This window comes from Leucobacter sp. wl10 (assembly GCF_003569785.1).
Taxonomy (GTDB): Bacteria; Actinomycetota; Actinomycetes; order Actinomycetales; family Microbacteriaceae; genus Leucobacter.
On record NZ_KZ984011.1, the window covers coordinates 1 to 50,700 of the forward strand.

General features: G+C 64.2%; 42 protein-coding genes and 4 tRNA genes. 35 read left to right on the forward strand and 11 right to left on the reverse strand.

The window, feature by feature from the left end; all coding sequences use genetic code 11:
• The 7 genes from D1J51_RS18235 to D1J51_RS18070 form a co-directional block, all read left to right on the forward strand.
• The coding region (locus tag D1J51_RS18235; RefSeq protein WP_205547982.1) for a hypothetical protein at positions 1-353 on the forward strand (353 nt) is incomplete at its 5' end.
• On the forward strand, positions 350-1,660 hold a 1,311-nt coding region (locus tag D1J51_RS16000; RefSeq protein ID WP_240423378.1), incomplete at its 3' end, for a recombinase family protein. The genes D1J51_RS18235 and D1J51_RS16000, both read left to right, overlap by 4 nt.
• Positions 1,661-2,110: 450 nt before the next feature.
• A complete protein-coding gene (locus D1J51_RS18700) occupies positions 2,111-2,377 on the forward strand; it encodes a helix-turn-helix domain-containing protein (RefSeq protein ID WP_232711533.1) in 267 nt (88 codons plus the stop codon).
• A 60-nt stretch (positions 2,378-2,437) separates the two neighbouring features.
• On the forward strand, positions 2,438-3,892 hold the full coding sequence (locus D1J51_RS18065) for an SIR2 family protein (RefSeq protein WP_162903893.1): 1,455 nt from the start codon (positions 2,438-2,440) through the stop codon (positions 3,890-3,892).
• Entirely contained in the window at positions 3,889-4,527 is a 639-nt protein-coding gene (locus D1J51_RS16005) for a hypothetical protein (protein ID WP_100812881.1), read from the forward strand. The genes D1J51_RS18065 and D1J51_RS16005 overlap by 4 nt, the downstream gene beginning before the upstream one ends.
• Positions 4,524-6,710, forward strand: coding sequence for an ATP-binding protein (locus D1J51_RS16010; protein ID WP_119076921.1), 2,187 nt, complete (start codon positions 4,524-4,526; stop codon positions 6,708-6,710). Before D1J51_RS16005 ends, D1J51_RS16010 begins: the two co-directional genes overlap by 4 nt.
• 64 nt (positions 6,711-6,774) lie before the next feature.
• Complete coding sequence (locus tag D1J51_RS18070) at positions 6,775-8,535, forward strand: hypothetical protein (protein ID WP_162903894.1); 1,761 nt, start codon at positions 6,775-6,777, stop codon at positions 8,533-8,535.
• 79 nt (positions 8,536-8,614) lie between these two features.
• Here D1J51_RS18070 and D1J51_RS16015 read toward each other — a convergent pair whose 3' ends face one another.
• Together D1J51_RS16015 and mobF are read right to left on the reverse strand one after the other, a co-directional pair.
• Entirely contained in the window at positions 8,615-8,971 is a 357-nt protein-coding gene (locus D1J51_RS16015; protein WP_100814252.1) for a sulfate permease, read from the reverse strand.
• A gap of 151 nt (positions 8,972-9,122) precedes the next feature.
• Positions 9,123-12,650, reverse strand: coding sequence for a MobF family relaxase (gene mobF / locus D1J51_RS16020; protein WP_119076959.1), 3,528 nt, complete (start codon positions 12,648-12,650; stop codon positions 9,123-9,125).
• A gap of 300 nt (positions 12,651-12,950) precedes the next feature.
• Here mobF and D1J51_RS16025 point away from each other — a divergent pair, with 300 nt between their 5' ends.
• Positions 12,951-13,868, forward strand: a complete 918-nt coding sequence (locus D1J51_RS16025) for a DNA cytosine methyltransferase (RefSeq protein ID WP_205547984.1) — start codon at positions 12,951-12,953, stop codon at positions 13,866-13,868.
• 226 nt (positions 13,869-14,094) lie between these two features.
• On the opposite strand, the gene D1J51_RS16030 is transcribed toward D1J51_RS16025, so the two are convergent.
• From D1J51_RS16030 to D1J51_RS16055, 6 genes are read right to left on the reverse strand one after another with little or no spacing between them, the layout of a single operon-like run.
• Positions 14,095-14,907, reverse strand: coding sequence for an ABC transporter ATP-binding protein (locus tag D1J51_RS16030; RefSeq protein WP_119076923.1), 813 nt, complete (start codon positions 14,905-14,907; stop codon positions 14,095-14,097).
• A complete protein-coding gene (locus D1J51_RS16035) occupies positions 14,904-15,953 on the reverse strand; it encodes an ABC transporter ATP-binding protein (RefSeq protein ID WP_162903895.1) in 1,050 nt (349 codons plus the stop codon). The genes D1J51_RS16030 and D1J51_RS16035 overlap by 4 nt, the downstream gene beginning before the upstream one ends.
• Positions 15,953-16,822 carry an ABC transporter permease gene (locus D1J51_RS16040; protein WP_130455626.1) on the reverse strand — a complete coding sequence of 290 codons (870 nt, stop codon included), beginning with the start codon at positions 16,820-16,822 and terminating at the stop codon, positions 15,953-15,955. The genes D1J51_RS16035 and D1J51_RS16040 overlap by 1 nt, the downstream gene beginning before the upstream one ends.
• Positions 16,803-17,774 carry an ABC transporter permease gene (locus D1J51_RS16045; RefSeq protein WP_119076929.1) on the reverse strand — a complete coding sequence of 324 codons (972 nt, stop codon included), beginning with the start codon at positions 17,772-17,774 and terminating at the stop codon, positions 16,803-16,805. Before D1J51_RS16045 ends, D1J51_RS16040 begins: the two co-directional genes overlap by 20 nt.
• The gene (locus D1J51_RS16050) at positions 17,759-19,273 is read right to left on the reverse strand and encodes an ABC transporter substrate-binding protein (RefSeq protein ID WP_119076931.1); all 1,515 of its coding nucleotides are present in this window, start codon (positions 19,271-19,273) and stop codon (positions 17,759-17,761) included. Before D1J51_RS16050 ends, D1J51_RS16045 begins: the two co-directional genes overlap by 16 nt.
• Positions 19,270-20,046, reverse strand: a complete 777-nt coding sequence (locus tag D1J51_RS16055; RefSeq protein WP_162903897.1) for a tyrosine-protein phosphatase — start codon at positions 20,044-20,046, stop codon at positions 19,270-19,272. The genes D1J51_RS16050 and D1J51_RS16055 overlap by 4 nt, the downstream gene beginning before the upstream one ends.
• 90 nt (positions 20,047-20,136) lie before the next feature.
• On the opposite strand from D1J51_RS16055, the gene D1J51_RS16060 reads away from it, so the two are divergent.
• The 12 genes from D1J51_RS16060 to D1J51_RS16120 all read left to right on the forward strand — a co-directional run bounded on the left by D1J51_RS16060 (position 20,137) and on the right by D1J51_RS16120 (position 32,343).
• A complete protein-coding gene (locus tag D1J51_RS16060; RefSeq protein WP_084705335.1) occupies positions 20,137-20,712 on the forward strand; it encodes a TetR family transcriptional regulator in 576 nt (191 codons plus the stop codon).
• A gap of 246 nt (positions 20,713-20,958) precedes the next feature.
• On the forward strand, positions 20,959-22,614 hold the full coding sequence (locus D1J51_RS16065; protein WP_024355927.1) for an ABC-F family ATP-binding cassette domain-containing protein: 1,656 nt from the start codon (positions 20,959-20,961) through the stop codon (positions 22,612-22,614).
• Positions 22,611-23,873 carry an MFS transporter gene (locus D1J51_RS16070; RefSeq protein ID WP_029746528.1) on the forward strand — a complete coding sequence of 421 codons (1,263 nt, stop codon included), beginning with the start codon at positions 22,611-22,613 and terminating at the stop codon, positions 23,871-23,873. Before D1J51_RS16065 ends, D1J51_RS16070 begins: the two co-directional genes overlap by 4 nt.
• A 5-nt stretch (positions 23,874-23,878) precedes the next feature.
• Positions 23,879-24,769, forward strand: coding sequence for a helix-turn-helix transcriptional regulator (locus D1J51_RS16075; protein ID WP_119076935.1), 891 nt, complete (start codon positions 23,879-23,881; stop codon positions 24,767-24,769).
• Between the two features lie 226 nt (positions 24,770-24,995).
• Entirely contained in the window at positions 24,996-26,078 is a 1,083-nt protein-coding gene (locus tag D1J51_RS16080; RefSeq protein ID WP_119076936.1) for an ArdC-like ssDNA-binding domain-containing protein, read from the forward strand.
• Entirely contained in the window at positions 26,078-26,986 is a 909-nt protein-coding gene (locus D1J51_RS16085) for a bifunctional DNA primase/polymerase (protein WP_119076938.1), read from the forward strand. Before D1J51_RS16080 ends, D1J51_RS16085 begins: the two co-directional genes overlap by 1 nt.
• Positions 26,983-27,666 (forward strand): DUF2637 domain-containing protein, encoded by a 684-nt coding sequence (locus D1J51_RS16090; protein ID WP_205547987.1) that lies wholly within the window; start codon positions 26,983-26,985, stop codon positions 27,664-27,666. The genes D1J51_RS16085 and D1J51_RS16090 overlap by 4 nt, the downstream gene beginning before the upstream one ends.
• 509 nt (positions 27,667-28,175) lie before the next feature.
• A complete protein-coding gene (locus tag D1J51_RS16100) occupies positions 28,176-29,045 on the forward strand; it encodes a hypothetical protein (protein ID WP_119076940.1) in 870 nt (289 codons plus the stop codon).
• Entirely contained in the window at positions 29,042-30,118 is a 1,077-nt protein-coding gene (locus tag D1J51_RS16105; RefSeq protein ID WP_119076942.1) for a ParB N-terminal domain-containing protein, read from the forward strand. The genes D1J51_RS16100 and D1J51_RS16105 overlap by 4 nt, the downstream gene beginning before the upstream one ends.
• Before the next feature lie 78 nt (positions 30,119-30,196).
• Positions 30,197-30,892, forward strand: coding sequence for a hypothetical protein (locus D1J51_RS16110; protein WP_119076943.1), 696 nt, complete (start codon positions 30,197-30,199; stop codon positions 30,890-30,892).
• A gap of 6 nt (positions 30,893-30,898) precedes the next feature.
• A complete protein-coding gene (locus D1J51_RS16115) occupies positions 30,899-32,077 on the forward strand; it encodes a M23 family metallopeptidase (protein WP_119076945.1) in 1,179 nt (392 codons plus the stop codon).
• Positions 32,077-32,343 carry a DUF6112 family protein gene (locus tag D1J51_RS16120; RefSeq protein WP_024355938.1) on the forward strand — a complete coding sequence of 89 codons (267 nt, stop codon included), beginning with the start codon at positions 32,077-32,079 and terminating at the stop codon, positions 32,341-32,343. Before D1J51_RS16115 ends, D1J51_RS16120 begins: the two co-directional genes overlap by 1 nt.
• Positions 32,344-32,377: 34 nt before the next feature.
• Here the strand turns inward: D1J51_RS16120 and D1J51_RS18075 are convergent, their stop codons facing one another.
• Complete coding sequence (locus D1J51_RS18075; protein WP_152485631.1) at positions 32,378-33,487, reverse strand: hypothetical protein; 1,110 nt, start codon at positions 33,485-33,487, stop codon at positions 32,378-32,380.
• A gap of 65 nt (positions 33,488-33,552) precedes the next feature.
• On the opposite strand from D1J51_RS18075, the gene D1J51_RS16130 reads away from it, so the two are divergent.
• The 12 genes from D1J51_RS16130 to D1J51_RS16185 all read left to right on the forward strand — a co-directional run bounded on the left by D1J51_RS16130 (position 33,553) and on the right by D1J51_RS16185 (position 49,042).
• On the forward strand, positions 33,553-33,843 hold the full coding sequence (locus D1J51_RS16130) for a DUF6112 family protein (protein ID WP_029746532.1): 291 nt from the start codon (positions 33,553-33,555) through the stop codon (positions 33,841-33,843).
• Positions 33,844-33,873: 30 nt separating this feature from the next.
• Positions 33,874-35,274, forward strand: a complete 1,401-nt coding sequence (locus D1J51_RS16135) for a conjugal transfer protein TrbL (RefSeq protein WP_162903898.1) — start codon at positions 33,874-33,876, stop codon at positions 35,272-35,274.
• A 6-nt stretch (positions 35,275-35,280) separates the two neighbouring features.
• Positions 35,281-36,750, forward strand: coding sequence for an SCO6880 family protein (locus D1J51_RS16140; RefSeq protein ID WP_119076948.1), 1,470 nt, complete (start codon positions 35,281-35,283; stop codon positions 36,748-36,750).
• Positions 36,751-36,766: 16 nt separating this feature from the next.
• Positions 36,767-37,555: a hypothetical protein gene (locus D1J51_RS16145; protein ID WP_024355943.1), complete on the forward strand. Its 789-nt coding sequence runs from the start codon at positions 36,767-36,769 to the stop codon at positions 37,553-37,555.
• Positions 37,552-39,030, forward strand: coding sequence for an ATP-binding protein (locus tag D1J51_RS16150; RefSeq protein WP_119076950.1), 1,479 nt, complete (start codon positions 37,552-37,554; stop codon positions 39,028-39,030). Before D1J51_RS16145 ends, D1J51_RS16150 begins: the two co-directional genes overlap by 4 nt.
• 181 nt (positions 39,031-39,211) lie before the next feature.
• A complete protein-coding gene (dprA, locus tag D1J51_RS16155) occupies positions 39,212-40,225 on the forward strand; it encodes a DNA-processing protein DprA (protein WP_024355945.1) in 1,014 nt (337 codons plus the stop codon).
• Between the two features lie 70 nt (positions 40,226-40,295).
• Positions 40,296-43,310, forward strand: a complete 3,015-nt coding sequence (locus D1J51_RS16160; protein WP_162903899.1) for a hypothetical protein — start codon at positions 40,296-40,298, stop codon at positions 43,308-43,310.
• Between the two features lie 155 nt (positions 43,311-43,465).
• Positions 43,466-44,053, forward strand: a complete 588-nt coding sequence (locus tag D1J51_RS16165; RefSeq protein WP_240423380.1) for a hypothetical protein — start codon at positions 43,466-43,468, stop codon at positions 44,051-44,053.
• Positions 44,050-45,834, forward strand: coding sequence for a type IV secretory system conjugative DNA transfer family protein (locus D1J51_RS16170; protein WP_119076953.1), 1,785 nt, complete (start codon positions 44,050-44,052; stop codon positions 45,832-45,834). Before D1J51_RS16165 ends, D1J51_RS16170 begins: the two co-directional genes overlap by 4 nt.
• Before the next feature lie 78 nt (positions 45,835-45,912).
• Positions 45,913-46,377, forward strand: a complete 465-nt coding sequence (locus D1J51_RS16175; protein ID WP_024355949.1) for a single-stranded DNA-binding protein — start codon at positions 45,913-45,915, stop codon at positions 46,375-46,377.
• Between the two features lie 9 nt (positions 46,378-46,386).
• Complete coding sequence (locus tag D1J51_RS16180; RefSeq protein ID WP_024355950.1) at positions 46,387-46,992, forward strand: hypothetical protein; 606 nt, start codon at positions 46,387-46,389, stop codon at positions 46,990-46,992.
• Between the two features lie 349 nt (positions 46,993-47,341).
• Positions 47,342-49,042 carry a recombinase family protein gene (locus D1J51_RS16185; RefSeq protein WP_076623904.1) on the forward strand — a complete coding sequence of 567 codons (1,701 nt, stop codon included), beginning with the start codon at positions 47,342-47,344 and terminating at the stop codon, positions 49,040-49,042.
• Here D1J51_RS16185 and D1J51_RS16190 read toward each other — a convergent pair.
• Positions 49,002-49,074, reverse strand: a tRNA-Val gene (locus D1J51_RS16190). The genes D1J51_RS16185 and D1J51_RS16190 overlap by 41 nt on opposite strands.
• A gap of 108 nt (positions 49,075-49,182) precedes the next feature.
• On the reverse strand, positions 49,183-50,202 hold the full coding sequence (locus D1J51_RS16195; protein ID WP_119076957.1) for a coiled-coil domain-containing protein: 1,020 nt from the start codon (positions 50,200-50,202) through the stop codon (positions 49,183-49,185).
• Between the two features lie 163 nt (positions 50,203-50,365).
• Between D1J51_RS16195 and D1J51_RS16200 the strand changes: the two genes are divergently transcribed.
• The 3 genes from D1J51_RS16200 to D1J51_RS16210 all read left to right on the forward strand — a co-directional run bounded on the left by D1J51_RS16200 (position 50,366) and on the right by D1J51_RS16210 (position 50,656).
• Positions 50,366-50,441: transfer RNA gene (locus D1J51_RS16200), tRNA-Gly, on the forward strand.
• Between the two features lie 45 nt (positions 50,442-50,486).
• A tRNA-Cys gene (locus D1J51_RS16205) sits at positions 50,487-50,557 on the forward strand.
• 27 nt (positions 50,558-50,584) lie between these two features.
• Positions 50,585-50,656 (forward strand) — tRNA-Val (locus tag D1J51_RS16210).
• The last annotated feature ends 44 nt before the right edge of the window (positions 50,657-50,700 follow it).

Genomic DNA, 50,700 nt, shown 5'->3' on the forward strand with positions numbered 1-50,700 from the left:
TGGCGTATCTGCCACAGCGTGAGATAGAGATGAGTGACCCGCCCCGACCCACCGACATTGAGCGACCGCGACGTGCGGCGCAGGGCAGGGGTGCGCTCGGGGCAGGCGCTCGGGATGATCCGGGGCGGCTACGCCTCCGGGTCACCCGGCGGGTGGAGCCGGACATGCGGCGGCTGGTGGAGTGGGTGCTTAACATCACCCAGGCCCGCTACGACGCCCACCGCGCCGGGGAGCCCGACCCCTACGACCTCCCGCTGCCGGACGAGCTGGCCGCCGATTTGCACGGCGGCAGCGCAGACACGCGAGACACAATGGAACCCGAGCCACTGCACCAACGAAGGAGCACAGCATGAGCACGATCACTGCTCCCACCCTCATTCCGGCAGGCGTGACCAGCGACCACGCCGAAGACATGCCCGTGCTGCTGGCCGTGTCGTATCTGCGTGTCTCGACGCGGGAGCAGGCCGAGCGCGGCGGCACCGACGAAGGATTCTCGATCCCCGCGCAGCGCGAGGCGAACCAGCGCAAGGCCGACGAACTCGGCGCGCGGATCGTGCGCGAGTTCATCGACGCCGGAGAGTCCGCACGGTCGGCCGACCGTGACGGCCTGCAAGACATGCTCGCGTTCATCGCCGCGTCGCGTGTGCAGTTCTGCATCGTGCATAAGCTCGACCGGCTCGCCCGCAACCGCGCTGACGACGTGAAGATTCACGAAGCCCTCATCAGCGCCGGGGTCACCCTCGTCTCCGCCACCGAGTCCATCGACCAGACCCCTTCCGGGATGCTCGTCCACGGCATCATGTCGAGCATCGCGGAGTTCTACTCCCGGAACCTCGCTACTGAGGTCACCAAGGGGCTGACGCAGAAGGTCGCCCAGGGCGGCACTCCGATGCGCGCGCCCATCGGCTATCTCAACGTGCGCCGCACCGACGACGCGGGCCGCGAGACACGCACCGTCGAGGTCGATCCCGAACGCGCCCCGCTCATCACCTGGGCGTTCGAGCGGTACGCCGAAGGCGAGACCTCCGTGGCCGGGCTGCTCCGCGACCTCACCGCGCGGGGTCTTGTGACGGTGCCGACGCCGAAGCGCCCGTCCAAACCGCTGGGGAAGAACACGCTCTACAAACTGCTCACGAACCCGTACTACGCCGGGGTGATCCGCTACAAAGGAGCCCTGTATCCCGGCGCGCACGAGCCCATCGTGGAACCGGCGTTATTCGACACGGTGCAGTCGCTGCTGCGGGCGCGGACGGCGAAGATGACCCGGCATGTTCAGCACGCCCACCACCTCAAAGGGCTGCTGCATTGCGGCACCTGCGGGTCGAGGATGCTGCTGGACTTCGCCACCAACCCGCGCGGGGTCACCTATGCCTACTTCGTCTGCTCCGGCCGGGCCTCCAAGAAGACCGGCTGCACCCGGCGGGCGGTGCCGGTCGCGGTCGCGGAACGGCTTGTCGCGGACTCCTACGCCTCGATCACGATCAACGACCAGACCTACCGCGACCTCGCCGCGAAGGTCGATGCGGCGTTCGACAAGCGCATGGCGGGCCGCGACCAAGAGATAGCCGACCTCATGGCCAACCGCGCCAAGCTCGAAGCGGAGAGTGACAAGCTGCTGGCCGCGCACTTCGCCGACGCCATCGACCTCCCCACCCTGAAANTGCACCACGCCTATGCCCGATCCGGCGATACCGACCGGCGGCTGGCGAACCAAGCCTTCTACACCCGCCTCGACATCACCGACGACGAACAACTACGCCCGAGACTGGCCGAGCCGTTCGCCACCATCATCCGCGAAGCCCACGAACATAGCGACGACGAAAGCAAGGAGGCGGAACACAAACGCGACGAACATACGCATGTCGCGTGTTCCCGTAAGACACTTTGGGTGGACCTTCCCAAGCGGTTCTCAAACACGAGGCCGGCACTCAAAACGTTGATTCGACGTGTTCTCAGGGGGTCTGAGCGACGTGGACCGCGGAGTCGAACCCCGGAGAGGCACGATTCGCGAGGCGTAGTCGTGAAGAATCCGGCGAAGTCTCAAACACGGTTGACCCCGGAACAGCGGGCCGAGTTGGTCGCGGACTATGAAGCGGGGATGCCAGTTCGAATGATAGCCGCGAAGTATGCAGTACATCGCGGGACAGTCCCCACGCTCGTCACCAAGGAGGGAGCGCGGCTCAGGGCGTCTGGGCTCAGTCTTACCGGCCGCGCTCGTGCTGCTTCCCTATACGCAGAAGGTCTCACGTTACGGGAGGTCGCTGAACGGCTTGGCGTCGATGAGAAGACGGTCCGGAACGCAGTGGTCGAGGAGAGAGGTCTGATTCGGGCGCGAGGCAGACGCCCTCACGAGGCTCGCCGAGCTTCTTCGGCTTGAGGAGGTGGAGTTAGTAGAGTGGGGGTTATGTGATCACCACGGCTGACCTCATCGGTAGACGTGAAAGCTCTCACCGATGAGGAGGACGTGTTGCCAGAAGCCGACCAGAGCCAGTCGTCAACGGAACCGGCAGCTTTCCCCGCGGAGATCCTTCAACGCATCACAGACGCAGCAGGCAGCCGCGTGGTACTCGTTGTTGGTGCCGGGGTCTCGATGGAGAAGCCGACCGGCTTTGCGAGTGGTGCGCATTACTCCCGCGAAGCCCACCGGCGACTTGTTGCAGATGGCGTTCTGAACGACGGAGAGTGTACAGATCCCGACGACCTCTCGGTTCTAGCTGATCTGCTGTACGACAAGTACGGATCGCAGGCTGAACTGACGAGTCGCCTACCGAAGGACGCTTGGCGGACGGCCGCCCCAAACTCGGGGCACCTCATAGCTGCCGCCTTGCTCATCGAAGGCGCGATTCGGCATGTGATCACTCTGAACTACGACCTGGCCTTCCAACACGCCGTAACCGCCCTGGGCAACAGCACGAACATCACATTCGTGGAAGGTCCTGACGAACACGCGAACCTTGCTTCACATTCCGTGGTGCACCTACACCGAAGCGTCAATCAGCCTGAGGAGACCTGGGTACTCAGAAAGAGCGCGCTCGATACAGACTGGGCTGCGGAATGGGAGAGCGTGATCGCAGCGGCAAACCTGTCAGCTCCGGTCGTAGTATTCGTCGGCCTGGGCAGTCCCGCCAATGTTCTCACTGAGAGCGTCAGCAACCTCGCCGCCAAAGCACAATCCTCCTACTATCTGGTCGACCGCAATCAAGACTCGAAGTTCCACGAAGCATTGAGCGCGAACCTCACCGGCACTGTTGACCTCTACTGGGGCGACTTCATGTCGAGACTCGCCCAAAGAGTAGCTCTCGAACAGTTGCAAAGAGTCCGCGACGCACATAGTCAAATGGCGGACGATGACCCCGAAATGGCGTTGCGCCGGTCGGAAGATGTCGCAAAACCTATCCAAGAGATCACGCTGCTCGACCTCGGCCGCGCTAGAGCCACCTGGCTACTGGGCCCGCACCCCTATGCCGGAGAAGGGGACGCCGCGAACCAAAGGCAGATCGCGCACCTCCTGGTAGCAACGGACCACCTATCGGCAGCGCTCGCAACGAGTTCCCTGGACCTGGATGAGCATGGCCGCCTCACGGTCAAGACCGATGGCGGTTCAACGCTCGTCTTTGGGCTTGCGCATGGCGGAGGCGCCATCGCGTGGAGCGCCATCAGCACCAAGATTCGTGAGCGAAACAATAGTCTGGCGCCTCAGCAACGAACAAATCTTGTCATCGTGGCTGGAGCCAGAAACACGCGAACACCAAGTGTTGATGACCTTGTTCGGGAGGACACGTCAGGCGACCTCATTAGGGGCGCCGACACCATCCACCCGATCTTCGCAGACGATTACCTAGGACGGCCCGCGACTGACCTGCAGTCAGCGGTTGAGGAGCTACGACGATGACCGACGCGGTTGTAACGAACGAACTACTCCTCACGGAGATCACAAGGCTGCTTGCAGAGTCTGAGATCGCCCGCGTAGACAGCGCTCGCCACCGATCCTGGCCTTCCGGCTCGATGGCATTTGAAGACGAGTACTCGGTGATCGCGGTGTGGGCATTTGAGTCGGTTGAAGAGCTCGTCGCCGGATGGGGTACGGCACAAGATCATGTGGTCGATTTCCTAGGTGCGAACGTAATCGCGACCGACCCGAAGTCTTGGGATGGGTACCTCGTCCTCGTCGCGATGGACGGCGTTCCGGAGGAACTGGCTGCGGAGCTGAGCGCCATACGATCTGACACGCGACGTGTACGCAAGTTGGTGCTGACAGCGGACGATCTACCAAGTCGTGTCTTCGATCCGCTTGAGTTGACACCACAGGTTAGGCGAACCCTGGCGCCGATTCTCGATCTTGATCTCGACACCACGCCGGGGAGGGCCGACCCCTTGGCCACGCTCCCATCGCGCGTTGCGGGAGTACTTAACAGCAATGAGCACCTCGACGTGGTCATCGCTGCCTACGAGGCAGGCGAGCCTCCGCTTGAAGCGCTCCACGAACGATTGATCACCACCCAGCGGACAGGGACGGATGCACTATGAGAGTCACCGGGGTTTCCATCGCAGGGTTCGGCGGAGTCTCGGGCGAGGTTGACATCGACCTCGACGCAGACGTGGTGATCGTCGTTGGCGCGAATGGTTACGGCAAGACGACGATCTGCAACGCGATTTCATGGGCAATCTCGGGCAAGACCACCGGCTCCCAGGGACCCCGAAACCTCTACAGCAAGTCGGGAACCACGACGGTTGAGCTGCGAACCGACTTCAACGGTGACGATGTTGTCATCACGAGATCGTTGGAAAACCCGGGCGAGACCGACGCCAAGAAACTGCGCGCTCCACTTCGAGTGCGCGTTAACGATGCGTCACTTCGTGGCGCGGACGCGGAGGTCTGGCTCCGCCAAAATCTCGCGGGCACCGATACCAACGAAGACTTCGCCACACTGGCACAGTCGTTCGTGGACTCGATCTACCTGAAGCAAGAGTCGCTGCGCGAGTTCCTGACCGGACGTCAGGACACAGAGCGGTTCGATGCGGTCGCAAGCATGGTGGGTGCCGGGCGTCTACGAGAATTTGCGGATGAACTCCAATCGCACAAGCGAGCATGGGTTCGCGCGGTCAACCAGGCTGACTCGGCGCTCGAAGGTGATCGCGCAAAGGTCGAAGACCTCGCAGCATCTTTGTCCGTGCTTGAAACTGAGATCACCAAAGCAAATACGGCCGAGGTGAGCGCTCGATGGCAGACATGGAGCAGCGACGTTGAGGCACTCGGGCTCGTCGCGATCCAGGACGCCCAAGATCGGGAACTGAGCGAGAGCTCACTGACGAAGTTGCGTGCTGCCCTCAACCAGGAGCGAAGCACAATCGAGCAGGATGAAGCCGCCTTGCTCGCGACACAGGCAGAGCTGAGCGTGCCGCTTCCCGAAGGTCCGGACGAAGCCGAGGTCATCGAACTCGAACGTCAGGTCGCTGCTCTGACGGCTCAGAAGGAACAGGTCGAGCGCGACATCCAGCTACTTCGCGTCGAAGTTGGAGAAGCAGACGCGGCGCGTAGACAGGCAACCTCTATTCGTGAAGAACTCGCAAGTATGGCGTCGATCCTGCTCCGTCACGTGGCAGATAGCTGCGCAGCCTGCGGCCAAGAAGTCGATCCGGAAGCGTATCGTCGTCGCCTCGAAACCATCGCCAACGAAACAGAGAATGCAGCTCTCCGAGAAGGCGCTGAACTGCAACGAACAAATCTCCAAGCTACAGAGAAGCGACTGGGTGAACTGTCCCTGCGACTCAAGACGGTCTCAGATCAGCACCGCGCCATGCTCGAACAACGCGCTTCAGCACAAGCGGCGAGGGAGCATCGAGAGAGGCGAACAAGGGAGGTTCTGGCCAGCTTCTCTGATGAGCTGCCTGACGCGTCAGCAGAGGCAGGCAACGAAATCCAACGACTCGCATCTGAACTAGATCGTGTAGCGAGGCGGAAGTCTCAGATCGCGCGGACATTGGAGGCAGGGCGCGAATTCGATGCAGCAGCTTCACTGGACTCGTCGAAGACACGACGTGATCGAATCGAAATTGAGTCCAAGGCACTCCGCAACTCTTTGGCTTCCAAGGAGCAAGACATTGCCGATCGGCGGCGCACAAATGACGTCGCTACCGCACTTCTTGATGCAGTGAAGTCAGACGCGGAGACGTTTGTTTCCGACCGTCTGAAGCAGTTGAAGCCTCTCCTGCATCAGTTCTACGCAGCAATCGACCCCCATCCAACGTTCCGATCGGTTGAGATTGCCACACGTCAGTTTGGTGGAAAGCACCGTCTCACTCCTATGTTGCGTGACGATGAGGTTCAGGTTGATGTCACGGAGCCCGGAGAGACGCTATCTACATCGCAAGCAAACGCGCTTGCTGTTTCCTTGTTCCTCTCGTTCAACCTCGGCTTCGCGCCTACTCACGTGAAGTCATTGATACTCGATGACCCGCTCCAGAACCTGGACGACGTGCATCTTCTCGGCCTCGTTGATCTACTTCGCAAGATCCTCCCTCATCGCCAACTGATCGTTACAACCCACGATCATGCGTTCGCCTCGTTGCTAGCGAGAAAGCTTCGTCCGGTGAGTGAGAACTTCCGAACGACCTATGTCCGCTTCACGAAGTGGGACCGCAACGGTCCTGGTGTTGAGCAATGGGACGTCCCTGCGGAAACCAGCCCCCTGAAGCTTGTCACTCCGTAGCGACCTCGGATGACCCCGCGGGTAGTGCTTATGAGGATTTCGGTGACAGATTGGCGAGCAACGCATGGAGTATGAGTTCGTAGAGACGGATTCAGTGCGGATCAGTGCGCTCCTTGATAAGCATGCTCACGGCGCGAGCGACACTACCGAGATTTGGGCGAGGTCCTGGTCGGATGCGGACTATGGATCACTGGCTGACCCGGCCCGACTGGAGTTCGACTTCCTCTTCGGCGTCGAGCTCCAAGAGGATTTCACGGCTGCAGGGACCGTTGCGTTCGAGGAATCCAATGTCAGAGCGACCGCCACCCGCCCTTTCGCTGCGACCCCGGAGGCGGCCTGGGTGCTTCGCGAGGCTCTGCTGCGTTCGGTATCGGACCACATGGTTCGTGCTCACGTCGCTGATCTGATCCTTAGCGGGAGACGGGATGCTTCGCCTGCGCACGCGGAAGCAACAGCTGAGCACTATCGGACGTGCGCGAGAGATGTAGCCCTCGAACCAGGCCGCCGGGCGATATCACTTGCGAGAGCTAACACGATCGTGCGGAGCCGTCGGATGGTGACCGAGGCATCCGTGCGAGAGCAAGCCCTGGAACTTGCGCGAGAGATGCTGACTCTCGGCCACAGTCACGCCGTACTGACTTTGCTTGCTCTCTTGAGCGTTCCGGCTAGAGACGGCTCCACAACATCCTCGGAGCGACTCGAAATTCGAGACTGTCTTCGCGGAATCGCCGCGACAGCACCCGAGTTTATCGACGAGATCGTCAGGTTACTCCTTTTGGCGGCAGACAGCGATGAGGACCAGACAGCGGCCGCGCGACTCCACGTTTCCTGGTATCTCGATAGCGCACGCGGCGAGAGCAACGGGATACGAAAGGTCTACTTCGGGTACGAGGCGATGCAACTAGCGGAGAGGTACGGGCAGTTCGATTTGCGGGACGATGCAGCCGTCTTTCTTCAGGCTGCAGGCGAGGATGTCGAGTTGCAGACGTTCGAGCACGACTTGCCTGTTTCGAGGAACCATCTTCGACGTCACCTTCGGAAGTATCGGCATGCGCGAGACTGGCGTCATGCTTACCGAGTGTTTCTCGCTGGGCCGGCACCAACCGGTGATCACGCCAAGAACGTAGTACAAGCTGAGAACGGGAGGCAGGGTTTGCTGTCCTTGGTGAGCAACATTTCGCTTGGACCACTGAACCTGCCGACTCGAACAGGTACCAGCGTTGAGGAAGAACAGCTTCATCGACTCGAAGGTAGCAATATAGGTTCCATGGCGAGCATTTTGGCGCTCGAACTCGAGTTCATTGATTCGAGATTCGACAGCCCCAGCCATGTGGAGTTCGCCAACTGGTTTTCCGGCGTCTTTGGGTGCGATCCGGTTCTGTCAGAGCATCTTGCTGACGCTCAGAAGCGACATTGGGAAAGTGACTTTACTGGGGCTTCCTTTGTGTGCCTGCCGCTCATTGAGGCCGCGGCGCGGGGCCTACTACTGAAGCTCGATGAACCGCTCTATAGAGCCGAACGAGGCGCAAGCCCTGGTCGATTCCCAGCGTTGGACTTCTACGTCCAGGCGCTCGAAGACAACGGCCTGGACGTCGACTGGGTCCGTACGCTTCGCGGCACCTTGCTATCGGACGGCCTAAATATCCGAAACCTGAGCGCGCACGGGTTCAAGTTTCGCTACAACGAAGGCGAGTCAGCCTTGCTCCTAAGGCTGGCAGGGTTTGCTTGTGCGCTCGCTGGCGCGATTGATCATGCCGAGCTATCGAAGCCACTCGCCGCGGTTCGCACGGGTTTACGGCGGCGTATCGGATGGGTCTGGTATTAGTCTTCTCGTTGCTCTCGGCGCAACTGGGCGATCCCTCTTGACGGTTGGTGCTGTGCGTGGGTGCAGTCGTAGCCGCTGGTCAAACCGCTTGCTCGACCGACTTGGCCATGGCTCGTCGCTCTGCACGAGCGGCGACCGCTTCCCGCACGCGGATACGGGCGAGCAGGATCAGGCTGACGGGTCCCATGATGATGAACTTCATCGTGTTCCACAGGCAGAGGAGGACGAGGAAGTTGAGCCATCCGGGTCCGCCGTCTGCGATGAGGGTGGTGAAGGTGCTCGCGGCTAGGAGGTAGGGCACGGCGAGGAGCATCGCGGGGACTCCCCATTTGAGTCCTCGGCGGGTGCGGATGGCGTTGAGGAGGATGTTGGTGGGCATGTAGCGGCGCAGGAATGCGCGGGTGTGGACGCTGAGGGTCCAGAGCTGGCGGATCATGACGGGGTTTCCTCTCACATGCACGACGGATCGTCGGAGGCGGTGCGTGTGTGAGTGGCCTTGCGGCCTGCCCCGAGGAGCGTCATATCAAGGAGAAATCCGCCTCACCATCAGGGTATGACGCACCAGCGACATTCGGAAGGGCAACCGATCACAGGCCCCGGCTCGCACCCTCGCGCCGCATCACCCGCGACGGAGCATCCTGACCGTCACTGCTAGCCAGGTCGCGGAGCCTCGCAAGTGCTGCTTTCGCTCGTGCCGCGTCGATCTTCTGCGCGTCGCTATCGGGGGCTGGGCCGAGCGGAGTGCGTGTGGTGGTGCCGTAGCGGTCGCGATACGCGGCGACGGTCCGCGCCTGCTGTTTCCACGCTGCCGCGGCTCTGGGCTCTGTCGGTGTGTCTCCGAGCGCGAGCGCCCATTCCTGCCGTTCGGTGAGGGCTTGGTCAAGGACGGCTTCGGCACGATGCTGGATCAACTCGCGCCGCTCCGCCAGAGCCTTCCGCATCTCGGCGGACATGGGTCCCGCTGCTTCGGGGATCAAGCCCGCGATCAGACGGGGCGCCTTGCGAGTACGACCAGATCCAGCCGGCCTCTCGGTCGCGCGAACGAGGCGGTGGTGAACGACAGAGGCGATGTCATCGGCATCGCCAAAGCCGCGAGCCGCGACCAGCCGCGGCATGAGCACGTCGATGTTGTGGTGGTTCGCTTCCGCCCGCCGCAGTTCTGCGGTGAGAGCTCCGAATGCGTCGGAGTGGATCGTGTCTTCTGCTTCGTCCGGGGTGAGGCCGGATTCGCGGATGAGGGTGGTGAAGCGGTCGTGTTGTGCGGCTTGCGCGATCGTCTCGTACTCGGCCGCGAGCTGTCCCACCGACCCCCACGCTTCTTGTTCAGCGGTGATCGTCTCGTGTGCGGAGAACTCGGCGCCGACGTGCTGCATGACCCCGTAGAGGATGCTCCTCGCGGTCGCCTCAGGATCGTCTGCCGGGTGTGGGGTGGTGTGGTTGTCGTCGGGGCGGTCGGTGGCGACGTAGACGCGGTTCGTCTGCCTGCCGCGGGTCATCGCGACATACAGGTTCTCCCTCGTCGTAGAAGGATCAACGAGCACATGGGAGGTATCGGTGGTGATGCCTTGCGCCCTATGCGCGGTCACTGCGTATCCCAGATCAACGTGATCGGAGAGGTACTCGACCGGGAGGATCACGGTGCCGCGGCTGTCCGCGCGGCGGGCGGTGAGCGATCCATCGTCACGAATGTCAGTGACGGTCCAGCGGTCCCCGTTTCGCACCCACCCGCGCGGGGTGTGGAGGCGTCGGTCGTTCTTCCGGGTGATGATCGTGTCACCGACTCCGGCGCGGGCGTCGCCTTGGAGGGCGACTTCGCGGCGGACGTTCACGGTGCCGTCGAGAATGAGGTCGGCACGGGCGCGCTGGTTCAGGGCATGGACGGATTCGTTCGAGTCCGCGATCAACACCGTTGAAACTCCGGCGAGGGTGTCGGTGCGCCAGGCGGTGTAGGCGACGTCGATCATCGCCTCAGTATCGCCGCCGGTGATGCGGCCGTGGGAGGCATAGGCGTCGATGGCTTCTGGTCGACCGTGGCGAAGATCGAGGGAAGTGGTCTTCTCCCAGACGTTGACAAATCGGTGCACGTCGACCAGCTCTGGGGCGTCGTTTCGGTCGTGGACGAGGAGGGAGAACGCGCCGCCGGCGGTGACGGATTGCAGTTGCGCCCAGTCACCCACCAACAGCACTTTCGCACCAACTTGCACCGCGTGCGCCGTGATGCGATCGAGCGAGAGAGTGCCGGCGAGGGAGGCTTCGTCCACGATCACGAGCTGCCCCTTACGGAACGACGCACCGGCGTTCTGGTGGTCGTGCCACCACTTCGCGGTGTTCTCCGTCCGGATGCCGAGATCGTCGGCGAGGACCTGCGCGGCAACCGCGGACGGCGCCAACCCGACGACACTGCCGCGCCCGTGCTCCCGCTCCCACGCCGTGCGCAACGCGCGCATCGCCGTCGTCTTCCCAGCCCCCGCCGGGCCGACCAGCACGTCAACTGCCCGGCCAGAGATCGCAATGCCGGTGAGGGCGGCGGCTTGGTCGTCGGCGAGGAGCCGGCCGTCGCGGTCCGGGCGACGGGTGACCTTCTCGATCACCTCAACCGGAACTGTGGGTGCGGTCATGGTGCGGGCGCGCTCGAGGAGCCGGTCTTCCGCCGCCAGGATCTCAGGCGACGAGTACACCGTCGACGCGATCGGTCGGAACCTGCTGCTGCCGTCATCCCGTCGGAACACGGTTGGGCTGGAGGCGAGTTCGGGCGGGGTGAGCTGGATCGAGGCGTGCTCGGCGGCGTCGACGACCATGCCGACGATCGCTTCACGATCCAGGGTGGTGGCAAACCGGTAGGGCATGGTCTGTCGTGCGGCTTCGGCGGTGAGGTTCCAGCGCCGCCAGGTCGACCGCTTCTCACCGACTGCTTCGACCACGCTGTGCCCGAGCGAGTCGATCACGTCCAACGGCATGTCGTCCGCGCGCAGCAGTAGCGGTGCGTCGTTCGCGGTGACGGTGCGGGCCCATCGGGTGGCGTCTTCACCGAGCAGGTGCGACGCGCGCTCCCGCCACTCGCTGGTGAGGTCTGCGAGGGAACGGACCTGCTTCTCCGGCCGGGTCGCCAACGTTGCCTGAGCTCGGATCTTGATCACCGTGGCAAGCGATGGTTGTCTGCAGTGGCGGGCGACGTACTCGGCGATGAGTCGGTTCTTCTCCTGATCGATCTGCCGGGACCTCGATGAGAACTCCGCCACCAGTTTCTCGGGAGCCTTGCTGATCGCCCACGCAGGGTTACGGTCACGCCCCATGTCGCGCGCCTCCCATCCGACGCCGAACGCACGGGTGAGGTGGTCAGCGATCACCGCCTCGTGCAGTTCCGAGAGCGCAACGGTCGCGGCGTGCAGGGGACGCCCGTCGAGGGATCGCCATTTGCCGTCGTGGACAGTCTGCACCTTGTTCGAGATCACCACATGCGTGTGCAGATGCGGGTCACCCGCTCGCGAGTCGTAGTGATCGAACGCCGTCGCGATCACCCCGGACACATCCGCCTGCGCAACCGCCCCATTGCGCCCTGCCGCGCCGACACGGGTTGCGGCAACCTCACGCTCGATGAACGCAACCATCTCCGCAACCGCCGCGTGATGCGCGTCCGCAATCAGCGATTGCGTGCCCGCGTCGGACACCGCCCACAGTACCGATGCGGACTTCGGAATCGAGAACGTGAAATCGAACCCCGCAACCGCCTTCCGCACCCCACGAGCACGCTCCTCAGCCGCGATTGCGGCGACCGCCTCGGCACGCTCGGTCACGGGAAGGTCGGCGTCGAGCCTCGACGTGCGGTGTTCGATGCTCTCGGTCACGGTTGGGTAATTCCGATACTGGCTACCGAGCGCCTGATCGGTCACCGGGTCGCGGCCCTGTCCAATCAGACGTTGAAGCTGCAGCTCAGAGACCTCGTCGCCAGTCGTGATGGTTCCGCCGCCGAGTGCGATGACGGCTGATCCGAGCCATCGGCCCGGTGGTGTTCCTTCCTCCGTGTAGTACCTCGTCAACGGTGTGGAGAGCACCCGATCACCGTCACCAGTAGCGACGGTGCGCAGGAGGTACTTGTAGCCGTCGCCGGCGGACATCACCCGCATCGAAACTGTCAACAGGCACCGCCCTCTCCTCACCACGAAGGTGAGCTCCGCGGCCCGCGGGTGTGGTGACTTCTGCGGTCACTTTTGGGAGGTGGCGGACCTCGCTTGCAAGACGCGTGACAACCCGTTCGAGCGAACCGCGAGGGATCGGCAGCGCTGGGCGCCGACGGTGCTGGAGCGAGGTGGGAGGCGTCGGCTGAGCGGCGGCGCGTGGGCGGTTCGTGCACCTGGTTGGTGACCAGCTCGGAGTAGCAGCACGGCTCCGGGATCACCGCTCTAGGAGGTTTACCCGTGGCCGACCAGACACTCACCGACCGGGTCGCTCTGCTGCGTGTCGGGTCGCTGTTCTCCGGCTACGGCGGACTCGATCTCGCTGTCGAAGAAGTCTTCAATGCCAGAACGATCTGGTTCTCCGAGATCAACGAGCCCGTCGCCCGCATCTTCTCCCACCACTGGCCCGAGGCCCCGAACCTTGGTGATATCACCGCCATCGACTGGAAAACCGTGCCGCCAGTGGACATCCTCTGTGGCGGGTTTCCCTGCCAGGACGTATCGACCGTCGGGAAGATGGCCGGTCTGAAGCCCGGCACCCGTTCCGGCCTCTGGGCACATATGGCGGCAGCGATCGACGCGCTGCAACCCGACTGGGTCGTGATCGAGAATGTCCGCGGGCTGCTTTCTGCACCAGCTATACGCGCAAACTTCGAAGGAGTCCACGATGAGCAACGCAACATCGCAAATGCAGCCCCCGACGGTGCAACCCCTCGCGATATGGAACGCGACCCGTGGCATCTGGGAGAAACCACAGCTCGACCTCTTCGAGCAGCAGGAGCAGTTTTGGGAGACCTGGCCGACCTCCGGTATGACGCGCAATGGATCGGTCTACCCGCTTCCGCGGTCGGCGCACCCCACCCCCGATACCGGGTCTTCATCCTTGCCCACCGCACTGTTTCGCACTCCACTGGCATCCGACGCAGCTCGCGGGGGCGAGAGCTTGCAACAGGTGAAAGCACGCCGCGGCACGATTGCGCTCAGCCACCAGATCATCGACCTTGCCTTGCACGGCCCGAATGGGTACCCACGTTCCGAGGAGTCAGAGAGCCTGTGGAGGTTGATCGAGGAATTCTTCGACGATGGGGACGTTACGCCGTGCCAGTGACTTACCGGACGCAGATCATCGGTCGCCCGCACCGGCGCCTGCAATCCTGACCGACGCGACTGGCCCGCGGCCCGCACCGGCATTCGTGGAATGGTTGATGGGTTTACCGTCTGGTTGGGTGACTGATGCGCGTCACGAACTCACCACGAATAGTCAGATCACGGCGCTCGGGAACGGAGTCGTCCCCAGGCAAGCGGTTTCGGCCATCTCCAGTTTGTTAAACACCTGGCTGGAGGAGCATCGACCGAGGTCATCCGATCGAGCGGTAAACCCATATCAAGCTGTAGTAGATAGAACCGGGGTGGAGACGGGGGTAGCCGGGAGTTGAGTTAGGGTTCGGCCCGGTTCTGGGACCGACGCAATCAGCGAGCGAGTGTACGGGTGTTGGGGATTTCCCAAGACTTGTGAGCTGGGTCCTTGCTCGCACGCCTCACCGCGGTACAGCACCAATACACTCTCGCAGAGCGAACGCACCACGCTGAGATCGTGCGAGACGAACATCAGTGCCGTTCCGTGCTCCAAGGTGCTGCGATGCAGCAGGTTGATGATCCCAGCCTGTACCGAGACATCCAGCCCCGAAACTGGTTCGTCGGCGATGAGTAGCGCAGGTCGGGCGAGCAACGCCCGAGCGATCGCGACGCGCTGAGCCTGACCTCCACTAAGCTGGCGTGCGCGCCGCCCACCGAAGATGTCAGGTTCTAAACCCACATCCGCCAGAGCTTGTGCGGCAAGTTTTCGGGCATGTTGCCGCGAAGTTCGTGTGATTGCTAGAGGTTCAGCAACGATGTCCCGCACCAGTCGATGCGGGTTCAGCGACGCGATCGGGTCCTGGAAGATCATCTGCACGCCCCCAGGCCCTGGGCGGTGGTGAACTGATCCGCCCTGGTATCGGACAGACCCTTGAGCTATCGGTACGAGTCCCGCGATGGCTTTGGCGGTCGTGGACTTACCTGAACCGGATTCACCGACGATGCCAATGGTGGTGCCGGCCTCCAGCGTGAAGGTGACTCCGCGTACTGCATGGACGGGGTCCCGTGGCGAGCCGAATCGTACGTGGAGGTCATCGACTTCGAGCACTGTGGCATTCATGCGACACCCGCCGCGAGAAGCGCACTGTCCCGGCGAGTCGGGTCATCTGGTGTGGAAGCGGTAAACGGTTGCCAACAGGCCACCGTGTGATCAGGATCGGAGCTGACGGGTGCCACGGGTGGGCGAGTTGTGTGGCACACCTCGCTTACCCGTGAGCAGCGCGACGCGAACGGGCAGCCTTGGCGGGGTACAGACATGTCCGGTAGGACGCCAGGGATCGTGGGTAGTGGTAGAGGCGCCGGCGTGCTCAGTTTCGGAGTGATGTCCAAGAGCGCGCGGGCGTATGGGTGTGCCGGCGCAGAGAGCATCCGTGCAGAAGGACCCGATTCAACGATCCGCCCAGCGTACATAACAGCGATACGGTCGGTGCGGTCCGTGAGTACGCCAAGATCATGGGTGATGTGAATGAGGCTCATCCTTCTTTCGGTGCGCAGTCTGTCGATGAGGTCAAGGACGGTGCGTTGCATCGTCACGTCCAATGCCGTGGTGGGCTCATCCGCCAGCAGAAGTCGTGGGTTGGATGCCAGCGCCGCAGCGATTCCGATGCGCTGACGCTGCCCCCCGGAAAGGGCAGCAGGAAAACTACGAGCGATGCGCGCTGCGTCGCTGAGTCCTACAGCTTCCAACAGTTCGTGCAGGTAGGCGCGGCGAGAGGCTCGGGTGCGACTGCTGTGCTGTGTCGCTCCTTCGAGTACCTGCTTACCTACGCGTACTAACGGATTGAGTGTGGACGAGGGGTCCTGGAAGATCATCGCCATTTGCGCGGCGGTGGTTCCGCGCCGCTCTCGGGGGGAGCGTCCCAGGATGTCGCGGCCTTCAAAACGGATACTGCCGTTCGACTGGGTTGTGACACCCTGCGGCTGCACCCCGACGATGGCGCGAGCCAGCACTGACTTGCCCGATCCAGATTCGCCAATGATGCCGAGGCTCTCGCCTGGCGCGACCGACAGCGATAGATCCTCAAGCACATGGGAGTGACCAGAGGCCGACGTGAGGCTCATCTGGAGGTCTCGGACCTCTAGCAGTGCTTCCTTCTGGGTGGACATTATGTGTCCTTTCTGGTGAATCGCTCGCCGAGAATGTTGACGGCGAGTACGGTGAGGCACATCACGATTGCGGGGGCGAGCATGATCCATGGGGCACCGGCCAGATGTGTTCGACCTTCCGCGATGAGGCTTCCCCATGACGGGGTGGGTGGCTGTAGCCCGTAGCCGAGGAAGCTCAGGGAGCCTTCCGCGACGATCGCGACGGTGATGGCAGTGAAGGAGTATGCGAGCACCGAGGGGAGCACGGTACGCGCGATTTCCTGGGTCATGAGGCGCACCCGGCTCGCGCCCAGCAGCCGGGCGGCCTGGACGAACTCACGCTCGCGCACACTCAATGTCGCAGAGCGCGCGATTCGCGCGAAGATCGGAATCGTGAGCGTCCCAATCAGAAGCCCAATCGTCCAGTAGTCCGAGCCGACAAGAGACACGACAACCATGATCAGTATCAGTCCTGGAAGTGCGAGCATCAGATCGATAACTGTTCCAATGATCTCGTCGACAATCCGGCCGAAGAATCCCGCGACAATGCCGATGAACGAGCCCACCACGAGCCCTACTGCCAGCGTTAGGGCCGCCACGACGAGCGAGGACAAACCTCCGGCCATTGTCCGAGCGAATATATCGCGACCCGTCGCATCCGTCCCGAACCAGTGGGCAGGACTTGGTGGCTGCATGGCCGCACTGAAATCAGCCCGGAGTGGATCAAACTGCGGGATGAGCATCGACGCGACTGCGCCACCGATCACAATAGTGAGAACTACGGCAGCGAAGATGATCGAGCCGCGCGAGTCCAAACGCATGCCTGGCGTTCTTACCCGGGAGCGGCTATTGCTGAGTGCCGGGCGGGTGTCAGCTTCTTGCGTGAGCACGGCGTGTCCTTGGATCGACGAAGGTGTACAAGATGTCTACGGCTAGCGCGGCGAGGAAAACCGCGATTCCAGAGAAAATGACGATCATTTCAATCACTGGGAAATCGCGTGCGCCTATCGCTGTCACCGCCAGGCGACCCATTCCAGGGATAGCGAAGACTGTCTCGATGAGCGCCGAGCCACCGAAAAGTGCCCCGAACCCCAAACCGACCAGCGTCATGGTGGTGAGCGATGAAGGGCGTAGCACACGCGTGATCATCAATCGCGCGGTTCCCATGCCGCGGGAGCGCGATGCGAGCACATAGGGTTCGCGCATGGTCGTGATGAGATCCGCCCTTAGCACTCGGACCAGGACAGCCGCCTCCGCGAGGCCGATTGTGAGCACCGGGAGTACGAGGTGACGGAGATGTCCTATGGGGTCGATTCCGAACGGCACCCATCCAGTTGCAGGCAGTAGCCCTAGCATCACCGAGAACAACATGATGCCCAGCAGTCCGAACACGAATGTCGGGACGGAGAGGAGGACGAACGCTGTGACAGTCGCGATGCGGTCTAAGAGTCCACCGGGCCGCCAGGCTGAGGCCATTGCCACGGGCAAGGTGAGCGCGAGCGCGACGACCTGCCCGAGGAGCAGCAGTTCGATGGTGATCGGCAGTCGAGCGGCCAGTTCATCGGTTAAAGACCGTCCTGTTACTAGTGACGCTCCGAGGTCGCCACCAGCAGCATTTGATAGCCACTCCCACAGACGCTCCGGCGCGGGTCGGTCGAGGTTGAGAGAAGCCATGAAGGCCGCGATCTGATCCGGGGAGGCGTTCACTCCCAGAACGGCAAGGGCCGGCGTTCCCGTCATCAATGCGGGCAGACTCATCGTGAGCAGACCGAGGAGCGTGAGGACGATGAGTCCTCGCACTCCCCGGTGCACCCACGCACGGATTTCTATTTGATCCACCATTCTCCAGGTGAGACAGAGATGACATTGCGGTCGCTGACATCGGGGAGTCCGCCGATCTTCGGGCTTGCGATGAAGCCGCTGGGGCTCTCAGTGAAGAAGAGCACTGCTGCCTCAGCTACGATCAGCTCGCTGGCCGCGTTGTACAAGTCGCTACGTTCCTGGGGTGTGGTCGCGGAACGGGCCTGATCGATCAGAGCGCTGACTTCGGCATTGGCGTATCCGCCGAAGTTGGAGAAGGAGTCGGCTTCGAACATCGTCATTGCGGAACCCGTATCGCCGTAGCCGCTGGTTACGAACTCGATCACGTGGAAATCTTTCGCAAAGAGCTTGCTCGCCCAGGTCGCGGCATCCGCCACATCGATCTCCATCTCGATACCCACGTCACCGAGCATCTGCTGGATCGCGGTCGCTCGCGCCATCGCCTCGGGCTGCGCGTCTGTGGTGTATGCGAAGGCGAGCGGCTGCCCGTACTGCTCCAGCAGTGCGCGCGCGGCATCCGGGTCGAACTCTGGATAGGTGGAACCAGTCTGATATTCGCTTTGCGACGAGATTGGTCCGTGAGAGAGCGCGCCCTGTCCTTGGTTGGTCACCTGTAGCAATGCGTCCCGGTCGATAGCTGTCTGAACGGCTCGTCGCGCGAGGGGATCATTGAAGGGTGCCTGCTCGGTATTGAAAATTGCCGTGGCCGTTGTTGCATTCGCCAAGGCCAGCTGCAAACCGTCTGTCTCAGCCTGAGTCATCAAACTTGGCGTCTCGATCCATACGACATCGACGGTCCCCGCTGCGAGGGTCTGGTAACGGGAGTCGGTATCGGGCAGGAACTGGAAGACGATCTCATCGGCGTAGGCGGGTGTGTTCCCGGCATATTCCGGATTGCGCTCGACGGTCAACGAGGATCCTGCCGACAGCGAAACCAGTCGGTAAGGTCCAGCGCCCAAGGGGCTGCCCTCGGGGTCGGTCGCTGTGGTGCTGCCAATCATGCCGAGGTTGCGTGCGAAGTACCGCGGGAAGGTCGCGTTCGCTTCGGCTAGCGTCATCTCGACCGTTGTTTCGTCGACCTCGGCTATTTCAATGATCTCCTGCGCACCTTGCGCTACCGCGGACTCGGAGTTCTGTGCCCGCTCGATATGAGCGATCACCGCGGCAGCATCTAATGCCGTGCCGTCAGAGAACGTCAGATCTGGGCGAAGAATCAGCGTCCAATCAATCAGGTCGTCGCTTTCGAGCGACTCGGCCAGCACCGGAACCAATTCGCCGCGCGGGCCATCCATGAGCAGCGGCTCATAGATTGCATTCGCCAGCACCAGGCTTGACTGCTGGCCGATGTCGTTGCCGATCGGGTCGACCGAAGAGACCTCAATGTCAAGTCCGACACGGATAGTACCGCCGGAAACGGCAGACTCATCACCCTGCGAGGTGCCGGGGTCCGCGGAACATGCCACGAGTGCTGTGGCCATTGTCACGGCGAGAACTACCGTGCCAAGGGTCTTGCGTTTCATGCTGTTACTTCCTTCTGTGAGGGGGTGGTGAGCGGAAGCGAAGAGTCTGAAGGATCGGGGTCCACGCCCAGGCGGATGCGGATGCTCGCGACCAGCCGGTCATATTCCTCATCGGGGAGGTGGCTGCTCAGGTACTCCCGAACACCGCCGAGAGAAGCGAGGTAATCGATCGCTTGGGCGATGTCTTCCCTGCGACAGACGAGATCGAGTGCGGCGAACAACTCCTGCGTTTGCTCACCTCCGGGCTGACGTTGAAGATTCTCGTGCAGATCGTCATTGGTGCGGATGTAGTCGTCAACTGCAACGTGGGGGTCTGCCCCCGCTGCTAGTAGGAGGATCGCTGAGATGAGCCCAGTGCGGTCCCGTCCCCCTTGGCAGCCGATCACGATCGGCCCCGAAGTTTCCCCGATCGTCCGCAGTACCTGGGCGATGTTCGCAACGGCAACGTCCAGCATGCGACAGTAGTGATCGCCGAAGGTGGCACTCCCGTCAATCAAGCCGTCGAGAGCTTGGGCTTCTTGGCCGGCCTGAACATCCAGTTCCATGAAGGGGGCATGCACATGCTGCCACGTCGTTGGCAAGTGTTCCCGACTTTCCTGCTCAAGCTCGCCGCGGGTGCGCAGATCGAGCCATGTCAGCTCATCTGGACACTGTGCGAGTTCAGCGCGGGTGGCATGGCTGAGCGCCGCAGCGCGATACAACCCGTTGTTGGGAGAGACATGCGGGCCGAGAAGAGGAAGTGGTCGCCAGTTCGGCGGGGCAAGAGCGGTCATGTGATCCATCATGCATAAGTGGCACATATGCCAGTTTGCGTGAGGGTGAACAAGGGATGAACATGCCCCATGGCGGCCATAATGGAGGCGATGACGAACCAAACCGGAGCGCGTGCGCGACACAAGACCACTACGCGCCGCGCGATCCAGACAGCGGCGATTGAGCTGTATGAAGAACGCGGGTACGACGAAACGAAGGTCGAAGACATCGTTGAACGCGCAGGAGTATCTCAGCGAAGCTTTTTCCGCTATTTCCCTTACAAAGAACTCACACTCTTCAGCGACGATCACACAGAGCATCTCGCTGAGCTTGTACTTACAGCGCCTTCACACTTCAACGCGATCGAGACGCTTGACTGGGCGACTGCGCAACTCTTCTTGATCCCGACGACCGAACTGGACAGGCGACGACAGGCGATTCGCAATCAGCTTGGCGACGATGCGCGCGTTCAGCGCCAACTCGCCTACCTCCATGAGTCACTTAGCATCCGGCTGCGCGATGCCTACGTTCGCCGCCTCGGCATAGACCCCGCCGACACATCTGACTTGCGTCCACAGATTCTCGTGGGGCTTTACCTCTCTCTCGCTACTGAGGTGTCGGGCCGGTCACAATCACCGGAAGAGACGCGCCAGCGGTGGCTTGCGTCGCTTCGCAGTCTGCTTTGAGAGGTCGGCACTGCTATCGACACTTACATGCTTGGTTGCGGAGGTGGGGACTGAGCGTTGCCGACCTTATGGGGTACACTGGAAGCATGCATTTGTATTTCCTGTGACGGTTGAGTAGGCCTACCGCGCTCGTTGAGCAACTCCGAGCTAGCGACGGCCGCTCGTTCTGACCCTGGAAGGGTCCCCGTCATTTGCGTGCCCGCTGGCTGTTTGGCTCGTCGCGGTGCGCCTTGCTGAAGGATTTGAATGCTTACCCCTACTAACCGTCATCCGGCGCGCCATCGCGCGCAACTCACCGCTTCCGACGTCTCCGTAATGCGAGGCGTAACCCCGGTGCTCAACCATGTCGATCTCGTCGTCACTCCCGCGTCCCGTGTGGCGATCGTCGGAGAGAACGGGCGCGGAAAGACCACACTTCTGCACGCGCTCGCGGGCACGCTGGTACCTGATAGTGGAACGATCCAGCGCATCGGCACGCTCGGGCTCGCTGAACAAGAGATGGACTCCACCGACAACCGAACCGTTGGGCAGGCCGTCGCGGAGGCCATCGCCGAACCGCTCGCAGCGCTGGCCACACTCGACGACGCCGCTGCCGCTCTCGCGGAAGGGAGTAGCGAGGCCGCAGAGCAGTACGCTGCGGCCTTGGAAGATGCGGAAGCGCTCGACGCTTGGGATGCCGAGCGCCGGGTACAAATCGCGCTCGAAGCACTCGACGCCGAAACCGACATGACGCGGTTGCTCGCTGATCTGTCTGTGGGGCAGCGATATCGAGTGCGGTTGGCCTGCCTGTTGGGGGCTGAAGATGATTTCTTACTGCTGGACGAGCCCACCAATCACCTCGACCGCAGCGGACTTGATTTCTTGACCATGCAACTCCGCACGCGCAACGGTGGTGTCGTCATCGTCAGCCACGATCGCGCGCTGCTCTCTGACATTGCGGAGACGGTGGTCGACCTCGATCCGACACCTGATGATCGCCCCCGCATCTACGGCAACGGGTACGCGGGATACCGAGAAGGGCGCGTGGCCGAGCGGGAACGCTGGGAGCAGGAGTACGACCGCCAGCAGCAGGAGCAAGCCCGGCTGCAGGACAGTCTCAGCGCTGCACAGAACCGACTCGTATCGGGTTGGCGACCGGAGAAGGGGTCACCGAAGCACGGCCGCGCGACGCGCGCGGGCGGGCTGGTGCAGAGCGTGCACCGACGCCAGGAAGCACTCGAAGCACACGCGGTGACGGTACCTGAACCACCGCAGCTATTCCAGTTCCCCGACCTGCCCACACGAAAAGGGGCGGTGCTACTAAACGTCGACAACGTGAGCCTTGCCGGGCGGTTAGCGCAGCCAGTGTCGTTCGAACTCTCGCACCGCGGCAGGCTCGTGGTCACCGGCTCGAACGGGGCCGGAAAGTCGACGCTCCTGAGTATCGCGGCGGGCGAACTACTGCCAGATACGGGAACAGTGCGGACATCCCGTGGCACGCGTTTGGGTTTTCTTCGTCAGGAGACGATGCTGCCGCCTGATCGCCGGGCGAACGAGGTATACGCCCGACACCTCGACGAACTCGTCGGTCAAGGAACGCTTCAATCATCTGAGGCGGTCGGTCTCGGTCAACTTGGACTGCTGCGATCGCGCGAGGCAGGCAAACGAGTGGGTGAACTGTCGATGGGTCAACAACGACGCCTCGATCTGGCGCTCGTACTCGCGGCACGCCCGCACGTGCTACTACTAGACGAGCCCACCAACCACCTCTCCATCGCGCTCGTTGACGAACTCACCGAGGCACTCGGGGCTACCCAAGCGGCCGTCGTACTGTCGACCCACGATCGGCAACTCCTGCGCGATGTCGCCCAATGGCCTCATGTACATCTGATGGCGATGGCTGAAGGCGAGGCACTGGTATGAGCAACACCATCAAGCTACGCGCACTCCGCCCATTGGCATCACGTGATTACCGTCTCCTGTTTGCCGCCGTCGGCATCGAGGTATTCGGGACCGGTATGTGGACGATCGTCATGGTCTTCCAAGTACTCGCACTCGATGACAGCCCACTTGCCTTGTCGGCGGTTGCAACCGGAATGAGTCTTGGCCTGTTTGCGTTCTCCGTTCTCGGTGGGGTTGTCGCAGACCGGTTCTCCAAACGGCGGATTCTCATTACAGTGCAGGGCTCAACGGCCGCGATCATGACCGCCGTGGCGGTCCTGTCGCTCACCGGGAATATCGAACTTTGGCACGTCGCCGCAGCCTCGTTCGCGATGGGTGCCGGGAGCGCCTTTTTCTACCCTGCGTACAGCGCTTACCTACCTGTGGTCCTTCCGCCGGAGCAACTCCTGGCCGCGAATGGGCTCGAAGGGGCGCTCCGTCCATCGATGGGGCAAGGGCTGGGCCCGGCCCTCGGTGGAGTCATCGTCGGTATGTTCTTCCCCGCTATCGGAGCGGTCATCGTCGCGGCTTCGTACGCGATTGCTTTCGTCATCACGTTGTTTCTTAGCCGTCGTGACGAACACACTGAGCCCACTCCTCCCGAGGATCGCCCGAGCGTCTGGGGTGACCTTCGTGCGGGGGTTGCCTACGTGGCTCGTACACGCTGGTTGCTTTGGACGCTGATCTTCGGGTCTTCGCTTGCGCTCATTGTCCAAGGCCCGATCGAAGTTCTCCTCCCGTTCCTCACCCGCGACCGATTCGAGGATGCTGAAGCTACTTTCGGGTTCCTTCTGGCCGCCTATGGGATAGGTGGGGCTGTCGGTTCGCTGATCGTGTCGTCGTTGAAGCTTCCTCGTCGGTACTTGACGTTTATGATCCTGTGCTGGGGTGGAGGAACACTACCTCTTGTGGTCATTGGCGTTGCCGACAATTTGATCCTCATGCTCTCCGCGCTCTTTGTCGTCGGTGCACTCACCGGGGCTGGCGTTGTCGTGTGGGGAACATTGCTGCAACGGTTGGTGCCGCTCGACATGATCGGCCGAGTCGCCAGCCTCGACTTCTTCGTTTCGATCGCGTTCATGCCGGTCTCAATCGCCATCGCAGGGCCGCTCTCACTGTTGGTTCCCATCCCCATCATCTTTGTGATTGCGGGAGTCATTCCGCCAGCTCTCGCGTTGATCGCATTGCTGGCCGGGCGCATGCGCCAGACCGAGGACAGTCAACCACTAGACGCAGACTGACCTCGATGGCTCTGGGAATATCCCGGACGTTCGGCTTCGAGCCTTTAGTGGCTCGAAGCCGAACTTTTCGTACCGCTGGCCCGATCTCCGCAGAAGACTGCGCGAGGCTGATCTTCGTGCGTGCCGGATCGGTTCTGTTGCACAACGAGCTGGGTGTGCAACAGGCGAACGTTGGAGACGTCATCACATTGGGGTCAAATGCCATGTTCGGCTATGAACCGGAAGGCTTCGTGACCGTGACAACGATCTGCCTTGATCTCGACTACGTTATCGACCAAGTGTTCTGGCAACATGCCGCCAAGTTCACCGACCGGCTGGAGGCAAGAACCTTTTACGAACTGGAGTATGTCAAGCCTGCTCAACTTCTTCGGATTGGCGAACATCGAACGGAAATGCTCGCGCCTTGGCTGGACAACCTTGTTGCGTTGAGTCTCGACGGGTTGTCGTCAGACCGCTTTCACCGGGCGCAATCGTTGCTTTCCGCAATCCTCGACGTCGTCTTTACTTACCACAACATGGAGACTGAACCTGTCGGCGCCGTCCGGCCTGCGCGTCGCGAAGCCCTACATGTTTCGGGCCTACTCGCCTCTGATCTCTCGCGCCGCTGGTTAGCCTCTGAACTTGCTGAGGCGGTGTACCTCTCAGAATCACAGCTGCGACGGGTGTTTTCAGAAGCCTTTGGGAAACCACCGCTTGCATACTTGACGACACTCCGAACGCTCAGAATGGCGCAGCTGCTGAGAGACACGGCTATGCCGATCGCAGAGATTTCTTTCACGGTGGGGTGGAGTGATCCTGACTTCGCTGCCCGTCAGTTTCGTCGGTATGTTGGGCGTTCACCAAGTGAGTACCGACGATTCGAGCAGAGCCGAAACTCGCAACCGTACCCGGAGTGAACACGCAATCCCGCACGGCGAAACGATCGTACTTACAGAGTGGCTCAGTGGGATCACCGCTTATGCGATAGACCAAGTCTGACCACGTCGGGTTCAGTGATGCACCTGGCGGTCGCACACTTTAATGTCCGTCGTCCGTCTCGATTTCGTTTCCTGAGCTCCTTCGCGCACCTTCTGGTCGCAGAGGTCACCCGTCGTGTGTGGGTGTCTGCGGGAGGAGGATGCAATGACAACGGTCGAGGAGGCGCGGGCGGCGCGGGATGCGAAACTCGACGCCCTGCACGAACAGCTCACTGGCGCGGTGGAGTCGTTGGTATCGGGCGAGGATTGGAAACGAGCGTTGGAGTTCGCGGCTCGGTTCCGTGCCCGGTCGTTCAACAACACGCTGCTGATCTTCGTGCAGCATCAGGCGGCGTTCGAGTCGGGCCGGGTGCCGGAACCGGTGCCGTCATATGTGGCGGGCTTCAAGCAGTGGCAGGCACTTGGCCGGCAAGTCTCAAGGGGCCAGTCGGGGTACATGATCCTCGCCCCTGTGACGGGCCGGTTCGCGTCGTTCACGCCGAAGGTGGCGGAGTCGTGGCGCAGGCTCGGCCGGTTCGAGAAACCGAAACCGGGTGAGGCAGTGCGCTCCCGCATGGTCGGCGTCCGCCCCGCCTACGTCTGGGATGTCTCCCAAACTGCCGGCGACCCGATTCCCGCGCCGCCATCACCGCGGCTGCTGGAAGGCGAAGCGCCCGACGGGCTGTGGGAGGGCATCGCACGTCTCGTGGAGGCGGAGGGTTTCAGCGTGTTGCGGGTGCCGCATGAGGGCATGATCCACGGTGCAAACGGTCTCACTGACTTCGGTGCGCGGTCGGTGGCGGTTCGGGAGAACATGCCCGAGGCGGCACAGGTGAAGACTCTCGTGCACGAGCTCGCCCATGTGCTGCTGCACGGGCCGGACAACGTGGATGCGACGGGGCATCGCGGGATTGGTGAGGTGGAGGCGGATTCGGTGGCACTGATGGTCGCCGCAGCGCACGGCATGGACACCAGCGACTACACGGTCCCGTATGTGTCGGGGTGGGCGGCGACAGTGCCGGAGAAGTCTCCGGTCGAAGTCGTCCAGGCCACCGGCGAACGAGTCCGAAAAACCGCAGCTAGCATTCTTGATCAGCTCCCCACCGTGCAGATCGGCAACGGTGACCCTCCTGGCCTCACCCGGGACGCCCCAGCGAACAAACGCTCCGATCCGGTGGTCGAGGCGACTGCTGATCCGTTGGCGGAGGGACCGCGCCGCGCGGTGGCGTCGTCGGTGAGGAGCCTGTGATGGGTGCCGTCGATCTGTTCACCGAAGTCGGCGGGATGCCGCTCTCGGAGGCAGCGGCGCGGTTCGCTGCGGCGGGGGTGCCGGTGTTCCCATGTGTGCCTGGTGAGAAACGCCCTTTGGTGCTCCGCGGGTTTCATGATGCCACCGCTGATCCGGCGCAAGTCGCGGAATGGTGGTCAAGGTGGCCGTCCGCGAACATCGGCATCCCCACCGGTGCCGTGTCCGGGGTGGAGGTTGTCGATGTCGACGTGCATCCGACTGGCACCGGATTTCCTGCTTTCCGCGAAGCGCACCGTCAAGGCCATGCCGCGGGGTGGGCTGCGCTCGTGCGCACCCCCTCCGGTGGCCTCCACGCTTACTACCCGGTGAACCCTGACCGTGCGCAGTCGTCCTGGCAGGCCGCGCGGGCGCATGTTGATTTCCGTGGTGACGGCGGCTACATCATCGCGCCGCCGTCGAAGGTGCTGCGCCCCGGCGGGGTGCGGGCACCGTATCGGCTGATCGTCGCATCAGGTGATACCCCGGTGCCAGTGGATGCGGTGCGGCTGCGCGAGTTTCTGGACCCGCGCACTCCGATCTCTATCGACCGTGCGCGTGCTGCTCGGTTTGAGCGGCGGGGGTCGGATGCGAAGGTGCTCGCCGGCTGGGTGGCGGGGCGTGGTGAGGGTGAGCGGAACCGGGGCCTGTTCTGGGCCGCGTGCCGACTCGCAGAATCCGGCACCCCACTCGACGCAACCCTCGACGCCCTGGGCCCTGCGGCGGAGCACGCGGGACTGGGGCCGCGGGAGATCATGGCGACGATCCGCTCCGCCTACCGCACCACCCACCTCGCGCCCCGCACATCCGTAGAACCCGTGGAGGATGAGCGGCGTGTGGTGCGCGGATCGCCAGGGCGGGTGATCTCATGAGCACCACCGAAACTGTCTCGCCCCGGGGTCGCCGGTTGGCGGTGGTGACAGCGATCACCGGCACCGTGTTCATCGCAGCCGGCGCGTTCTGGCTGTCCTTCACGGCACTTGCCGATCTTGCCCGACGGTCTGGGATCGATGCGGGTCAGGCGTGGGCGTGGCCGCTGATCGTGGACGGCATCATCGTCGTCGCGACCGTCGCCGTCGTCGCCCTCGCCAGCCAGTCCCGCCCGACGTGGTACCCCTGGACGCTCCTTGCAGCGGGGGCAGTGGTGTCGGTAACGGCGAATGCGATCCATGCGATCATCGCCGCCGACACCGATGTTCCCAGCCTCCTGGCTGCGTCGGTTGCGGCGATCCCGCCGCTGGTGCTGCTGTCGATCACGCACCTCACCGTCATCCTCACCCGCACCACCACACCGGACGCAGGCGTGAATGCGATCGAGGATGCTCCGGTCGAAGCCACCACTTCCTCGGGGCCGGTCGTCGTGCCGGAAGTTGAGCAGGCGCACGCAGTGGAGTTGCCGGTGGTGTCGGTGAGCGAGCGGCGGGCGGAGGCGACTCACTTGCGGGAGGTGGAGGGGTGGTCGAACAAGCAGATCGCCCGGCACCTGGGCGTGCACCCCTCCACCGTCGGCCGTTGGTTCACCCCGGCTATTAGCAAGGAGAAGACCTCGTGAACGAGAACGCAGAGACGAGCCGCACGGAACTACCGGAGACACGGCCCGAGATGGTTGAGGGTGGGGAGGCGGAGCGATCGGCGTTCGCCGTGCACCGCGACCCCTCCCTCACAGGAACTGCTACTGACCCTGGTTCGCGGGTGGGGCGCGGGATCGCGTGGGTGCGTCCGACTGATCTGATCGCGTCGAGTACCGCCAGGTTCGCGGGCCGCGGCATCAACTTTCAGACAGAGCTCGCGCACCGTGCCCGCCGCGCGCCGGGTCAGACCTACCGGATGACCCGTGACCGTGCCCGTGACATCCGGGATCGCCGAGCGGACCGAGCTGTAGCTGCGGGGCCTGCGGTGTTCGAGTCGTTCGATGTGTTCGAGCCGCAGGATCGGCCCCGCTCGTCGTCGTGGGTGCGGCCGTCCGGGATCGGGCTGGGGTGAGTCGCCATGTGCAGACGACAGTGGCGCGACGGGGTCGGTGGGGAGCCGGTGCGCACCTTCCTGTCAGGAGGTGCCACTATGCCACAACGAAACACTCCACGCCGCGACCCTCGCGGGCGTGGGTTTGAGAACTCAGAACGACTCCGCGAACTCCTCACCCGTCTCAACACTGCGGGCCCCGATGCCTGGCGGACGGACCCCGAGGCGGCGGCACTTATGCAGCACGCCGCCCAGAAATACGGCTCCCTCGCACGCAAGCACGGCCTCGACCCGTGGGAGGCAGCGACCGCGGCGTTTGAGGCGATGCGCACGGCCTCGGTGCGGCGGGCGGATGATCCGTGGGCGGTCGTCACCCGCGCCGTGCAGATCACCTGCATCGCAGAAAACCGTGCCAACGGACTCTTGTGCTCCGTGCATCAGGCGCGCAGACCCAGGTACTCGAGTTTCCATGACGCCGAACGCTTCTCCGACCGCGAAAACCCTCTCACCGACTACCACCCTGCATTCCGCGCCGACCCTTTCGCAAGTGATGGCGAGGATGACGCCGACGACGAGGTGGAAGTGTCAGGGGCGACAGGCGTGGAGTCGGCGGTCGAGGACACGATCGCGCTGCTGTGCTGGTACGGGTGGGAACCAGAACTCGCCCGTGCCGCGGTCGAGTGCGTCTGCGCCCGTCTCGCAGAATCCGTTTCACGAGCAGGGGCATATGAATCGCTCCGACGCGATCGGCACGCCCGAGCCCTGCTCGATATCCCCGCCCCGTCCTGGTACCGGCTGCTGCGCATCATCCTCGGATCACCGGACGCAAGTCTCACCGGCACGAATGCGAGCCGTGGCGTGTTGCTGCGTCTCCTGATTGGCGAATCACTCCGGCACCTGCTCGCCGATGTTGACCTCGCGGTCGCCGTCACGGTTGCCGCGCCCGGGGTGATGCGGGGCCGATCATGAGCGAGCCGGGGCATATCGAGCTGGAACGGGCCGTCGAGTCGATCTGGGCCGGTCGCCGCCACCGTGAAGACTACGGCGACCTCGATCCCTTGGTGGAGTCGATCGCGCGGGATGGGCTATTGCAGCCGATCACGATCACCCCGGACGGGATGCTGATCTGCGGCGCCAGACGTTTGGCCGCGATCCGCCGGCTCGGATGGAAGACGGTGAATGTGTGGGTGCGCTCCGGCATCTCCAGCCACCTCGGGCAACTCCTCGCCGAGCAAGACGACAACCTCCTCCACAAGCCGCTCACCCGCACCGAAGAAGCTACTCTCTACGCCGAACTGAAAGCCCTGCTGGTCGAGGACGCGGCAGGTCGACAGGAAGCGTCACGGTTCACCTCGAAACAAGAAAACCCCAGGTCACACGGTGGGGCCACGGTAGCCCCACCGTCAGCCGGGAGTATCGGGAAGACCCGCGAGCAGGCCGCGATCATGGTCACAGGCCGCAACGCGTACACGTCGATGGAGCGCATCAACGAACTGCAACGCCTCGCCGCTGACCCCGGCCAGCCCGATGACGTACGACAGCGGGCGCGGGAGGAACTTGACCGGATTGACGCGGGCGGGTCAATCACCGGAGCCCGGCATCGCATCCGCGCCGCGCAAGCCCTCGCCGAACTCGACGCCCTCGCCAGCGACCCTGCACAACCGGTAGGCATCCGCGACACCGCAGCCGCAGGAGCTGCGCGTCTCCGGGAGCTTGAAGACACGGCACGACCGACCGACCTGGAACGTCTCGCGGAACTCGCTGTCGAGCGCGCGAGAACGGCGACGAAGAAGCGCCCCGCCCAGCTCGCCTCAGCACGGCTCCACGCGGTTGAGGAGCAGCCCCGGGAGTTCCTACCTGTGCGGTCGTTCGTCTACCTCTGGGATGAACTCTCCACCTGGACCGAACGCTACCACCCCGAAGCCATCGGCCCGGCCTTATCGGGTGAGCAGTGGGCGGTATTCGAGGCCGCCGTCACCGCGACGGTCGCTTTCCTGGATACCGCCCGCACTGCACGAAACATGCGCCGCGAAACAGCCTGACCCTCCGCCGTCTCCCTGCCTCTGAGTGCCGTGGTGCACCTGTCTGGTGATCCGAATCTCGTCGGGAAGGACACCAGGATGGACCCCACCGCTCGCCGCCGCCGCACCGTACTCATCGCTACCATTGCCGGCGGCCTCATCCTGCTCGTCCTCATCGGCGTCGGCCTCTACGGACTCATCCGCGGACCCCAAACCACCGAACCCGCTGAACGTACTCCGACGGACGGCCCGACGGCCACGAGCCCGGCACTCGTCCCGGCAGAACCGGAACCTGTGGTCGCGCTCGGCGGGCCGGAGGAGTTCGCGGCAGCGGTCGCGGAGGCGCTGTTCGTGTGGGATACGACCAGCGGGTATGGGCCTGCCGATTACGCGCAGATGCTCGCCGATGTCACCACCGACACCGAAGCCGACGCCGCAGCATCCGATGTCCGTGCCTACCTGCCGACGCCGGAAGCATGGGCGCAGCTCCGCACCCACCAAACCCGGCAGTGGATCACCATCGACACCATCGAAATCCCCACCGCGTGGGAGGACGCGGTGGCGCAGGCGGCGCCGGGGCAGATTCCTGACGGTACGGTCGCGTACACGATCACTGGCACCCGCCACCGCACCGGCTACTGGGGCACCGACCCCGTAACGGCAACGCACCAGGTCGCGTTCACCGTGTTCCTCACCTGCACCCCCGAACAAACCTCTGCACCGCCGCCCGCTGATCCGGCCACCGGCACCTGTCTCTTGTTGCGGTTGTCGCAGCTCGACAACCCGCTGCGGTGACCAGCCATGCTCAAAAAACTCCTCGCCACCCTCGCTGTCGCCGCCGTCTGTTTCGGCCCCGCGACCGTGCTCCTCTCCGTCGCCGTCCTCGCAAACCCTGCCGTCGCCGCGTGCGCGCCGGGGTCGTTGATCGTCGGGCCGATCCCGGACTCACTGACCGCAACAACGAAGAACGGTGAGACGGTGACGCTGAATCGTCAGCAGCTCACCCACGCCGCAACCATCATCACCGTCGGCAGCCAAACGGATGGGGTGGGGCGTCCGGGGGTAGTGATCGCATTGATGGCAGCACTCACCGAGTCGCACCTGCGGATGCTCACAAACACCGGCACCTACCCCGAATCCGCCGAATACCCCAACGATGGAGATGCCTCCGATCACGACTCTCTTGGCTTGTTCCAGATGCGGCCGCAAGCCGGGTGGGGCACCGTCTCCGAACTTATGGACCCGAACTATCAAGCCCGCGCGTTTTACGGCGGACCGGCCGGACCCAACTACCCCTCACCGAGAGGGTTGCTCGACATTCCGGGGTGGCAGCAACTTGACCCAGGCGAAGCAGCTCAGGCCGTTGAGGTGTCGGCATACCCGGATCGCTATCAGAACTATCAGCCCGTCGCTGAAGCGATCCTCACCGCCCTCACCCGCCCCGCACCATCAGGCGGCGGCAACCGTGGTGAGGTGGTGGTGCCGGAGACCACCAGAGTCGTGTTCCCGTTGCCGGAGGGCACCTGGGTGCGGACCAGCCCGTTCGGGTGGCGGATCGATCCGGTCACCTTCGAGGGAGCATTTCACTCCGGCAGCGACTACGGGGCCGCCGACGGCACCCCGATCTACGCCGCTGCAGATGGGATCGTCACCCACGCTGGCTACACCGGCAGCTGGGGCGGACTCATCATCATCGAGCACACCGTCGGTGGAGAGCGCATCGCCTCGTACTACGCGCACATGTGGGAACACGGCATCTACGTCACCGAAGGCATGACCGTCACCGCCGGGCAACACATCGGTGATGTCGGCTCCTCCGGGAAATCCACCGGCCCCCACCTGCACCTCGAAATCCGGCCCGGAGGCGAAGGGCAGCCCGCGATCGACGCCGACCAATGGCTCACTGACCAAGGCGCCGAAGGCATCACCGGCGGCACCACCTCGCGCGCATCCTGCACCTTGACTGGTGGTGGGCGCTGATGGGCGTGTTTCCTGACTTCGGTGGCGTCGGTGCCACCGGCGACCTCCGTACGGTGATCGGTGCGCTGCTGATGTTCGTGCTCATCATCGCGGTGCTCATGCTGATTGTCTCCGCGATCGTCTGGGCCATCTCTTCATCGACCGGCAACCCGCATACCGCGACGAAGGCACGGATCGGGGCCTGGGTTGCGCTCGGAACCGCAGCCCTCGCCGGAGCCGGCGTCGCCTGGGTCAACTTCCTCCTGGGCGTCGGTGAGACGCTATAGAAGCAAGCTCTCGTCTCCGGCTATGCCCGTTGAGTCAGGAAGCGCGTAGGTCTCGCCAAGGCTGGCGAGAGACCTGACCGATCACGTCGCCGCTCCTTTCGAGCAGAGCGGCCATTGATCGATATCTCGAAGCGAATCCCTCGGGGTCAACGGTCGGATTAGCGCTCTTCCAACTGGCCATCGCTTGGTTGAAATCTCGCTGGATGGACGGCGATACACCCGGCAGATAGTTTTCAGCCAGTCGGCACTCGAGTTGATTCCACAGATCGATGTACCGATGTTCAAGATCGCCAGCCTTCTTCGCCAGGCCGCCCGGATCATCGTAGACGCCGAAGTACATCATCTTGCGACGAGCGTGCGGGATCGATTCGACCTTCGCCTGTGCTGCTTCCATCTCACTCTTAGCCTGCGCCAGATCCTTGAAGTCTCGGTCGAGGAGATGAGGGATCAAAGGCAAGGCGAGGTCATGAGACGGGATAGCGATGCGCTGGACAGCATCGATGGTTTCGGGGCGGATTGCGAGCGACAGGACACCTGTTCCTTCGTGGACGTTGAGGTACCGGACGGCGTCGAGGTCATCGCTGTCGAGGTCGCTGATGCTCAGCTGCGCTGCCTCATCGTGGTTTTCGTCTCGATAGCCCGGGTTGATGCGGCCTGGTTGGAGTTGAATCGCGACACGGTAAAGGTAGAACTGGGAACCGCCGTCGTGCTCGTCGTGCATGCGTCGGAGCATGTTCTCGATTGCTGTCTCGTACGTGCCAAGGTGTAGCGCCTTCGTCGTGTGAAACGAGACGTAGTGATCCCGCTTTATCGGACGATGGTCGTTCTGTTCCATGTCCTCGACAAACCGGCGTGCGTAATCCGGCGACGGCCATTCCGGCTCAGTGCTCGTGTGGTACCACGCAAAGCGGCTCACAGCCTCATCATCAAGCGCAGGATCGTCTTGATCACGGAGTGCGGCAACGGCGATCCCGAAGTGGATGCTGGCGCCACAGTGCGCGCACATCATGTGAGCCCCATCGGCCTCCGCGAAATAGTCCTCCGCTGACAGAACCGAAACGCTCCCGCAGACGCAGTTCATTGCGTAGCCGTAGTCGAAGCCGTCACTCCGCTCTACAAGAACTGATTTATCAAGGTTCCCCATCCAACACAGCGTATCGAGGGACGCGGGGTGCACCTGGCTGACAAGTCCGCCATTCCCCGGCGCTTATGAGCAGAAGGAGCACCCCTGTGATTGATATCGATCCGAACGGTACCGGGCTTCCCGGTATCGAGCAGTTGCGCATCATCGTCGGCGCGGTCATGACCGTCGGCCTGATCCTCTCCGTCCTCGCCCTGATCGTCTCCGCGATCGTGTGGGGTTTCGGCGCGAACAGCAGCAACCCACACCTCGCGTCGCGCGGGAAGGTCGGCGTGCTCGTGTCTTGTGGGGCGGCGATCATCTGCGGCGCGTCGGTGACGCTCATCAACTTCTTCTGGGGCGTCGGCCAAGCCGTCTGACCCCATCGCGTACGAGGGAAGGACGATGCGGTGAGTGTGTGTGATGTGCCGGTGATCTCGGCCGTGTGCGACACCGTCGGGCAAGGAGCAGCGACGTTGATCGCGGCCCCGTTCGACTGGCTCGCCCAGGCGATGGGCGGGGCGGCGGCGTGGCTGTTCGAGGCGGTCTGGGCGGTGTTCGACACCACCACCCTCGTCGACGTCACCGACGAAGGCTACGTCGGGGTCTACAACATCCTGTTCGGGGTCGCGGTGTTCATGGTGCTGATCTTCTTCTGCCTGCAACTGATCACCGGCCTCATCCACCGCGACCCCACCGCCCTCACCCGCGCCGCCCTCGGAGCCGCGAAAAGCATCCTCGGCTCGTTCGTAGCCATCGGCCTCACCGGGCTGTTGCTGGAGATCACGGATCAGCTCGCGGTCGGGATCGTGCAGGCCACGGGGAACACGATGGAATCCATTGGCGACCGCATCACCCTGCTCGCAGCGGGGTTCGCGGGGATTAACATCGCCGCCCCCGGTGTCGGGGCGATCGTCACGATCTTCCTCGCCGGCCTCGCCATCAGCGCGGCTGCGATCGTGTGGTTCTCGCTCCTGATCCGCAAAGCGCTGCTGCTGGTGGCGATCGTGTTCGCCCCGATTGCTCTCGCCGGGTTCTCGTGGGATGCCACCAAGGGGTGGTTCGGGAAATGGGCGACGTTCGTGATTGCCTTGATCCTGTCGAAGCTGGTGCTGGTGGTGATCTTCCTCGTCGCGATCACCCAGGTCTCTGCTCCGATTGAGCTTGATCTGGCGTCGATCAGCGACCCCATCGCGGGTGTGGTGTTGATGTTCATCGCTGCGTTCGCCCCGTACATGACGTACAAGTTCGTCACGTTCATCGGCTTCGATATGTACCACTCGATGAGCGCGGAACAAGAAGCCAAGTCCGCCGTCAACCGCCCCGTCCCCGTGTCGTCACCGCCGAAGACGGACGGGGCGAAGAAGGTGCTCGACGGCGCGGGAGATAAGGGCGGTGGTGCGGCACCATCCGGTGGAGGCACACAGTCTGCAACGACTGCTACGCCCGCTGCAGGAGGGGGTGCAGCGGCAGGTGGTGGTTCCGGTGCCGCGGCCGGTGCGGGCGGCGGGAGCTCGGGCGGCGGTGCTGGCGCAGCCGGTGCCGGAGCTGGCGGGGCTACTGCTGCTGCGGGGCCTGCGGCAGCGGTCGTCGTTGGGGCTCAGGTGGTGGGTGCGGCAGCGACCGCGGGGCCAAAACTTGGCGGCAAGGTCGGTGATGCTGCGGAAGGGCACGCGGCAGGGGCCGGTGAGACCGTGCAACCCGCACCACCACCGCCCGCACCGAGTCACACGCCGACCGCACCACCGGCACGACCGGCACCATCGCCGCCGCCTGCGCCGTCGCCGAAGCCGTCTGCCGGGAAGGAGTAAGAACTGATGTCGACTCAACAGAACACGAGCAGTGCAGGGTTCGGGTTGCGGGCGGTGCAGTTCTCCCGCCTCACCCGCCGCGGCATCCTCCTCGGCCTCTCCCTCCCGCAACTCATCGTCCTCGCCACAGGTGTCCTCTCCATCGTCGGTGCCCTCTACGCCGGCGGCGGGATACTGCTGGCCTGGACCACACCCATCTGGCTCCTCTCCGCCGTTCTCGCCTGGACCCCGGTCGGGGGCCGGAAACTCATCGAATGGGTGCCCGTCACCTTCCGGTGGGCGGCGCGCACGCAGGCGCGGCAGACGGTGTTCCGGCGGAGCGTCGTGAAGCCTCGCCCTGCGGGCACGCTCGCCCTTCCGGGTGATGCGGCGTCGCTGCGGGAGTGGGAGGACCCGGAGACGGGTGCAGCGATGATCCACGACCCCCATCACCAGACCCTCACCGCGATCGTCGGCGTCTCACATCCCGCGTTCGTGCTCCTCGACCCCGGCGAGCAGGAACGCCGCGTCGCCACCTGGGGTCGGGTACTCGCCACCACCTGCCGGTCCGGGCGGATCGCCCGCCTGCAAGTGTGCGAACGCACCCTTCCCGATGGGGGTTCCGGGCTGGTCGAATGGTGGCAACGCCACGGCACCGATGACGGCTCCTGGACCTCCACCGTGTACCGGGAACTCATCGACCGTGCCGGTCCCGCCGGGGAACGCCACGCCACCACCATCAGCCTCGCCCTCGACCTCAAAGCCTCAGCCCGCCAAGTACGCACCAACGGCGGCGGCATCAAAGGTGCCGCCGCCGTCCTCCGGCAGGAGATGACGACGCTCGTGACGGCGTTGCGGGCGGCGGAGCTCACGATCACCGGGTGGCTCACCCCCGCACAGGTCGCGGTGATCCTCCGCGCCGCCTACGACCCCGCTACCGCCGCGATCCTTGAACGGAATAGCGACATCGGGCGCTCCCTTGCGACTGCGGGACCGGTCGCGGTCACCGAGTCGTGGGATCGGCTCAGGTCGGATTCCGCGCACCATGCGGTGCTGTGGGTGTCGGAGTGGCCGCGGTCGCAGGTGTATCCGGGGTTCCTCGCCCCGGTGTTGTTGTCGTCGGGGATTCAACGTTCTTTCTCGCTGGTGTGCACGCCGATCCGGTCGGATCAGGCAGCCCGTGACATCAGGAAGAAGAAGACCGAACTGATCTCGGACGCTGCGCAGCGGCAGAAGATGGGGCAGATCGAAGACGCCTCCCAAACCGCCGAATACGGTGACGTACTCCAACAAGAAGCCGACCTCACCGCCGGCCACGGCGTCCTCCGCTACACCGGCCTCATCAGCATCTCCGCCCCAACCCCGGAAGAACTCGACACCGCGGTCGCCGCAATCGAACAGGCCGCCATCCAAGCCTCCTGCGAGACCCGGCGCCTGGTCGGGCAGCAGGCACAAGCCTTCACTGTCGCAGCGTTGCCGCTGTGCCGCACCGTCTGAACGACAGGAGCCCGTCATGTCGACTTTCCAGAACCCGACCGTGGACGCCGCCGAAGCGTCCGAAGCGCTCCGTGGGCTCGCACACGCCTCCCGGGTGTTCGAGGACCCCGCCGACACCTATGCCGTGCTCGGTGATCTGCTTGCTGGGGTGCGCTCCCTCCGGCAAGTGCTCGACCAGCTCGCCACCGCCCACCTCAAGCACCGGGTGCGCGCGCACGACGACGCCGGGGATCAGACCGCCGGTGCGACCGACGCTCTCGCCGCGACCGCTGAGCTGCAGCAGGCCGCGGCGTTGCTGGACGGGGTACACGACCGGGTGGATACGGCAATGGCTGCCTCGGGGCGGATCTCCTGGTATCCCGCCCCTACAGCACCGGGGCCGGTGTCGCGGTGGGTGAGTGTCGTGTTCTTGGAAGGCCAGGACGCCGACGAGGTGCTGACGATCATCGACCGCGACGGCGCTGATACCGCTATCGAGCACCTGGCCGGGTTCGACATGGGCGAAGAGACCACACAGGCTGCACTCGTCAACGGGTACGTCTACGACACCATCCCCACCGGCCCCCTCGACCGCACCACCACCACAGGTACTTACACGCTGACGTACAACCATGACCACGGGCACGTCTCCCTACACCGCGCACACCCGGAGGCTCAGGAACCGACCGCTGAGGCTCCGACACCGAGGCGGGCACCAGCACAGTCGCGGGCACGTCGGCCGGCCCCACGGGTTGAGGAGGATGATGACTGGTTCGCGCCGTCGCAGTCGCAGTCGTCGTCGGTGTCTCGGGGGCGGGCGCTGTGAGCGAGCCCCAGAAGCTCCATACTGCGGCGTTGGTCAAACCGGCCGGGGAACGCCGCCGACAGCGGAAAGCGCGGAAGCACGCCGCTGCGAAGATCGAGACCAACGCCCGCAGAGCCGAGCAGACAGCGGAGCGTGAACGGGTCGCGGCCGAGCGTGCAGAACGCCGCAACACCACCTACCTGCCCGCCGCCGGCGAACCAGGCGCGGCAGCGCTGCGAACACCGGGGCGGTTGCGGTTGCCGCGGCACCAGGACACGTCCGCGACACTCGCGGGCGCGTACCCGTTCCTTGCCGAAGGTGGCCTCGGCGCCGACGGCGTGTTCATCGGCCAAGATCTGTACTCGGGCGGATCGTTCGTCTACGACCCCTGGACCCTGTACGCCCGTGGTGTCATCACCGCACCCAACATCGTCCTGGCCGGGATCGTCGGCTCCGGGAAGTCCTCACTCGCCAAGAGCCTCTACACGAGGTCGATCCCGTTTGGTCGTCGCGTGTATGTGCCTGGGGATCCGAAGGGTGAGCATACGGCGGTTGCGGAGGCGGTTGGTGGGCGGGCGATCGTCCTCGGGCATGGGCTTCGCAACCGGCTCAATCCGCTTGATGAGGGCCACCGCCCGTCTGGGGTGAGTGATGTGGAATGGGCGGCGCAAGTCGCGTCGCGGCGCCGTGAACTTATCGGTGCGCTCGCAGAGACTGTGCTGGACCGGGTGTTGTCGCCGTTGGAGCACACCGCGATCGACCTCGCTCTGAGAGATACCGTCCGTTCCAGCGACGTGCCGATCTTGCCGATGGTGGTCGACCGCATCCTCGGCCCCGACTCTGCGACCGACACGGATGGCCGGCTGGCGGAGGATGGCCGGCTCGTCGGCCACGCCCTCCGCCGTCTCGTGGCGGGTGATCTTGCGGGGTTGTTCGATGGGCCGTCGACGGTCAGGTTCGACCCGTCACTGCCGATGGTGAGTTTGGACTTGTCGCGCGTGGCGGAGAACAGCACGTTGATTTCGGTGTTGATGACCTGCTCCAGCGCGTGGATGGAGTCGGCGCTGATGGACCCGAACGGTGGGCACCGGTGGGTGATCTACGACGAAGCCTGGCGACTCATGGCCTACCCAGCGCTCCTGCGCCGCATGGACGCGCAATGGCGGTTGGCGCGGCATTACGGGATCGCGAACATGCTGATTTTCCACAAGCTCACCGACCTCGACAACGTCGGCGACTCCGGCTCCGCGATGCGCGCCCTCGCGAACAGCCTGTTGGCGAATGCGGAGACGAGGATCATCTACCGGCAAGAACCCGACCAGCTCGGAGCCACCGCCGCAGCCCTTGGACTCACGGGCACCGAACAGAAACTCCTCCCCGGGCTTGGCACCGGGCAAGGACTCTGGCGCATCAAAGAACGTTCCTTCGTCGTCCAGCACCAACTCCACCCCGCCGAGCTCGCAGCATTCGACACGACCGCGAGGATGAAGGGCTAAATGCTTAGGTTCAGGATTTCTGAACCTTGATTCCGCGTGATTCGGCGAGTCTCAGCCGATTGGTGGGGCGTTGTGAGGGTGTAAGTTCCGGCGCCCTCCGATCCTCTCGTGATGACTGTTTCGGCGTGCTGGTTCGTACCTATCCCTCGATTGATTCGCCATGAACGAGGGAGCAGCACTAATGGATACGATCAACGAGCTGGCAGCAGATGAGCGCACAGCGAGGATCATCCTCGCGGTCGCGTCCGAACCAGGTGACGCGGTGACGGGGCGGATGATCCGCACCGTCGGCGCATCCGAGACCATCGCCCGCGTCCTCGCCGATGAAGTCCCACCCCGGCCGGATGGTGACACCTGGCAGCGGCGCCTCGCACCACGCATCGACCTCGCGCAGACGCGACGGGTGCTTGCTGAGACGGAGCGGCCTGGGATGCGGGTGTTGATCCCTGGCGATGCTGAATGGCCTGCCGGGGTCGACGCGCTCGGTGATGGTGCACCGGTGGCGTTGTGGGCGAAAGGTGACATCGGGCTGCTGAGCCGGCCGGTGTGGGATCGCCTCACCGTCACCGGGGCCAGGGCGTCCACCGCTTACGGGGAGCACGTCACGACGGAGTTGGTGCAGTCGGCGGTCGCCGACTCCCGTGTGGTGTTTTCGGGCGGCGCGTATGGGATCGATGGTGCCGCACACCGTGCCGCACTCGCCTCCGATGGTTCAACGGTCGCGGTGCTCGCAGGCGGCCTGGATCGGCCGTACCCCGTGGGGCATGCTGATCTCTTTACTCGTGTCGGCAAGGACGGGCTGTTGCTCTCGGAATTGCCGCCGGGTGCGGCTCCGACGAAGTGGCGGTTCCTGCAACGCGGCCGGCTTCTCGCCGCGCTCTCCGGGAGCGTCCTCATCGCGGAAGCCGGCTACCGTTCCGGCACCCTCCACACCGCCGCCCGTGCATCAGAGCTCGGCCGTCCGGTCGGTGCGATTCCCGGGCCGATCTCGAGCGCCACGTCCACGGGGTGTCATCGGTTGCTGCGTGACGGGCTCGCCGCGGTGGTGACTGGCTATGACGATGTGCGGGAGTTGCTGCATGGGGTTCGTGATCGGGCTCACCGTGCCGTGCAGGAGCGTGCGGGGCTCGAGTCCGACCCCCTCGATGCTGGGCCGCCGGCGCAGGGTCGGGATTTGCGGGGGCCGGTGTTGTGAGGCGGGTGGTGCACCTGGTGTGAAGGCGGCCGGCTCGTGTCGCTGATGAACAAACACCAGGAGGTATCTCGTGTCAGGATCACTCGCCCACATCACGCAGCCGGAGGCTGCGCCACCCAGAACGGGGGTGCGTCGCTGGCTGTCAGCACTGCTCGCGCTCCTGGTCATCGCGGGTTCTTTCGCGCTCGGCCCCCAGGCTGCCCATGCTGGCAGTGAAGGGGTTGGGTACTGGTCAGATGGTGCGTTCCTTGGTGCGTACAACACGGATGTGGATGGCCGGCAGGCGTACTGCGCGGACTTGGACGCGGACCCGCCCTACGGCAACACATCGGGGCCGGAACGGATCACGTCACTGGATTCGTTGTCGCGGCAGCAGCTTGCCGAGTTGAACTATGTGATGGATCGGTGGGGGCAGTCGGGCGATCCGAATGTCACCGCCGCGGTCGCGCTGCATGTGTGGTCGGTGGCGAGCCCTGGCCGGTATAACTCGCACGGCATGTCCGGTGACGATTACTACATTGCCCGCGCCCCTGCGTCGGAGCGGGGAACGATCCTCGCGAACCTCGCCGCGATGCGGCAGGAGGCTGCTGCAAACGCGGTCACCGACCCGTCACTGTCGCTATCGCTTGAGATGTCGGATCAGTACGCGGGCACCCTCACCGTCGCCACCCACCCCGCAGGACTCACCGGCGCGGCGACCTTGTCGGATGCGGTCTTCGCTGACCGTTCCTCGGCGCGCACGATCGGCACCGGAGCGCACCCGATCACCGGCACCCCCGCAGACGGTGTCCCGTCCTACCGGGTCGGCGCATCGATGAACATCGATGCAGCCGGATATGGTGCAGCCCTCGATCTCTACACGACCCCAGGGAAGCAGCGCCTCATCGCCGCCGTCACCGGGTCATCCACCGGGCTCTCGGCGTCGGCGGAGTCGCCGCTGATCGAGCTTGATTTCCAGCCGGAGATCACCACCCAGGTCACCTCCCGCTACGTCGCTGAGGGTGATGCGTTCGTGGATGGGCTCACGGTGTCGGTGTCGAAGGGCACCTGGATTCACCTGGGCGGCAACCCGATTGAAGTGACGGCGACCGGCACCCTGTATGGGCCGTTCGATGAGCAGCCGACCGAAGCCGACACCCCACCCGCCGGAGCCCCCGTCGCAGGCACCGAGACGGTGACGTTGACGGGTACGGGGTCGTATACGTCGCCGGGCACGATCGTTGCGCCGGAGTCGGGGGTCTACACGTGGGTGTGGAGCATCGACAAGGCCGCGCACGGTGAGAACGCGAAGTACCTCACCGACTCATTCACCGACCGCTTCGGCCAAGTCACCGAGACGTCAGTGGTGCCGTTCCAACCCGACGCTATTTCGGAAGCAGACCAGCGCCTCGCCGTCCCCGGCGACGCACTCACCGACACGATCACCGTCAGTAGCAGCAATGGTGCGTGGTTGAAGAAGGACGGCGCTTTCATTCCGGTGGTGTTCGAGGGCACCGCCTACCAGGTACCCGGCACGCTACCCCCGGCACAGAACGCCGCGATCGACCCGAACGCGGTGCCGCTCGGCACCGTCACGGTCACCGCCGACGGCCCCGGCGTCTACACATCGCCGCCAGTCATCGCACCAACGGGCGGGTTTGTGACCTGGGTGTGGGAGGTTCGGAAAACTACGCAGCCGGAGTGGGTGCGCGACTACCTCGCCACAGACTGGGCCGACGAGTACGGGATCAGCGTGGAGACGACGTCGGTGCGGTGGCCTGTCACGGTGACCTCGCTGATGCGGGAGTACAACGTGCACCCCGGCGGACGCGCCTTCGATATGATCACCGTCACGGGGTTCCCGGCGAACCACGGCGATTTCGCCGGCGACGGCTACTGGAATGCCGACGTTGACGAACTGCATCACACCGTCTACGGCCCCTTCGCCACCGACACTGAACTCACCGACGATCTCGACCTCACCAGCGCGCCGGTGCTGGCGGAGCTTGTGACGCCGGCACGGAATGGGGTCTACAAGCTCGGGTACACGGATGAGGACAAGATCGTGCCGACCGAGCCCGGCTTCTACGTCCTCGTCACCACCTTCACAGGCGATGACCGGGTGCAGCCGTATGCGTCGTCTCCGGCGGATGTGCTGGAACGCTTCTACGTCCCACCCACCGGCACCGACGTCCCCGTGTCGGTGGTGACGCAGGCGACATCGGAAGCGTTCGTCGGTGAACCGTTCTCGGATACCGCGCTCGTGCAGGGCACGAAGATTCCCGACGGCGCCTATCTGGTGTTCCGCGCCTACGGCCCCCACCCGGCCGACGCCGGAGCCGTGTGTGAGGTGCCGTTCTACGAGAGCGAGGAGATCCCGGTCACCCAGGCCGGTGTCTACCGCTCCGGCACCACCACCGTCACCGAGCCGGGGAACGTGTACTGGGTCGAATCCCTCTACAACGCCGACGGCGAGATCATCGCCGAGGGTGTGTGCGGTGCGCCGGGTGAGACGACGGTCGTGAAGGATCAGCCAGAGGAGCTGACCGTGAAGACCAACGCTGTCTCGACCGTGGAACTGGGTGATCCGGCGCATGATGTCGCGACCGTCACCGGCACCGTCCCCGACGGGGCACGCCTGGTGTTCGAGGCGTACCGGCAGGACAGTGACATCGCGAGCTGCACCCCGAAAGAACTCGTCTTCACCTCCACAGTCATCGAGCTAAATGGTCCGGGTGAGTATCGCTCCGACGAGGTGATCTTCGAGACGGCGGGCACCTACTACTGGGTGGAGACCGTCACCGGCAAGGACGGCACGATCCTGCACCGTGGGGTCTGCGGCGCACCGGATGAGACCACCACCGTCACCGACACCCTGGAACAGCCAAGGACTCCGGACACTCCGGGTGAGCTTGCGCACACCGGCGGCGGCGGCGACTGGTGGCCGATCGGACTTGCCGGTGGGCTGATCGCCGCGGTCACCGGTGGGGTGCTGCTGTTCGGGCGTCGCCTCGCGATCGCCCGCGAACGCACCGGATACGTCTGTGACGAGGACCTGTCGTTCGAGGAGTTCAAGGCCCAGTTCGAGGGAGCAAAGGAGGACTAACCACAGACTGCTGACCTGCCGGCACCCCCATGGCGGGTCGGCACGGGAGGGCACGAACCACCCCCAGGTTCGTGCCCTCCCACCTGCGTTCCCGGGGGCGGTGCGGGCGCACCTGCATGGCGACACCACTGCACTCCACGGAGAGGAACCGTTCTGTGACGCCGAAGCCCCGCTACCGCCGCACCCACCCCGACCACCAGCCCCCACGCACGGTGAAAGCATCGAAGTCTGAACCAGGAGGGCCGGTCGTCGTGCCGGTGGTGGAGTTCACCATCACCGCTAATGGTTCGATGACAGTCACCGTGGACGGAGAGGCGTATCAGCCGGAGCCCTTCGCACCGGGCTGGCGGCGCGAAGCGTTCCCGACAATCCTCGACGCCCTCACCGCCCAGTATCGGTCGCCGCTGCGGGTTCAGGTACACGAGGCCGACGGGTCAACGTTCACCGACATCATCACCCCGCCCCGCGAACGCCCGACCCCGAAACCCTGGCAGCCCACAACACCTGCGGCGGTGTCGCCTCCGGTGCCAGCCGCGCAGCCGGTGCTGCATCAGGTCGCAGGGGCGGGGTTCGTGCCGGGTGAGGATGTCGCCGTCGCGATCATCCACGCCCACACCGACGCCAGCACCGACGGCACCGCCCGCACCCTCCTCACCGCAGATCAAGCAGCCCTTGCGGTGACGGGTGAAGTGATCCTCCTCGGCCGCATCTCCGGCACCCTCAGCATCGGGCGAATCCGATGAGTACGCCGCGGCAGGGTGGTGCGTTTGGGGATGAGCTGGCGAACTTCGGCATCATCGCCCTCATCGCCGCCGCCGTCATCGCCGTCCTTCTCCGCGTCGCAGGAACCGTCACTGCCTGGGTCACCGGGGCCGTGCAGCCGGCGGGCGGGGTCGAAGCCGGCCTCGGCGTGCTCCTGCACCCCGCAGACCCCGGCAGCGCCCTCGGCACCGACGGGCTGAACCCGGTGGCCTACTGGATCGTCGCCGGCATCCTCATCATCGCGGTTGGGAGTGCGGGGTGGTGGGTGTGGCGGTTCTTCCGTGAGCAGTCGCGGCAGACGAAGGTCGACCCGTACCGGATCGTCGGGATCGCCACCCGCACCGACGTCACGACCGCAGCATCTGAGAAGGCGCTGTTGCGGCGGGCCGGGCAACTCCGACCCTCCATCCAGAACCCGGCCGTCACCGATGTCGGCTACCTCCTCGGCGCATCCAGAAACGTAAACGTGTGGGCGAGTGTGGAGGACTCGATTCTGCTGATCGGGCCACCTCGTTCAGGGAAGGGGCTGCATGTGGTCATCAACGCGATCCTCGACGCCCCCGGAGCCGTCGTCACGACCTCCACCCGCCCCGACAACCTCACCGCAACCTTGAAAGCGCGGAGCGCGGAGGGACGGCCATTGGCGGTGTTCGACCCGCAGCACCTCGCCGAAGGTGTCCCCGCAGGACTCCGATGGTCGCCAATCCGGGGATGCGAGGATCCGCTGACGGCGATGATCCGCGCCACCGGACTCGCCGCCGGTACCGGCCTTTCTGCTGGCGGTGTTGAGGGTGGGGACTTCTGGGAAGGGAAAACCCGCACCGCTCTCCAAGCTCTCCTCCATGCCGCTGCTCTCGATCACCGGACACCGGCTGAGTTGTTCCGGTGGACCCTCGATCCTGCCGCAGCGTCCGATGCGGTCGCGATCCTCACCGCGAACCCGAAAGCGGCGACGGGGTGGGCGGATTCGTTGCAGGCGATGATCGACGCAGACCCCAGAACCCGCGACTCCATCTGGCAAGGCGTGTCCCTCTCCCTTGCCGCCCTCGCAGACCCCCGCGTCCTCGATGCCGTGAGTCCCGGCCCGGAGGAGCGCTTCGATCCGGAGGAGTTTCTGCGTAAGCGTGGCAGCGTGTATCTGCTGGCGACGGGTGCGGGGGCGAACAACAGTGCCGCGCTGGTGTCGGCATTCGTGGAAGACCTCGTCGAAGCCGCCCGCCGCCTCGCCGCCAGATCACCCGCAGCCCGCCTCGACCCACCCCTGCTACTGGCGCTGGATGAGATCGGAAACCTTGCTCCGCTACCGTCGCTTCCGACGTTGATGGCAGAAGGTGGGGGTACGGGGATCACGACGATGCCGGTGCTGCAATCGCTCGCGCAGGCGCGGGAGAAGTGGTCGGATAACGCGGCCGGCGCGATCTGGGACGCCAGCATTGTGAAGATCATCCTTGGTGGCGCATCCAACTCCCGTGACCTTCAAGACCTCGCCACCCTCATCGGGGAACGCGACGAGATCACCGACTCCACCACGATCGGTGACCACGGCTCCCGCACTGCACAACGCTCCATCCGCCGGGTGTCGATCATGCCGCCCGACGTGATCCGCACCCTTCCATTCGGTACCGGCCTGATCCTGCTGCGCGCCGCACCGCCGATCGTCGCGAAGCTGCGTGCTTGGACGCGCCGCAAGGACGCGAGTGAGCTGCAGACGCAGCGGCGGTTGGTGGAAGAGCTGCTGCAAGTCGGCACCCCGAACACCTGAAAGTGACGAGGGGCCGGTGAGTGCACCTGAGTGACAGAGCACCCCGACCGGGGCTGCCGCTGTCACGAGGAGTGTCCAATGGCTATCCACACGCAAGAGTCTCTGTCCGGGTTCATCGCTTCCGAACCGCACCTGTCGTTCACCGAGAAAGGCGACGCGCGACTGTTCGTGAAGATCGGGCAGGAACACTACCGCAGGGAAGACGATGGCTCGTTCACGCAGACCGAGACTACCTTCCATGATCTCGTCGCGTTCCGGAAGACCGCCGAACGCGCCCACCAGCGTTTCGCGAAAGGCGACAAGTTCGTCGCTGAGGGCTACACCCACCACTACGACCGCACTGGCGACACCGGACAGACGGTCAGAGCCGAGGAGTTCGTTGCAAAGAAGATTGGGCACGACCTCGCCCGCACCCGCTACACCGTCGATCGCCCCCGACGCACACAGGCAACGGACTCGCTCGATGCCGGACTTGAGGACGCCGCACTGTCCACGGATGCCCCGCGCCGCGCGTCCGCGGGTGCCGCAACGGTCGGAAGGTGAGAGCGGATCATGGTCGATGAACTGCCCGACACGGGTGATAGCGACGCTGGTGAAATGGCGGAGGACGAGTTCGATGAGAGCTACGATCCCGACACCGACACCTCTATCTCTGACGACGACACAGCGGGTCCGCCTGGACCGGTGAACTGGAACCTCCTCACCGCCGATGCTGCGGAAGAAGAATGGCTCGCACTCAACGAATGGGTGCACTGGCTGCGCCACACCTACGGCCTCCCCGTTGCCGTCTGCCCGCCGTTCTGGCACCGCCACCCAGCCTTGGTGTGGGAACTGTCCGCGTTGCACATCCACTGGCTGTGCGCGATCCACCCCGAAGCGAAGGGCAGCGCGATGCTCGTCTGGCACCGCGACTTCACCGAAGCCCAAGAACGCCTCCGGCACTGGACCGCCGCCTGCGGCACACGCCTGACCACTGACCGCCCCACTCGCCGCATCGCCTGGCCCGGCGAACCGGATACAGGCCCCATCGAAGACATCGTGATCTCGAACCGAGAGGAAGACTTCGTTGAGTTCATGCACGCCGATGTGGAAGCGCGCCGGCGTGCCGAGGATCAGTTCATCGCAGGGCTCGTCCTGAGAACGGGGGAAGTGCCATGAGCAGGGGTGACCGCAGGCGGGGTGAGGACAGACGCTTCACCGTCGAGGCAGTGCCGCGCAGTCAACCTGACTTGCATAAGCTCGCGCAGGTGTTCCTCGGCATGGCCGTCAGCAGATCGAAGACGAACGACGCGCCCACGCCGGATGCCACCGATCCTGGGCGTTCTGAGCCCGACAAAGTAGAATAGAACCGACGCCACGGCCTTACCGGGCCGGGTGCGCAGTCTCTTTGCCCTTGTGGCTTACCCCGGTTCCTTTCCGGCGGACGTGTTTCCCATTTACGAGTCGCACCGCGTGACGCTTCGCCGTCGCGTTGGCTCCCACCCATCGGTGAGAGGAAACACGACTCATGACTCTGGCACCCCCAGCACCACCCACCAGCATCGACCGGCTCGGCGAGACCACCACCCTCGCTGTCTCCTACCTTCGTGTCTCCACCAAGGAGCAGGCAGAGCGCGGTGGCCGTGACGAGGGATTCTCGATCCCCGCGCAACGCGACGCGAACCTCCGCAAGGCCCGCGATTTGAACGCGATTGTCGTGGAGGAGTTCATCGACGCGGGTGAGTCCGCGCGCAAGGCCGACCGGCCAGAGCTGATGCGGATGATCGAGTACGTCACGACGCACCAGGTCGCGTACTGCATCGTCCACAAAGTCGACCGGCTCGCACGCAACCGTGCCGACGACGTAGCGATCCACCTCGCGCTCAAAGACGCTGGAGTGATCCTCGTGTCCGCAACGGAGAACATTGACGAGACCCCGTCAGGGATGCTGCTGCACGGCATCATGTCCACGATCGCAGAGTTCTACTCCCGCAACCTCGCCAACGAGGTGGCCAAGGGCATGACCCAGAAAGCCGCCACCGGCGGCACCGTTGGTCGTGCCCCCATCGGCTACCTCAACGTCCACAAGCGTGACGAACTCGGCCGCGACGTTCCCACCGTAATCCCGGACCCCGACCGCGCTGCTTTGGTGCGGTGGGCGTTCGAGGCGTACGCGACGGGGAACTACTCGACCTCGATGCTGCACAGCGAACTTGTTGACCGTGGCCTCACGACCGTGCCGACCCCGAAGCGGCCTGCGAAGGCTCCGGGGCTGTCCACGATCCAGCAGATGCTCTCCAACCCCTACTACAAAGGCGACGTGATCTTCCGTGGCGCCCGCTACGACGGACTCCACGAACCGCTGGTGAGCGCGGAACTTTGGTATCGAGTGCAGAACGTCCTCACCGCACGCCAGGTGTCCGGGGAGAAAACTCAAACGCACGAGCACTACTTGAAGGGCTCCGTCTACTGCGGTGACTGCGGTTCCCGACTGATGGTCACTCATGCGAAGAACGGCAAGGGCGTCGTCTACCCCTACTTCATCTGCGCAGGCCGGCACTCCAAGCGCACGAACTGTGTCCGTCAGGCGATGCCGATCGAGCACATCGAGCGACAGGTCGAGGACTATTACCGGCGGGTGCAGATACCCGAGCACGTCGTCACCGCGCTGCGGCACATGCTCGTGCGCCAGTTCGATGACCTCCACGCCGCAAACAAAGCAGAACGGCACACCCACGCCGTCGAGCGTGACCGGCTCCGTGACGAGCGCCGGAGCCTGCTCCATGCCCACCACGCCGGTGCCGTCCCGCTGGACCTCCTCAAAGAAGAGCAAGACCGCATCGGGCGCCGGCTCGCATTCCTCGATGCGCAGATCGACGCGGGGCAGATCGAGTACGACCAGGCCAAGGCGCACCTTGAAGACTGCCTCACCCTGGCCGGTGACATGCACGTGATCTATATGAGTATTGACGACTCATTGCGACGCATCTGCAACCAAGCGTTCTTCGAGCGCATCCACGTCTACGAGGTCGAGAACGCCGACCGGGTGGAAGCGGAGCCGGGTGAGCCGTTCGACACGCTGCTCGACCCGGCAGTCCACGCGGCAGCGCTGGCCTATGAGGCCAGCGTGCGCGCGGGTGAGGATGTCAAACCTGCAGATGTCGCATGTTTGAACATCGACACTTGGGTGGGCGATACCAGACTCGAACTGATGACCTCTTCCGTGTGAAGGAAGCGCGCTACCAACTGCGCCAATCGCCCGTGGATTGCGGGATCCGGGATCCGCACACCAACCGGATCGATGATACACGGAATCCGGGGCCGGTGTGACCGGGGCGGACGGTTCCGCGCGTTCTCGCGGCACCGGGACTACTCATCCGGGCGTGTCGTCAGGGGTGCGAGATCGCTGTTGAGCTGCTGATCCAGTTTCGAACTGGTCTCGCTCAGCGCCACGAGCTGCTCTCGCATCGCGTTGTACCGGTCGATGTCCGTCTGCAACCCCTGACGTGTGCGTTCGAGCTCCGTTCGTCGCCCCTCGAGCTCGCTCTTGATCCGGTCGAACTCGTCCGGCGCCTCGGCGAACTCGGAGCGCTCGTTGCGACCGGAGAAATCGGCCGCGTCAGCGTTGAAGGTCTCCACTGCACGGTCGTAGTCTGCCTTGCGACGCTCGACGTCATCGCGCAGCGTCGCCATCTCGCTCCTCAGCGAGTCGGCCTGACGCTGCAGTTCGGCGAACACGGTGTGAAACTCGTCGAAGCTCGCGACGAGGGAGCCGCGATCCCTGAACCACTGGGCGTACCAGTCGTCGAGCCACCGGGGCAGCCGCTTCACCTCGGTGCCGAGCACCGAGTGCAGCTCGCTGGCGAAGGCGGAGTCGGAGAGCTTGCGGTACACCGACATGCGCTCCCGGAGCTCGGGATCGTCGGCGGACAGGCGATCGAACTCCCGGCGCAGCTTCCCGCCGAGATCGTCCCGTTCGCCCTCGCCCAGCCGGTTGTACGCGGCGTGCAGCAGCTCGTGCGCGGCCGTGACCCCGACGATCCCCGTGATGCGCTCGTCGGTCACGTCGAAGAGATGGATCCGATCGCCCGCATAGCAGCCCAGCACGTGCTCCTGCTCCGACCGCTCGACGCCCGCGCACTGCTCGTTGAAGTGACTGCTGCCGTCGAGCGTCGGACGCGTCGCCAGGAAGATGCGCTCCCCCGAGGCCGTGAGGCGCAGATCCTTGAGCACCCGCTCGATCTGCGGGCTCGTCTCGAAGCCCACCGCCGAGAAGCGATCCCGGATCTCCTGACGGTGCGTCATCGCGAAGACGACCAGCGCGAGCACCGCGAGGAACACGATGAAGCCCAGTATGCGCTTCGCCCTCCCCCGCGGCTTCGTCCCCATGCATCCACCGTATCCGCGAGGGGCGTCGAACGGGAGAGATTCCGAGCCCTCGAACAACGGCTTCTGCGCGACTCCAGACGGCGCGCCCGGGCTCCTCGATCCGATTTGCGCGCAGCCGCGCAACCCCCCTATAGTTATTCAGGTCGCGGAAACGCGGCGGAGTGCGGATGTAGCGCAGTTGGTAGCGCATCACCTTGCCAAGGTGAGGGTCGCGAGTTCGAGTCTCGTCATCCGCTCCAGCGACCGGGGCGACCGGGTCGCTTGTGTGGTGTGGCAACCACTGCGGTGGCGTGGCCGAGAGGCGAGGCAGCGGCCTGCAAAGCCGTATACACGGGTTCGAATCCCGTCGCCACCTCGCCGGACAACTGAATAGCCTGAACAGGCGCGATTGGCGCAGCGGTAGCGCGCTTCCCTGACACGGAAGAGGTCACTGGTTCGATCCCAGTATCGCGCACAGTTTACCGGCTCATCGGAATCGAGAGTGTAGGAGCGGCCTGA

Bases quoted from the DNA above. Each gene is read 5' to 3' on its own strand.
- D1J51_RS18700 (WP_232711533.1), top strand. From the start codon at position 2,111: ATGATAGCCGCGAAGTATGCAGTACATCGCGGGACAGTCCCCACGCTC.
- D1J51_RS16005 (WP_100812881.1), top strand. From the start codon at position 3,889: ATGACCGACGCGGTTGTAACGAACGAACTACTCCTCACGGAGATCACA.
- D1J51_RS16010 (WP_119076921.1), top strand. From the start codon at position 4,524: ATGAGAGTCACCGGGGTTTCCATCGCAGGGTTCGGCGGAGTCTCGGGC.
- D1J51_RS18070 (WP_162903894.1), top strand. From the start codon at position 6,775: ATGGAGTATGAGTTCGTAGAGACGGATTCAGTGCGGATCAGTGCGCTC.
- D1J51_RS16015 (WP_100814252.1), bottom strand. From the start codon at position 8,971: ATGATCCGCCAGCTCTGGACCCTCAGCGTCCACACCCGCGCATTCCTG.
- mobF (WP_119076959.1), bottom strand. From the start codon at position 12,650: ATGTCCGCCGGCGACGGCTACAAGTACCTCCTGCGCACCGTCGCTACT.
- D1J51_RS16030 (WP_119076923.1), bottom strand. From the start codon at position 14,907: ATGAATGCCACAGTGCTCGAAGTCGATGACCTCCACGTACGATTCGGC.
- D1J51_RS16035 (WP_162903895.1), bottom strand. From the start codon at position 15,953: ATGTCCACCCAGAAGGAAGCACTGCTAGAGGTCCGAGACCTCCAGATG.
- D1J51_RS16045 (WP_119076929.1), bottom strand. From the start codon at position 17,774: ATGGTGGATCAAATAGAAATCCGTGCGTGGGTGCACCGGGGAGTGCGA.
- D1J51_RS16050 (WP_119076931.1), bottom strand. From the start codon at position 19,273: ATGAAACGCAAGACCCTTGGCACGGTAGTTCTCGCCGTGACAATGGCC.
- D1J51_RS16055 (WP_162903897.1), bottom strand. From the start codon at position 20,046: ATGACCGCTCTTGCCCCGCCGAACTGGCGACCACTTCCTCTTCTCGGC.
- D1J51_RS16060 (WP_084705335.1), top strand. From the start codon at position 20,137: ATGACGAACCAAACCGGAGCGCGTGCGCGACACAAGACCACTACGCGC.
- D1J51_RS16065 (WP_024355927.1), top strand. From the start codon at position 20,959: ATGCTTACCCCTACTAACCGTCATCCGGCGCGCCATCGCGCGCAACTC.
- D1J51_RS16070 (WP_029746528.1), top strand. From the start codon at position 22,611: ATGAGCAACACCATCAAGCTACGCGCACTCCGCCCATTGGCATCACGT.
- D1J51_RS16075 (WP_119076935.1), top strand. From the start codon at position 23,879: ATGGCTCTGGGAATATCCCGGACGTTCGGCTTCGAGCCTTTAGTGGCT.
- D1J51_RS16080 (WP_119076936.1), top strand. From the start codon at position 24,996: ATGACAACGGTCGAGGAGGCGCGGGCGGCGCGGGATGCGAAACTCGAC.
- D1J51_RS16085 (WP_119076938.1), top strand. From the start codon at position 26,078: ATGGGTGCCGTCGATCTGTTCACCGAAGTCGGCGGGATGCCGCTCTCG.
- D1J51_RS16090 (WP_205547987.1), top strand. From the start codon at position 26,983: ATGAGCACCACCGAAACTGTCTCGCCCCGGGGTCGCCGGTTGGCGGTG.
- D1J51_RS16100 (WP_119076940.1), top strand. From the start codon at position 28,176: ATGCCACAACGAAACACTCCACGCCGCGACCCTCGCGGGCGTGGGTTT.
- D1J51_RS16105 (WP_119076942.1), top strand. From the start codon at position 29,042: ATGAGCGAGCCGGGGCATATCGAGCTGGAACGGGCCGTCGAGTCGATC.
- D1J51_RS16110 (WP_119076943.1), top strand. From the start codon at position 30,197: ATGGACCCCACCGCTCGCCGCCGCCGCACCGTACTCATCGCTACCATT.
- D1J51_RS16115 (WP_119076945.1), top strand. From the start codon at position 30,899: ATGCTCAAAAAACTCCTCGCCACCCTCGCTGTCGCCGCCGTCTGTTTC.
- D1J51_RS16120 (WP_024355938.1), top strand. From the start codon at position 32,077: ATGGGCGTGTTTCCTGACTTCGGTGGCGTCGGTGCCACCGGCGACCTC.
- D1J51_RS18075 (WP_152485631.1), bottom strand. From the start codon at position 33,487: ATGGGGAACCTTGATAAATCAGTTCTTGTAGAGCGGAGTGACGGCTTC.
- D1J51_RS16130 (WP_029746532.1), top strand. From the start codon at position 33,553: ATGAGCAGAAGGAGCACCCCTGTGATTGATATCGATCCGAACGGTACC.
- D1J51_RS16140 (WP_119076948.1), top strand. From the start codon at position 35,281: ATGTCGACTCAACAGAACACGAGCAGTGCAGGGTTCGGGTTGCGGGCG.
- D1J51_RS16145 (WP_024355943.1), top strand. From the start codon at position 36,767: ATGTCGACTTTCCAGAACCCGACCGTGGACGCCGCCGAAGCGTCCGAA.
- dprA (WP_024355945.1), top strand. From the start codon at position 39,212: ATGGATACGATCAACGAGCTGGCAGCAGATGAGCGCACAGCGAGGATC.
- D1J51_RS16170 (WP_119076953.1), top strand. From the start codon at position 44,050: ATGAGTACGCCGCGGCAGGGTGGTGCGTTTGGGGATGAGCTGGCGAAC.
- D1J51_RS16175 (WP_024355949.1), top strand. From the start codon at position 45,913: ATGGCTATCCACACGCAAGAGTCTCTGTCCGGGTTCATCGCTTCCGAA.
- D1J51_RS16180 (WP_024355950.1), top strand. From the start codon at position 46,387: ATGGTCGATGAACTGCCCGACACGGGTGATAGCGACGCTGGTGAAATG.
- D1J51_RS16185 (WP_076623904.1), top strand. From the start codon at position 47,342: ATGACTCTGGCACCCCCAGCACCACCCACCAGCATCGACCGGCTCGGC.
- D1J51_RS16195 (WP_119076957.1), bottom strand. From the start codon at position 50,202: ATGGGGACGAAGCCGCGGGGGAGGGCGAAGCGCATACTGGGCTTCATC.